Origin of the sequence: Rhodopirellula sp. UBA1907 (genome assembly GCF_002337565.1) — a bacterium.
Taxonomy (GTDB): domain Bacteria; phylum Planctomycetota; class Planctomycetia; order Pirellulales; family Pirellulaceae; genus Rhodopirellula; species Rhodopirellula europaea.
The window spans coordinates 57,672-107,049 of record NZ_DDGH01000073.1; the positions used below are offsets into that span (position 1 = coordinate 57,672).

General features: G+C 56.7%; 32 protein-coding genes and 1 pseudogene (1 of these 33 running past the window's edge). 18 read left to right on the plus strand and 15 right to left on the minus strand.

Annotated features, from left to right (window positions below):
* A protein-coding gene (locus B2R17_RS15960; protein ID WP_286764759.1) for a hypothetical protein crosses the window boundary here: on the plus strand, positions 1–30 show its 3' portion. Its footprint begins 372 nt before the window's first position; 30 of the gene's 402 nt are visible here — the last part of the coding sequence; its start codon lies off the left edge, out of view; the stop codon is at positions 28–30.
* Positions 31–74: 44 nt separating this feature from the next.
* Here the strand turns inward: B2R17_RS15960 and B2R17_RS15965 are convergent, their stop codons facing one another.
* Together B2R17_RS15965 and mnmG are read right to left on the minus strand one after the other, a co-directional pair.
* Positions 75–1,163, minus strand: coding sequence for an SAM-dependent methyltransferase (locus B2R17_RS15965; RefSeq protein WP_008659190.1), 1,089 nt, complete (start codon positions 1,161–1,163; stop codon positions 75–77).
* Positions 1,160–3,163, minus strand: a complete 2,004-nt coding sequence (mnmG, locus tag B2R17_RS15970) for a tRNA uridine-5-carboxymethylaminomethyl(34) synthesis enzyme MnmG (protein ID WP_008664638.1) — start codon at positions 3,161–3,163, stop codon at positions 1,160–1,162. The genes B2R17_RS15965 and mnmG overlap by 4 nt, the downstream gene beginning before the upstream one ends.
* A gap of 9 nt (positions 3,164–3,172) precedes the next feature.
* Here mnmG and B2R17_RS15975 point away from each other — a divergent pair, with 9 nt between their 5' ends.
* The 3 genes from B2R17_RS15975 to B2R17_RS15985 are packed head-to-tail and all read left to right on the plus strand — an operon-like array spanning position 3,173 to position 7,626.
* The gene (locus B2R17_RS15975) at positions 3,173–5,500 is read left to right on the plus strand and encodes a hypothetical protein (RefSeq protein ID WP_286764760.1); all 2,328 of its coding nucleotides are present in this window, start codon (positions 3,173–3,175) and stop codon (positions 5,498–5,500) included.
* Between the two features lie 21 nt (positions 5,501–5,521).
* On the plus strand, positions 5,522–6,592 hold the full coding sequence (locus B2R17_RS15980; protein WP_339888197.1) for a glycosyltransferase family 9 protein: 1,071 nt from the start codon (positions 5,522–5,524) through the stop codon (positions 6,590–6,592).
* A gap of 26 nt (positions 6,593–6,618) precedes the next feature.
* Positions 6,619–7,626 carry a glycosyltransferase family 10 domain-containing protein gene (locus B2R17_RS15985; RefSeq protein ID WP_008664632.1) on the plus strand — a complete coding sequence of 336 codons (1,008 nt, stop codon included), beginning with the start codon at positions 6,619–6,621 and terminating at the stop codon, positions 7,624–7,626.
* Positions 7,627–7,792: 166 nt separating this feature from the next.
* On the opposite strand, the gene B2R17_RS15990 is transcribed toward B2R17_RS15985, so the two are convergent.
* From B2R17_RS15990 to B2R17_RS16005, 4 genes are all read right to left on the minus strand, one after another.
* A complete protein-coding gene (locus tag B2R17_RS15990) occupies positions 7,793–8,506 on the minus strand; it encodes an FkbM family methyltransferase (RefSeq protein ID WP_286764762.1) in 714 nt (237 codons plus the stop codon).
* 128 nt (positions 8,507–8,634) lie between these two features.
* On the minus strand, positions 8,635–9,759 hold the full coding sequence (locus B2R17_RS15995; protein WP_286764763.1) for a glycosyltransferase family 4 protein: 1,125 nt from the start codon (positions 9,757–9,759) through the stop codon (positions 8,635–8,637).
* 123 nt (positions 9,760–9,882) lie between these two features.
* Complete coding sequence (locus B2R17_RS16000) at positions 9,883–11,241, minus strand: Trx7/PDZ domain-containing (seleno)protein (protein ID WP_286764764.1); 1,359 nt, start codon at positions 11,239–11,241, stop codon at positions 9,883–9,885.
* Between the two features lie 166 nt (positions 11,242–11,407).
* On the minus strand, positions 11,408–11,638 hold the full coding sequence (locus tag B2R17_RS16005) for an FmdB family zinc ribbon protein (protein ID WP_007333463.1): 231 nt from the start codon (positions 11,636–11,638) through the stop codon (positions 11,408–11,410).
* Between the two features lie 127 nt (positions 11,639–11,765).
* Between B2R17_RS16005 and B2R17_RS16010 the strand changes: the two are divergent.
* Positions 11,766–12,501: pseudogene (locus B2R17_RS16010) on the plus strand (NAD(P)H-hydrate epimerase).
* Between the two features lie 39 nt (positions 12,502–12,540).
* Positions 12,541–13,224 (plus strand): ankyrin repeat domain-containing protein, encoded by a 684-nt coding sequence (locus tag B2R17_RS16015; protein ID WP_008664622.1) that lies wholly within the window; start codon positions 12,541–12,543, stop codon positions 13,222–13,224.
* An 88-nt stretch (positions 13,225–13,312) separates the two neighbouring features.
* On the opposite strand, the gene odhB is transcribed toward B2R17_RS16015, so the two are convergent.
* Positions 13,313–14,626, minus strand: coding sequence for a 2-oxoglutarate dehydrogenase complex dihydrolipoyllysine-residue succinyltransferase (gene odhB, locus B2R17_RS16020; RefSeq protein WP_008664620.1), 1,314 nt, complete (start codon positions 14,624–14,626; stop codon positions 13,313–13,315).
* Positions 14,627–14,956: 330 nt separating this feature from the next.
* Between odhB and B2R17_RS16025 the strand changes: the two genes are divergently transcribed.
* Positions 14,957–16,198, plus strand: coding sequence for a deoxyribonuclease I (locus tag B2R17_RS16025; protein WP_173401991.1), 1,242 nt, complete (start codon positions 14,957–14,959; stop codon positions 16,196–16,198).
* 26 nt (positions 16,199–16,224) lie between these two features.
* Positions 16,225–17,412, plus strand: a complete 1,188-nt coding sequence (locus tag B2R17_RS16030) for a cysteine desulfurase family protein (protein WP_008664617.1) — start codon at positions 16,225–16,227, stop codon at positions 17,410–17,412.
* A 61-nt stretch (positions 17,413–17,473) separates the two neighbouring features.
* Here the strand turns inward: B2R17_RS16030 and B2R17_RS16035 are convergent, their stop codons facing one another.
* Positions 17,474–18,319 carry a sulfite exporter TauE/SafE family protein gene (locus B2R17_RS16035; RefSeq protein WP_081610902.1) on the minus strand — a complete coding sequence of 282 codons (846 nt, stop codon included), beginning with the start codon at positions 18,317–18,319 and terminating at the stop codon, positions 17,474–17,476.
* Between the two features lie 64 nt (positions 18,320–18,383).
* Here B2R17_RS16035 and B2R17_RS16040 point away from each other — a divergent pair, with 64 nt between their 5' ends.
* A complete protein-coding gene (locus B2R17_RS16040) occupies positions 18,384–24,524 on the plus strand; it encodes an alpha-2-macroglobulin family protein (RefSeq protein WP_286764765.1) in 6,141 nt (2,046 codons plus the stop codon).
* 238 nt (positions 24,525–24,762) lie between these two features.
* On the plus strand, positions 24,763–25,611 hold the full coding sequence (locus tag B2R17_RS16045; protein WP_037227171.1) for an HAD-IIA family hydrolase: 849 nt from the start codon (positions 24,763–24,765) through the stop codon (positions 25,609–25,611).
* 410 nt (positions 25,612–26,021) lie between these two features.
* On the opposite strand, the gene B2R17_RS16050 is transcribed toward B2R17_RS16045, so the two are convergent.
* The gene (locus B2R17_RS16050; RefSeq protein ID WP_286764766.1) at positions 26,022–27,371 is read right to left on the minus strand and encodes a 3-keto-disaccharide hydrolase; all 1,350 of its coding nucleotides are present in this window, start codon (positions 27,369–27,371) and stop codon (positions 26,022–26,024) included.
* Positions 27,372–27,524: 153 nt separating this feature from the next.
* Between B2R17_RS16050 and B2R17_RS16055 the strand changes: the two genes are divergently transcribed.
* Together B2R17_RS16055 and B2R17_RS16060 are read left to right on the plus strand one after the other, a co-directional pair.
* Positions 27,525–27,983, plus strand: coding sequence for a hypothetical protein (locus tag B2R17_RS16055; protein WP_286764767.1), 459 nt, complete (start codon positions 27,525–27,527; stop codon positions 27,981–27,983).
* Between the two features lie 20 nt (positions 27,984–28,003).
* Positions 28,004–29,377: a sulfatase-like hydrolase/transferase gene (locus B2R17_RS16060; protein ID WP_286764768.1), complete on the plus strand. Its 1,374-nt coding sequence runs from the start codon at positions 28,004–28,006 to the stop codon at positions 29,375–29,377.
* A 73-nt stretch (positions 29,378–29,450) separates the two neighbouring features.
* On the opposite strand, the gene B2R17_RS16065 is transcribed toward B2R17_RS16060, so the two are convergent.
* The 4 genes from B2R17_RS16065 to B2R17_RS16080 all read right to left on the minus strand — a co-directional run bounded on the left by B2R17_RS16065 (position 29,451) and on the right by B2R17_RS16080 (position 35,007).
* Entirely contained in the window at positions 29,451–29,813 is a 363-nt protein-coding gene (locus B2R17_RS16065) for a 2Fe-2S iron-sulfur cluster-binding protein (protein WP_286764769.1), read from the minus strand.
* A gap of 71 nt (positions 29,814–29,884) precedes the next feature.
* Complete coding sequence (locus tag B2R17_RS16070) at positions 29,885–31,168, minus strand: diaminopimelate decarboxylase (protein ID WP_286764770.1); 1,284 nt, start codon at positions 31,166–31,168, stop codon at positions 29,885–29,887.
* A gap of 81 nt (positions 31,169–31,249) precedes the next feature.
* Positions 31,250–33,499 (minus strand): polysaccharide biosynthesis/export family protein, encoded by a 2,250-nt coding sequence (locus B2R17_RS16075; RefSeq protein WP_339888206.1) that lies wholly within the window; start codon positions 33,497–33,499, stop codon positions 31,250–31,252.
* A gap of 35 nt (positions 33,500–33,534) precedes the next feature.
* Complete coding sequence (locus tag B2R17_RS16080) at positions 33,535–35,007, minus strand: hypothetical protein (protein WP_286764772.1); 1,473 nt, start codon at positions 35,005–35,007, stop codon at positions 33,535–33,537.
* Positions 35,008–35,454: 447 nt separating this feature from the next.
* On the opposite strand from B2R17_RS16080, the gene B2R17_RS16085 reads away from it, so the two are divergent.
* Positions 35,455–36,405: a DUF1559 domain-containing protein gene (locus tag B2R17_RS16085; RefSeq protein ID WP_339888211.1), complete on the plus strand. Its 951-nt coding sequence runs from the start codon at positions 35,455–35,457 to the stop codon at positions 36,403–36,405.
* 185 nt (positions 36,406–36,590) lie between these two features.
* Positions 36,591–38,018 (plus strand): hypothetical protein, encoded by a 1,428-nt coding sequence (locus B2R17_RS16090; protein WP_286764774.1) that lies wholly within the window; start codon positions 36,591–36,593, stop codon positions 38,016–38,018.
* Here B2R17_RS16090 and wecB read toward each other — a convergent pair.
* Positions 38,009–39,151 carry a non-hydrolyzing UDP-N-acetylglucosamine 2-epimerase gene (gene wecB, locus B2R17_RS16095; protein WP_286764775.1) on the minus strand — a complete coding sequence of 381 codons (1,143 nt, stop codon included), beginning with the start codon at positions 39,149–39,151 and terminating at the stop codon, positions 38,009–38,011. The two genes, B2R17_RS16090 and wecB, sit on opposite strands and share 10 nt — an antisense overlap.
* A gap of 111 nt (positions 39,152–39,262) precedes the next feature.
* Here wecB and B2R17_RS16100 point away from each other — a divergent pair, with 111 nt between their 5' ends.
* From B2R17_RS16100 to B2R17_RS16110, 3 genes are all read left to right on the plus strand, one after another.
* Positions 39,263–40,255, plus strand: a complete 993-nt coding sequence (locus B2R17_RS16100; protein WP_286764776.1) for an SDR family NAD(P)-dependent oxidoreductase — start codon at positions 39,263–39,265, stop codon at positions 40,253–40,255.
* A gap of 217 nt (positions 40,256–40,472) precedes the next feature.
* Positions 40,473–42,227 (plus strand): redoxin domain-containing protein, encoded by a 1,755-nt coding sequence (locus tag B2R17_RS16105; protein ID WP_286764777.1) that lies wholly within the window; start codon positions 40,473–40,475, stop codon positions 42,225–42,227.
* Between the two features lie 37 nt (positions 42,228–42,264).
* Positions 42,265–43,038 carry a metallopeptidase gene (locus B2R17_RS16110; RefSeq protein WP_286764778.1) on the plus strand — a complete coding sequence of 258 codons (774 nt, stop codon included), beginning with the start codon at positions 42,265–42,267 and terminating at the stop codon, positions 43,036–43,038.
* Between the two features lie 240 nt (positions 43,039–43,278).
* Here the strand turns inward: B2R17_RS16110 and B2R17_RS16115 are convergent, their stop codons facing one another.
* Positions 43,279–46,176 carry an FG-GAP-like repeat-containing protein gene (locus B2R17_RS16115; protein ID WP_286764779.1) on the minus strand — a complete coding sequence of 966 codons (2,898 nt, stop codon included), beginning with the start codon at positions 46,174–46,176 and terminating at the stop codon, positions 43,279–43,281.
* An 873-nt stretch (positions 46,177–47,049) separates the two neighbouring features.
* Between B2R17_RS16115 and B2R17_RS16120 the strand changes: the two genes are divergently transcribed.
* Positions 47,050–48,705 (plus strand): DUF4038 domain-containing protein, encoded by a 1,656-nt coding sequence (locus B2R17_RS16120; RefSeq protein ID WP_286764780.1) that lies wholly within the window; start codon positions 47,050–47,052, stop codon positions 48,703–48,705.
* The last annotated feature ends 673 nt before the right edge of the window (positions 48,706–49,378 follow it).

Consider the following 49,378-nt stretch of genomic DNA (forward strand, 5'->3'; position numbering starts at 1 on the left):
GAACAGGTCATTTACGACGAGATTCGTTGATCGCGAAAGTGTCCACTGCGGAACGCCGAGGTGAAACCGTTTGATCAGGCCGGCAGCGTGACGGCCGCACAGACTTCGCACCGGTTGCGGGCCAATTGACGGACTTCCAAACGCTCGACGCCCCAGGTTCGAATGAAGTTGCACCAGCGTTCTAGGTGAGTCGCGTTTTCGTATTCGCCCAATTTCATCGTGATCAGCAAACCGCGAAAACTCGTTTCGCGACTGTCCACCATGTTTCGGACTGTGCTGAGCGTTGCATCGGGCTTCACCGTTGAATCGACCAGCAACCACTTGGCTCCGCGAAAGACTCGGCGGGGCAGGTCGCCGGCGCGGGCGGGGTAGTGAATGAATCGCGGGTGGTCAGCGATTCGAGGATCCATGTCGGCCGGATCCACACCAATGACTTGCATCCCCAGTTCCAGCAGGCGGCCGCAGGCTCCGCCCGGGGCACTGCCGACTTCGACGGCCAAATCGCCTGGCCGCATGTCAAAGCCACTCCATGCGATCGATTCGGCGGCTTTGAAGTACGCCCGAGAAATGGGTTCGTACGCGGGTTCGATCGGTTGGACTCCGCCGGGCCAGCGTGTTGGCAGTGTCGTCGCCTCATGAGTTCCAAAGAACCACTGCGACGGATCAACCAAGACCACGTCCAAAATCCGTTGGCCGTTTTCAGCGATTTGATTGGGTCTCGCACAAGTCAGCCCAGGGCCGTTGGAAGCTGACCCATCGTGAAGAGCTGCCCAAATTTCATCCGCAACCGCGGCGGAAACTTCGTCGATGCCAGGTTCGAAATCGAAACGCCCGATCGCAGTGCGGTCTCGAGGCCATACATGCAGCTGATCAAACGGCACCGTTTCAGATGAGATGGCTTGCTGCAGTTTCTGAATCATCGCTGACGAGTGATCACTCTTGGCCGATCCCAGTGAACGGGCGGCGGTTCGAATGAAGACTCCGGTCGGCGGCCGTTTGTTTTGATCATGTTTGGCGGTGACAAAACCGGGACGCGAAAATGCGAGCCGCCATCCTTCGTTGGCAATTTGTTCTTTGACCAAAGTCTCGGCGCCGTGGGCGCAGCACATCATTGCAAAGGAACTTTGTTGGTTGGAGCTTTGCGTGTTTGGATCGGCGGTCAAAGGGAATCCGAAGCAGAGGAGGTTGGTCGAGAGGGTTCGTTGTCGGACGACGCACGATTATCATCCGGCTCGGACGATTTGGTTTGAGAGAGCGAGTTGTTTTCGATGTGGGCGAGAACCAACGCCAAGTCCGCCGGAGTGATTCCGCTGATTCGTTTGGCTTGGCCCAAGTTCAGCGGGCGAACCTTTGTCAGCTTTTCTTTTGCTTCATTGCGAAGCGGCCCGATCTTGTCGTAGTCAAACGAAACCGGGATCGACTTTTCAGCGTGTCGCGATTGCTTGTGAACTTCGGCTTGTTGCCGGTCGATGTAGCCCGCGTATTTAATGTCGATCGAACACTGTTCGGCTGCTTCACGTCCAATGCTTGCTAGCTCAGGGACTTGTTCAGCGATTACGTCCCAAGTCACCTCCGGCCGTCGCAGGTAGACGTCGCCGCGAACGGTGGGACCCGTTTCCGGTTGGAATTTGGCTTGCTTCAGTAGCTCGGTTCCACGTTCGATCTCGGCTAGCTTCTGGTGGAAACGTTCGCGTCGAGCGGCGTCGATCAGGCCCAGTTCATCGGCTTGAGAGGTCAACCGACGATCGGCGTTGTCCTGCCGCAGCAGCAACCGATACTCGGCTCGGCTGGTGAACATTCGGTAGGGTTCGTCAGTGCCGCTGGTCACCAAGTCGTCGACGAGCACGCCTATGTAGGCGTCTTGCCGAGAGGGTACCCACGGTGCTTGGGACGCAGTCGTTCTCGCTGCGTTCAGGCCAGCGATCAAACCTTGTCCAGCCGCTTCTTCGTATCCGGTGGTGCCGTTGATTTGACCAGCAAAGAACAGCCCTGACACTGATTTGGATTCGAGGTGGGGCCACAACTGAGTTGGCGGGCAGTAGTCGTATTCGACCGCATAGCCGTAACGCATGATCGCGGCTTTTTCCAAACCAGGAATGCAGCGGAACATTGCGTCTTGAACGTCCCGAGGCAGGCTGGTTGAGATGCCGTTGACGTACACCTCGCAAGTTTGCCGGCCTTCTGGTTCCAAGAACAACTGGTGGCTGGACTTGTCGGCGAAGCGGACCACTTTGTCTTCGATCGATGGGCAGTAACGTGGGCCGCGAGAATCAATTTGGCCGCTATACATCGGGGCCCGATCCAAGTTCGCTCGAATCAGATCATGCACACGTTCGTTGGTGTGCGCGATGTGGCACGCCATCTGTGGTGAGCTGATCGCATCGTTGAGATAACTGAATGGTTGCGGATCATCGTCACCGGGTTGCTCTTCCAGGCCCGAGTAATCGATCGTCCGAGCGTTGAGTCGCGGCGGCGTTCCGGTTTTGAATCGATCCAGCGTGAAACCCATTCGGTGCAGCGCGCCGCTGAGTCCCGCCGTCGTTCCTTCGCCCGCGCGTCCTCCGGCGGATTGCGATTTGCCCGTGTGCATGATCGCTTGCAAGAACGTGCCGGTCGTCAGGATTACCGTCGGTGCGTGGTAGACCGCATCCCCGCGAACTCGGACACCGACGACTCTCTGATTGGCCAAGCGGTCTTGTCCATCGGCGATTGGTTCCGTGATCAGGTCCTCAACGGTTTCTTGCCGGAGGTCCAAATTGTCTTGGGTTTCGATCCGATACTTGATGAAGTTCTGGTAGGCCTTTTTGTCCGCTTGAGCACGCGGGCTGTGCATCGCGGGGCCTTTGCGGCGGTTAAGCATCCGAAATTGGATTCCGGTTGCGTCGATCGCTTCGCCCATCAAGCCGCCCAGTGCGTCGACTTCGCGAACGATTTGGCCTTTTGCCACGCCGCCGATCGCTGGGTTGCAGGACATTTGTCCGACCGTATCCAGGTTGGTCGTCAGCAGGGCGGTTTTCGCACCCAGGCGTGCTGCAGCGGCGGCGGCTTCCGTTCCCGCGTGACCGGCTCCGATAACGACAACATCGTAGTCGTAGCGATTTTGAGGATTGTTAGCGGTCAATGGTTGAAGTCCACAGTCGGGAAACGCCGATGTTCGAAACACGGATTGTCAATGCGCGATGACGCTCGAGTTGACGCCAAACGAATTCACGCCAACCCAAATTTTGACCAAACCATGCGATTTGACCAGCACCAAAGTCGTTTGATTCGTCGCTCCACCGCGATTCGGCGGGCATTGGTTGCGGCAATGGTGACGGCAGGATTGGCCGGTGGCACGGTCGCGGATTCGCGTGCCACCTCGGCACAAGAAGTTGCCGATGTGATCATGAATTCGGACTCGTTCCAGATTCCGTTCAACATTGCTACAGCAGGAACAGCGCCCGTCGAGGTGCAATTGTACGTGGCAGTTCCCGCAAACCAACCCAATCCAGCCGATCAGACGGAAACATCTCGCGAGAACGGGGCGGAAACGCAATCGGGGCCATTGCAAAAGCAGAACCCGTACACCCAAGTCGGTGCCCGGACATCGGCGACAGCTGCACCCGGGCAATGGAAGTTGTTGGATCGCCAGCCACCGGACGCTCGGCAGTTTCACATTCGAGAATCCGGTGAAGGAACGTTCTGGTTCGCTACTCGTACGGTGGATGCCAATGGGCGGCCTTTCCCGCCGGGACCGATTGTTCCTGAGTTAAAGGTTGTGGTTGATACGCAAGGTCCACAAATCGATCTGGAAGCGGATTCCGACGCCGATGGCCGTGTCGTTGCAAAGTTCACGATTCGCGATGCGACGGAAACTCGCCAGCTGACCGTTCATTACGTCACCGATACGACTCGTCGATGGCAAGTCGCCACGGTCGAACGAGAAGGAAACACGGGAAGGTTGCAACTGCATCCGAAGGACGATTGGAAGCAATTGTCGCTGCGTCTTCGTGCCCTCGATCAGGCTGGCAACGAGACCATCGTCAGCGAACTGGTTCAGAAACCGCGGGTCGCGTCCAAGCCCACCACGCGATTTGCATCTGGACCCAACGGATACGGTCCCTCGTTTGGGCAAGGCATCTTCCAAGGGTTCGGCGATCTGCCGGGCCAGATGCCTGCTGGAGGCAGCGAGCCAGCTTCGCAAGGGCCTGAGATGTTGCCGTTGCCGTCTGGGATGATGTCCGAGCCAGCTGGACCTGTTGCTGGGAATGCACCCGGTGAACAGCCCCATCAGTCGGCAATGGGAGCCGCGCGAGGCATCGAAAGCATTGCAACGCCGGAAGCAGAATCGTTGCCCGCACCGTCGCGTCCGCAGACTCCCGCCGAAGCGATGCGTCCGCTCGATGCACCCGCACCGCAGACGCAGGGGCCTTCACCAGCGATGGCGACGCCGCAATTGCCCGGCCCTCAAGCTCAATTGCCTGCTATGCAAACGCCAGCCTCGCAAATGCCACCCGCACAGTCGCCGACGCTGGGAACGGCAAATGGATCTTCGTCCGCAGAACCTGAGACGCCGTTTCACGTGGGGCCGTCTCAGCCCGAGTCCATTCCTGCTCCGGCCGGTCTGAACACGAACGCGCCGTCGCAACTGAACGCCCCCGAGCCGACTCCGCCGGTCGACAAGATTCAGGATTCCAAAGAACCCGTGCAGTCGCCCTGGTCGCCTATCACTGGAGATCGCAAAAGTCGCGACCCATTGTCTCTCGGCCGTTCCACGGACACGCCCACCGAAATGCGATACGAGTCGCAACGGGCCAGTTCGGCGACGATGGAGCGTACGACACTGGATCCGCGTGAAACTTTGGACTTGAAACGATTGGCGGAGCGTTCCGTGATCCGCCACAGCGACAGCAATCGATTCAGCTTGGATTTTGAAATCGAGGCGATCGGCGGTCGTGGCGTGGAAGCAATCGAGCTCTACGGAACCACGGACGGCGGTATCACTTGGAATCGTTGGGGAACTGACCCGGACAAGGCCAGTCCTTTTGATATCGAAACCAACGGCGAAGGAATCTTTGGGTTTCAGATCGTGGTCGTCGCAGCGAACGGTTTGACCAGCCCGCGCCCGCTGAGCGGTGATGCACCCGACATCGTGGTGGTGGTCGACCAGACCGAGCCCGAGGTGAGTATCACCGGAGCACGCTATGGCGAGGCCGACCGGGCTGGGTCGTTGGTGATCGCATATCGGTGCCAAGATCAATATTTGATGTCGCGTCCAATCACGCTTTCCTTTAGTGATACTCCTGAAGGTCCTTGGACAACCATCGCCGCGGGTCTGCGAAACCTGGGCGACTACGTTTGGCCCGCGGACCCCCAATTGCCGCGCCAGATCTATTTGCGAATCGATGCAACGGACCAAGCCGGCAATGTCGGCAGTTACGTGCTCGATCAACCGGTGGACACTCGGGGGTTGGCCCCGCGAGCTCGCATTCGTGCGTTCCGATCCATCTCCAGTCGATAGTGGCGTTTCGCGTCGAACGGGTTGATTACGAATCCTGCTTTCCAACTGATTTTGATTATGTCTCTTGAGTCATCTTCTCCCATGCGGATTCTGCTCAGCCAAACGGGTGATCTGTCCGACTGCATTTTGACGCTGCCGGTCGCTTGTTCGCTGAAAGAGTATTTCCCCAATGCGCAAATCGCGATTGCCGTTGGTGTCGAAAAAGCGGACTTCTTGGAGCAGCATTCAGCGATCGATGAAGTCGTTGAATTGCCAATCCGCTGGAATCGATCGCCGCGAGGCATTCGCAGCGTGAAACAAAAACTGACTGCCCAAAATTTCGACGTGGCCATCGATTGCGACGAGTCGTTTGTGTCCGCACTAGTGTGTCAATTGTCGGCCGCCGCACGCCGGATTGGCTGGGACACGATGCCGAGATTCGCACCAAGACGCCGACTGCTCAATGAGTTGGTGACACCTGTGTTTCACCATGTGGTCGATCGTCGGTTGGAGTTGCTCGCTCCGCTCGCGATCGATCGTCCGCAAGCCAACTTTGACTGGCCAGTCGAATCAGCCGATCACCGTTGGGCAATGCGGTACCGCCATCGCTGGGCCGGGCAAGATCTGGCAATCATGGATTCCGGAAGAGTTTCATCTTCGGTCGGATGGATGTTTGATCGCTACGCCGCGACAGCTCGCTATTTGGCGGACCGGTTTCAAATGCACTCCATCGTGACTTGGCGCACATTCGAAGAACGATTGAAAGCAGAGCAGATCGTAGCGTGTGCCGGAAACGCCGCTTCGCTGGCACCCGACATGACGCTATCATTGTCCGCGGCACTCAGTCCATTGGCTCGAGTGGTGATCGCGGAGGACACACCGATGTTGCATGCTGCGGCCGCTGCAGGAGCCAAAGTGGTCGGTTTGTATGGTCCAACTGATGGAGCCGAGTCTCCTTCCGCACGCGGGCCATACCAACAACACGCGTTGGCGATCGAAACCAACTCCCGCGGTGGATCGCCACGAGGCGAAGCCATCAACCGGATCGGCGTCGAACACGTCTGCCAATGGATTGATCAACTTCAAACGCCCGCATTCGCCGAGGCGGCTTAACACTAATCGCTGTAGTTCTCACTGTTATGACCGACCGCGTTGGCATCGTTCCCTTTGGCAGTGCGGCAGAAATTTACCACCGGATGCTTCCTGCATTCCCAGGAACGCTCGGTGAAGCTTGTGAGGATTCTCTTCGCCAAGTTCATTTTAGTCACGACTTAGATGATGCGGACTGGTTGGTGGTCGCTCACCTGACGACGGAAGTTCTTGAGACGACCGTGCCATGGTCACGTCGAATATTAGTCACTGGGGAACCATCTCCCGCGGTCGACATTGGTTCTGTCAATGCCAACCAGTTTGGTATCTTGATTTCGCCCTACAACATTCCGGGTTACATCGGAACTTGGATACCCAACCACGGTGGACTGCCCTGGTTTTTTGGTAGACAAACTGAATCGCTTTGGCAGTTGAAAGACCTGCAGGAACTGCCTGTTCCCAAGAAGACGTCAACCGTGTCGGCGGTCATCTCAACCAAGGTCTTGCACGAAGGCCATCGGCAACGACTGCGATTCGTCTACCGACTGCAGGAAGTGATTGGCGACCGATTGCATCTGTATGGGCGTGGGATTCGTGAGGTGAACGATAAGGCGGACGCGATTCTGCCGCATGCGTATCATCTCTCGCTCGAAAACGTTTGTGAACCGAACTATTGGAGTGAAAAGATCAGCGATGCCTTCTTGGGCTATTCGCTGCCGTTGTATGCGGGGTGTACAAATATCGAAAACTGGTTTGACCCCGACAGCTTCGTGGCACTCAAGCTTGATGACTTGGAAAGGTCGGTCGAGCAAGTTCAGCAGATTCTCGAGAGTGATCTCTACTCTGAACGTTTGCCTGCAATCTTGCAAAGTCGAGATCGAGTTCTGCATCACGAATCGTTGTTTCATTTACTCGCCCGTGCGATCGTCGCGAATCCGAACGAAGAGCCGCGACTGAAATTGGCGCAGACGATCCACACCAAACCTGAACGATCAGTGTGGCAGAAGATCCGCAAAGAGTTCAAGCGAACCTACCACCGAATTACCTTTCGACCTTGACCGACGATATGTGGTGCCAGTTGGCAGGTTCGACGTCACGCCAGTGCCGGAGTCCCTGTGTCGCTCACTATCTCGTCGAAAACAGTGCTCAGCCGGAATTCATTGCATTCGGTCCAGACTGCGCTCGCTCAAGACCGGCGATCAGGACACTATGCAGCGAGCTTGTTCACGCAACGCGTTTGGGCATCTGAATTGCGTTGGCTGATTGAGACCATTGTTCCCAGACGAACGGGTAACACCAATCTTCGCCGTGGGATCGTGCGAGTTCGCGGCGGATGCTTTCTCGCTCTTCGTCGCTGGTGACGCACAAGTCATGGAACTGAACCTGAATGGTTTCAATGCGATTCAGCCAGCCCAATTTTGCGAGGTGTGGCAGGATGTCGTATTCGCCTCCCTCGATATTCACTTTCATCAAGTTTGCGTGGTCGACACTAATGGATTGAAGGTAGGCTCCTGCTTCAACACGGCGACCAGTGATTGATTTTTCACCTGCGCGAATGGCGGAAGATGCGTCCCCGGTATCGGACAGGATCAGGTCGCCGTCGGAACTGCTTAATGCAACCGCGTGCACGTGGATGTGAGGGTGGTCGGTATATTTCGTTTGCAGAGTTGACGCGAATTCGGGATGTGGTTCAAAGACATGAATCGTTGAACCGTAGCGAGCGTGGATGTCATCGGCCCACTCACCACGGAATCCACCAAGATCCAAGACGATCGAATCGGAGTCGAGGTTGTCAAACTCGTAGCGTTTCGTCGGAATGCCGTCGTTACGGAAGTGGTTGTACGCCTGCCGGAATTCACGGTAGCGGCGGTTGGTCAACGTCTTCCACGGCTTCCGAAAAACCTGAGCAACTCGCTGTCCGACGGTTTTTTTGGGCATTTGTTCTGTCCTCGTTCAGCGATGACGCAGCGTCAAGGTGAAGGTATGGCGAATGAGTCCGGTCGACTTCTTCGCCGACACGGCATTGGAAGTACCAGTGGTAGAAGTCCAATGTCAAGCGTCAATCGTCAGGCCGCGTGACGATCACGAAAGGATTCACCGTCCCAAAGCCTTTCGTAGACTTGTTGGTAACCATCGACTTCATTATTTAGGCTGAGCGATTGCTCGGCAAAAGATCGGCCAAGTTGCCCGGCTTTGTGCAGTTTGTTTGGATACTGGATCATGTCTTGAATCGCATGCTGAAGGGCTGCCCGATTGCCAATAGGAACGACCTGCCCGGTTACCCCTTCTTCAATCACCGACGAGTAAACACCGGTGTCGGCCGCGACGACGGGAACTCCACTTGAGAGAGCCTCGAGTACCGTCATGCCGTACCCTTCGTAGCGGGCCGGTGCGACAAGCAGCGATAGGCTGCGCATCCAAGACGGCAATTCATGACTAGGGACTTCGCCAACAAACACGATGCGATTCGTTAGTCCGCGGGCGTCAATCTTTGCTTTCAGTGCTTTCTCAAAAGCCGAGTCCTCAGGTTTGGCACGTCCAATCACCACGGCGGTAAAATCGGGATTGGTCGGCAGAAGCTCGCACATGGACTCAACGAACAAATCGGTGCCTTTTTCCGCTCGGACGCGGCCAACAATTCCAATGCCATGTTTGCCAGGTAAACCGGTGGCTTGCCAGGCTAGGAATCGATCGTCGGCAGGTGTGAATTTTTGTGTGTCGACTCCGTGCGGAACGACCGACGCAAGGTTTGGAACCAAGGATCCCGCTGTTTCGGTAGTTGCAACGACTGCATCCATCCGCGAAATCAGTGCGCGTGGAAAAGCGGAGTGTCGGCGAATTGCAGCGGAGGTGAAGACGATTCGAACGGGCAATCGCAGAATATCGCGAGCAAAGATCGCCGCACTCATTTCTATATTGCGTCGCACGTGCCAAATCGAAAAAGGGCGATTCGATGGCCGTTGATAGCTGGAGCGAAGGGCTCGCTGGTAGCTGAGCGGTTCAGGAGCGTCAGGCAGTGGGTCACCAACCAAACATAACTTCAGCCGAGACTTTTGGCCCGAGACCACAGCGTTGGCGGTTGCCGATACACCAGTGAAGCGACGATGGAAGTTGGTTACGAAAACCTCAGGGGCTCGATCAAAGCCTGCGAGACTTTCGACGCCAGAAATGTGTTCGTTGGAATGATTCATACAGCGTTTCTCCACGGTAGGGATTACCGGGAAACACACGCTGGGATCAAGATGAATCAGAGAAAATGAAAAAGCGGCGTCCGTGCCGCGGGGCAGGTGGTTGGCCCGATGAGGGCGATTGGGTCACTTCTGGATCGGAATTTCAGCGGTTCGTTCGCGGCCATTGCGAAGGAACTTCATTTGGACTCGGTCGCCCGGACGACGCTTTTCGTTGACGTGATCAAAGACGTCCGCTTCGCGAATCAAATCCGATTGGCCGTCGTATTCAATTAGGATGTCATCGACCCGCACGCCGGCTTTGTGAGCGGTCGCGTGGAGCCCGTACTTGCCGACGTTGGCGACTCGAAGTGCCATCGGCGATCGCAAATCTAGTTTCTGACGCTCACTTTCGTCCAGTGGTAGTAAACGCATTCCCCCACCGGCGATCCGCCGCATCATCCAAGACGAAACTCGCCATGACGGATCGTCCCATCGTCGCCAACCATCGGGCAACGACAATGTGACGGCTCGCGTTTGATCGCCACGTTTGGTTTGGATTTCTACCTGAGCGCCTTCGGCAGGGACTTGATTCAGAGCCCACTGCACGTCGGCCATCGATACCAGCGGTTGTGAATGGATGCTCAGCAAATCGTCGCCCGCCTGAAAACCGGCTTTCGCGGCGGCGGAATTCTTGGCAACGCTTTTCACTCGAGCTGGGAACCGGGCGTCGAGCACCAACCCGATCGATTTAGGGTGCGGGTAAGGATGCAAAACTTCTTCGGGGATCGATTGGCCTCTTTGCCAGTAGTAGTCCCGCCGGGCTTCGCCAATTTGATGGCAATGAATGCAACTCTTAGCGACTTGACCGGAATAGTCGAGATGATCAGGGCGGTCTGTCAGCGTGGGGTACTTTTCTGGCGAAGCAAACTCCAACGGGGCGCCGGTCTTGCCCGCCAGTGATTCACGATTGGCAGGATAGGCTTGGTGCAATTTCAGGCTCTCTCGAAGCGCGGCCGCCATTCCTTCCAAGGAAACATCGCCCAGCCATTCTGTGCGGTGCGACCGCGTTCCAAAACGGCCGTAAACAGTTTTGTCAGCGTTGAGCATGAAAACCGCGAAGGACTGGTCTGTGTCGTATTGAAAGACGTTCAGGTCCAGTCCGTTTGTGCCAACCACGCGAACGCGAACGTATTGGTCGAGCAAACGCTTCAGCTCAGGGTCGCTTTCGACCAAGTCATCGTCCAGCTTGACGCACTCTTCGCAGGGCAAGCAACGCAAGACGACCAGGATCGGCTTGCCGGTCTGGCGGGCTTGTTCGTAAGCGGCATCCAGATCGTTGTAGATCCAGTAACCGGTTGCCAGGACACGTTCACGATCATTGCGAACAATCGTTTCGCGATCCTCTTTCGCGTTCGCTTCATCAACTCTCGCGAGCGAGGCGAAGCTGGCGGAAAGGAGGGCGGGGATAAGTGCGACAGCGCGCAATCGTCGAAGGCGGCTCATGAAAACTCTCCTGGCTGGAAGGGACGCCGAAACGGGTGCCTCGGTGAAGGAGGGCCACAGATCAGGCGTCTACAGAAAGCGTCAGATGGGGGCGTGGATTGTAAACCATTCCACGCCCCGTTTGAGAATTCATGGAGCTCGCTAAAACGCAAGCTGCTCAGCCGAGTTACATTTGGCAACCGCCACCGCAGCATCGCGGGGCACCACATGCTTCACCGCCGCCAGCCATCGGCAGGCTCGAGCTGCCGCCGCTCATCGAGGGAGCCGACGGGACGCTTAGGACGCGTGTCAACTCAGCATTGCTGCACTTTGGGCAGGACACTTCTTCACCTGGCGATCGAACCAGGATCTCAACCACATCATCACACGACTTGCATTCGTATTCGTACAGGGGCATCTTCGGTATCCGAGAGGAACACAATCCAAGGGGAAATTTTGGGCACCACGCCCACGACCCCATTGTTTCTCACGGAAGACGTTCCGGCCACTGGGAATGGTCAAAGAAGAAGCATTTTGTATCCCGGATGGGTTCCGAACATCTTTCGGCCCGTCCTGGCTTCGTCCGAATATTCAATGGAAGCGACAATGAAACCGGTATTGCAGTTGTCACCCATGACGTGCCAGCGAATTCGCGAAATTGATCAGGTGGCGATGGAGCAATTCCAAATGCCAAGCATCGTTTTGATGGAAAATGCGGGTCGCGGGGCAGCGGAATGCATTCATCAGATCACGCCGGATGGCAACGTGTTGATCTTGTGCGGGAAAGGCAACAACGGTGGCGACGGATTCACGATCGCTCGGCATCTGCAGTTGGCCGGGCGTGAGGTGACGATCTTGGCGATGGCAACGACGAACGAATTGCAAGGCGACGCGGCGATCCAAGCAAAAATCGCGGAGGCGGCGGGGATTCAGATTCAGGTTATTGGTGAGACTGATGAAACAGAGCTCTTGTCGGCAGCGGATGTGATTGTCGATGGGTTGCTGGGCACCGGAGCCAAGCCACCGCTGCGAGGGCGCTACGCCAAGGTGGTGGAAGCAGCCAATGCGAGCTCCGCGATTCGAATCGCTTTGGACATCCCCACGGGAATGAATGGCGACACGGGAGAAACCGGCGAGGCGACGTTTCGGGCCGATCACACGTTAACGTTTGCCGCGTCCAAAGTTGGATTCGACAAGTCGGACGCCGCCCGTTTCACTGGCGAAGTTCACGTGATTTCAATCGGCGTGCCATTGAAACTGCTGCGTCAATTCAGTTCGTGAGCTTGGCTGGTCTGAGTCGCTGCGACTATGTTAGGGCTCATGCAAAACAACCCTCTTCAAACGCGTCGCGTTCCAGTCCGTTCGTTCTCTGTCTCGAGCGTCCTGATCCTTGGTTCGGCCCTTGGGCTTTTGGGGTGTGAGTCCAAGCGACTCTCACCGGAGGATTTCCCGCGGCGGGAGCGTGAAGAGGTGCTGGCACCACAGGCTCCCGAAGGCATGGCCACCTCGGAAGATGTTCCGCTTCCCGAGAAGTCGCCCGAAGACAATTTTCGCGAAGCCGCGATGATGGGCGATTTGGCTGGTGTGAAACGGCTCGTTGGCCAGGGCGTGGATGTTTCAGCCATGGACGAGAATCAGCGAACGGCATTGCAGATGGCTGCGTTCGACGGTCACACACCGGTCGTCGAATGGTTTCTTTCTCAGAATGTCGAAGTTGACCATCGAGATTCGTTTGGTCGCACGGCACTGATGTATGCCTCGACCGCCGACAATGCAGAAACGGTCAAGTTGTTGCTCGATGCCGGTGCGGCGGTGGACTTGGTCGACAGCGAAGAACACTTTTCACCGCTGATGTTCGCCGCGGCGGAAGGTCAGATGGCGGTGGTCGAGTTGTTGCTTGCGGCTGGGGCCGATCCAACCAAAGCCGACATCGACGGCGAAACCGCAATTGACTTCGCCAGCAACAACGGTCACACCGAAGTCGTCAAACGACTGAAACAGTGAGCCGATGGCCATTGGACCCGTTTCCCATGAAAGGAACCGAGGGCAACCTTGAATCGAACGTGCGAGCTGGATGAAGCCCGCGACCGGATCAGACTTCCAAAAACAATCGGGCTGGGTCTTCGATCGTTTCCTTGATCGCGACCAAGAATCCAACTGCTTCGCGACCGTCGACGATGCGGTGATCGTAAGTTAACGCCACGTACATCATCGGACGAATGACGACTTGGCCGTCTTCCGCGACGGGGCGTTCTTGGATCGAGTGCAGGCCCAGGATGCCGCTTTGTGGTGGGTTGACGATTGGAGTGCTGAGCAGCGATCCGTAAATGCCGCCATTGCTGATCGTGAACGTGCCGCCCATCAAGTCGCTTGGTTGCAATCGGTTTTCGCCGGCCAAACGAGCGTACTCAGCGATGCTGCCTTCGACTTCGGCAAACGACATGCGTTCGACGTTGCGAAGGACCGGAACGACCAAGCCTTTGCCACCGCCGATTGCGATGCCGATGTCTTGGTAGTTGCGATAGACCATCGAGTCGCCACGGATTTCCGCGTTGACGGCGGGGTAACGACGCAGGGCTTCGACGGTCGCTTTGGCAAAGAACGACATGAAGCCAAGTTTGACGCCGTGCTTCTTCGCGAAGGCGTCTTTGTATTTGCTGCGGATCGCCATGACGGGTGCCATGTTGATCTCGTTGAACGTCGTCAACAGAGCGGCGGTTTGCTGAGCCTGGACGAGTCGCGACGCGATCGTGCGACGCAGCATGCTCATCGGTTTGACTTCTTCGGATCGGTAGCCACCGCTGGTCATCAGTGAAGCCGTTTCTGGTGAAGACAATTGCTGTGCCGGAGCAGCCGGTGTGGCGGGCGCAGCCGGTGGTGCGGCGGGTGCGGGAGCAGGCCGCGAGGATCCGTTGCGGATGTAGGCTAGCACGTCTTCCTTCAACAACCGACCGCCGGGGCCGGTCGCGGGAACTTGCGATGCGTCCAGCTTGTGTTCGTCGAGCAATCGCTGTGCAGCGGGCATCACAAATCCGCCGCCGCTCTTGGCTGGGCTGGATGGTGCTGGCGCCGATGGAGCCGGGGCAGGTGCCGACGCGGTGTTTCCGGCTGCGGGAGCCGAACCGCCGTTGGAGGATCCACCGTCGCCACCAGCGGGCTGTTCAGCGACTTGGATCGAGGCGATTTGTTGGCCGACTTCGGCGAATTCGTCGGATTGTTTGGTGATCGACTGCAGGTATCCGCTGGCGGGAGCGGGAATTTGCACCGACGCTTTTTCAGTTTCGATTTCGACGAGGTCTTCGCCGCTTTTGACCCAGTCGCCTTCTTGTTTGAGCCAATTGCCGATTTGCACTTCGCTGATCGACTCGCCAACGGTAGGAACTTCGACGGGAATGATGTCGCTCACGGGAACGTTTCAACCACTTGATAGAAAAAGCTGGGACGGTACGAGCAACCAGAATAACGAGCCGAGCGCACAGTGTCAGCCGCGTAACGCGTGTTTGGCGCCTTCGGGATCGAAGATTGACCAAGGTTTCTGGGCAATGTCTTGACCAGCACCCCAGGAAGTTTGCCGGTTGTGAGGGAGGGGGGGATCAGTGTCCTTTTTTTGGGCTGCAACGATGCGGGCGCCGATTCAAAACGATGGTGGCCAATTGAATTGGTTCGCCACGAACAGAAGCATGCCCTGAAGTACGTTTTTCGCCCCACATCCGCCCCAAAAGTCCCGGAGGCAGTCATGTCCGATGCACCCGAGAAAGGCCATCCCATTCAAATGGCTTTGATCGTCGTGTTGTTGATCGGCGGGGGATGGTACTTCTTCAAGCATTACAACATCGACGGATTGGACGGAGTCGCGATCAAACCCAAGGCGGAATTCGCTTGGGAGAAACTCGATGATCCATTCACGTTCACCTCGTCCACCGACGCTCGCGAATCGTTGGACTGGCCGGTCGATGAATCGGGCAATCCCATCGAAGCCGACCCGGTGATCTACAGCCCCAGTGACATGCTTCGGTCGGGGCCGTCGACGACTGAGCGTACTTGGGGCAATCCGGTCTACGATGGTGCTGGTTCTGCACCGGCCGAGCAGATTTCTGCAAAGCGTCCGGCGAAGTTCAAGAATCTTCGCATCGCTTCCTGGTCCCTGGACGGATTTGGTCCGACGAAGTTGGCCAGCAACATTTGCCGAATGAATTTGATTCGCGTTGTTCGCCAGTTCGATATGGTGGCGTTGCAACAGGTTTCGTCTGTGCACCAAGATCTCGTTCCACGAATGGTCGATGCGATCAACGAGAGTTCGCTTGGCAATGGGGGCCCGGTCTACGACTACGTGCTCGGCGGACCAACCGGGCCCGCCGAACGTGGCGAGCAAATGGTGATCTTGTTTCGTCCCGATCGCATTCGTGTGGATCGAACTCAGACGTACACGGTTGCTGATCCAGACCAGCAAATGCTGTATGACCCGTTGGTGGCCTGGTTTCGTGCGGCACAGCCAACCGCATCGCGGGCGTGGACGTTCACGGTTGCCAACGTGCGAATCGATTTGGGGCGTGCTCCCGGTGAGGTCGCATTGCTGGGCCAGCTGTTTGATTCCATCCGAGATGATGGCCGCGGTGAAGACGACATCCTGATGATGGGATTGTTCCAAGCCGATGATGCGTATCTGTTGCCCACAATCGCTGGACGCTCGGTTCGTGCCGCGGTGTCCAGTACGCCCACGGATATCTTTGGCCGGCATCAGACCGAGAACATTGTCTTCGATTTCAAGTCGACTGCCGAAGCGATCGGTCGCGGCGGGGTCTATGACTTCCTGCGTGTGTACAATCTCAGCCTTTCCGAAGCACAAACCGTGTCCAGCTATTTGCCTGTGTACGCGGAGTTTTCGGCATTGGAAGGATCCCCGATTGCCAATCAGGCAACCTTGGATCAGGCCGTTGTGCAACAAGCGTCATTGCCGAGCGGCGAAACGCTTCGCTAGCTGACGATTCAAAACCGCGAATTCCGATGATCTATCTCGACCATCATGCGACGACGCCCTGCGACCCTCGCGTCGTGGAAGCGATGTTGCCCTATCTGACGCAACACTTTGGCAACCCGCACAGCGATTCCCACGAAGCCGGACGTGAAGTTCGCCGAGCGATCGACCAATCGATCGATTCGATGGCCGCGATCCTGAACGCTCCCCGCGAAAGCGTTGTCATCACGTCTGGAGCCACCGAGAGCATTGACTTGGCCATGCGAGGTGTGCTGATGCATCCGCGTTGCAAACGTCATCAAGTGGTGGTTTGCGACACCGAGCATCCCGCCGTTTTGGAAGTGGCTGACGATTTGTCGAAACAGGTTTCCGCAAGCGGCCAGCCCATCGAGATCATTCGCGTCGGAGTCCATCCACACGATCATCCCTCGGCCGGACAAGTCGACTTGGACCAGTTGCGTGCCGCGGTCAACAATCAGACCGCGTTGGTCTCGATCATGTGGGCCAACAACGAAATCGGCTCCGTCGCACCCATGCGATCCATCGCTGAGATCACCCACGAAGCGGGTGCGGTATTGCACTGCGATGCGACTCAGGCGGTCGGGCGATTGCCGGTCGATGTGCGAGCGACGGACGTTGATTTGCTGACCGCGTCGGCGCACAAATTCTATGGGCCCAAGACCACTGGTTTCCTCGTCGTTGGCAACGGCAACCGACGCGTGCGACTGCGTCCCCAAATCGTCGGCGGAGGCCAGCAACGAGGGCTTCGCGGCGGAACGCTCAATCCAGCCACCATCGTTGCGATGGCAACCGCACTGCAAATCTCAATCGAAGATCTCGCAAACGACACCTCGCGAATTTTGGAATTGCGAGAATTGCTTTGGCGTCGTTTGGACGAATCGATTGACGGTTTGCAACTCAATGGTGCCAGTTGGAGTGACGAGCCGTCGGGGCGTTTACCCGGCAACCTGAATGTGCGACTGCGAGACATCGAAGGCGAAGCCTGGATGGCCGCCACTCCGGACGTGGCGTTCAGCAGCGGCTCGGCATGCAGCAGCACCGAGGCTCTTCCCAGCCACGTGTTGCTGGCGATGGGATTGACTGAATCGGAAGCCCGCCGAAGCGTGCGGTTCGGCATCGGTCGGTTCAACACCGCCGACGAGATCAACTCCGCGGCCGATCAACTGATCGCATCGCATCAAAAACTGGTTGGTTAATGTGGCATAGGCTTCCAGCCTGTGAGCAGGAATCACAGGCCGGAAGCCTATGCAACTTTGCCTACATCCAGCCCAGGCGAATGCCCGCCGCCAGCACAATCACGGCGGTGATTCGGCGAAGAGTGAGGGGCGATAACCAACTCGCCGCGGCCCGGTTTCCGATCTGACCGCCAATCAAAACGCTGGCGAACAACCAAGGCCACCACGGGGCATGCGTCTGAAACTCTGTCACGATTTCGCTGACTGACCAACCATGCTTACTGGTTTGGCCGACCAATCCCGCCACCGAGTTGACCAGGATGAATAACGAACTGGTCGCGGCGATGTCGCGAGCGTGACTCCAACGAGTCAGGTGCAGCACGGGCGACAAGAAAATGCCTCCGCCGATGCCGACCAATCCAGCAAGCAAACCCAAAACGGCACCAAGGCTCGCTTGCCAGAGCACACCGGATCTCCACCAAAAATTCATGCGGCTCGATCCGGTTTGATTTGCTAGCGAAACTTTCTCGGGTTGGTTCTCTCGCGATGACGTTTCGTCGCTGCGTTTTTTCGACCGGCCAATCAAAAGCAAAACGCCAGCGACAATCAGCGTTCCGCTTAGCAACGGCACAAACACTTCCCGGTCCAGGGGGATTGATCCGCCGACCCAGGCCAAAGGAATGGACCCGACCACCAAGGGAATGCTGCGTGACCACGGGATTTGCCTTTGGGTCGCGAAACGCAAGCATGCACCTGACACGACGAGCAAGTTGCAAGCCAGTGAAAGCATTGGCAAAACGCGATGATCAACGTCGTTGAGTACTAGCAACGCGGTGTACGTGGACCCTCCACCGAAGCCTGCGCTGCTGTACACCAGGGCGGCTAAAAAGAACCATGCGACGATCCAAAACTTTCCGCCTAATAACATGCTCGTTCAATCGTTACCCTGAGTGGCAGTGTCTTTTCTTTGCAGCTTCTTGAGGTGATCCGCTATGCGGCAATTTCGTACCGTGACTTACGTCGTTGTTGTTCTGAGTCTGTTGCTCGGGTTGCTCTATTTACCCCTGAGACTCTCCATGGCCGCCGAACCCAAACAAGATGCCTCGTGGCGGAAACAGCAATTCGACGCCGCCAAAGAAGCGTTGCAAAAGGGGCTGCCGAAGACCGCGATCAAACACTACGACGCCATCGTACCCGCCGCCATCGCCGAAGAAGACCACGATGATGCGGTCTTGGCCATGGGGATGCGAGCTTCCCTGCGAGGCCAACTCGATGGTGGAGGTGCCGAAGACCGGATTCTGCAACTTCAGAAAGATCTGGATGCTGCACCGGAGGCATCTAAACCGTTGCTGCAGGCGGTGCTGGCCAGTTGGTTCTATTCGTATCAACAACAAAACCAATGGCGATTCCGAAATCGCACCGAGATCGAAACTCGTGAAGACGATTCGACGCCCATCAAATCCAGCGAAGACCTGAAAACCTGGAGTGCTCAGCGAATCATTCGCCGCGCTAGCACATTGTTTGGCAAAGCCTTGGAAGACGCCGAGACCCTGCAAGCGACCGACCTGGAATCGATCCAGCGACTGATCACCGAAGGCAACGCTCCCGAGTCATATCGCCCCACGGTCTATGATTTCTTGGTCAACCAAGCCATCGACCATTTCGTCGACGCCCATTCGATCTACAGCGGACCGATCGAGCGTTTCGAACTGGAAGCGTCCTCGCCGATTCTGGATCCGGTTGCTGATTTCCTGGCCTGGGAGATCCCCGAAACGGACCTCGAGTCGCCGCTTCGCCGAGCCACCGAGTTAATGCAGGATTGGGTGCGTTTCCGACAATCCAACGCGGACGAACAAAATGACGCGTTCCTCGATGCCAACTGGAATCGTTTGCGTTTCGCGGAACAGAACGCGGTGGGCTCCGAAAAGGACGAACGGTCGCAAGCCGCGATGCAGCGTTTTCTGAGTGAAAACCAAAGTCATCCCATCAGCGCCCGAGCCAGTTTTCATTTGGCTCAAAAGGAAATGGGGAAAGAAGAGTTCGTGCGAGCTCATCAAATCGCGAAAGCGGCTGTAGCAGCCCATTCGGAAAGCTTTGGCGGACGGCAGTGTGCGGCGTTGATCGAACAGATCGAGGCACCACAACTCAACATCGCGACCGAACGCGTTTGGAACCCGGCCCTCTCCGAGTCCGCTCAGGCGGAAATTGAAATTAGCTACAAGAACATCACCAAGGTGCACTTCAAATTGGTCTCGCTGAGCTTTGACGAATTGCTGAACTCAGGCCAAATGGTTCAGAACAACGAGCACGAATGGCTGAAGAAATTTGCCGAGGAACCCGCCGTACAACAGTGGTCGGTCGACTTGAAAGAAATCGCCGATTTCAAAACCAACGTTCATCGAATCGACGTCCCCAAGAACTTGGCAAAAGGAAGCTACCTGCTGATCGCCAGCGTCGACGAAGACTTCGTTTGGAAAGAGAACTATCTGGCGGGCAAACAGGTTTGGGTTAGCGAATTGGCACTTGTCACCGATGGTCGCTGGAACCAAGGCACACTCGAAGGGCACGTGTTGGAATCGAAGACGGGCGAACCGATCCCTCAAGCGACCGTGGCCGTTTGGACTTGGGCTCATGATGGCCAGCGGCGGAACAACCGCAACAATGGTTACCGATACCGATCGCTGCCGTCGTTGACGACTGACCAGAACGGTCACTTCGAGATGAAAGCGGAGCAGGGAACCAACTTGAACAACTTGTTGTTGCTGGCTCAAAACGGCAAGGATCGTCTTCCATCCCAGCAGCATCATTCCATTCGTCATTCACGAACGTCGAATCAACTCAGCGGCCGCACCGTTTTCTTCACCGACCGAGCGATTTATCGACCGGGGCAAACGCTTCGCTTCAAAGCCATCGCGACGAATTACGACCAGTCAAAGAATCTGTACCAAACCCACAACCAAAAATCGCTGCAGGTACAGTTGCTCGACCCCAACAACCAAGTGGTCGAAACGTTGGATCTGGTCACCAACGATCGCGGCAGTTGCCATGGCAGCTTCCATCTGCCGACGTCGGGACTGACCGGCCAAATGCGACTGCGCGTCCGCGAGTTCCCGCGCGGTTCCGCCACCGTTCGTGTGGAAGAGTACAAACGTCCGAAGTTCGAAGTGACCTTGGACGCTCCCAAAGATCCGGTTCGACTGGAAGAATCCGTGACGGTATCCGGCCGCGCAACCGCTTACACTGGCGCGGCAATCAACGACGCGACTGTTCGCTACACCGTCGTTCGCCAAGTCCAATATCCAATTTGGTGGGGATGGCGATGCTGGTGGATCCCGACGCCTCCCGCTGAACCGCAAACGATCGTCCAAGGCGAAACAACCACGGATGAACTGGGGCGCTTTGACGTGTCCTTTGATGCCGTGCCAGACGCCTCGGTCGATCGAGACAGCGAACCCACCTTCCGCTACGTGATCACCGCTGACGTGGTCGACACCACCGGCGAAACTCGATCGGACAAACGCACGGTCACGGCGGGCTACACGACCATGTCGGCTCGAATGAGCGTCGCTCGACCCGATTGGCTGACGGAGCAAGAGCCGGTCGACATTCAGGTTCACACCACGTCACTCGACGGGGAAGCCCAAACTGCCGAAGTCAGAATCGAAGTCTGGTCGCTGAAGGCTCCCGAAGTTGTTCCGCAACCGCGATGGGGCACATATCAACCGTTGCCTGCGGATGCGGACGGTGAATCCAAACGAGTTCGTCCAGAGGATCCCAACTCATGGCCACTGGACGAATTGAAGTCCTCGAAGACTTTGCAAACCGATGCCAATGGCCAAGGTTCCTGGGAAGTCTCGCTTCCCAAGGGACACTACCGAACGGTCTTGTCCGCAGTCGATTCAGCCGGCAACTCGGTCTCGGCCTTGTTGCCTTTGCGAGTGATCAATCCCAAAGCGGATCAACTCGGTCTGCCGATCGCCAGCCTGTTTGTGACGCCTCAATCCCAATGGGAACCGGGCGAAACGTTCACCGCGGTTTGGGGCAGCGGTTACAAGAATGCCAAGGCCTTAGTGGAAGTCGAGCATCGTGGCGAAATCTTGCAGCGATATTGGACGTCCGGCGACAAGACACAAATTGAGATCACCCAAGCGGTCGATGAATCGATGCGAGGCGGGTTTGTCGTTCGCGTGATGATGGTCCACGAGAACCGTCTGCATCTGCATCAACAAGTTGTCAATGTTCCGTGGACGAACAAAGATTGGTCCATCCGCTGGGAACGTTTTGTTTCCAAACTCAAACCCGGTGCGGAAGAGACTTGGACCGCGATCATCGAACCCAAGGTGGTGGATAAGTCGACCAAGGCCCAGCAGGATTCCATCATGGAAATGGTGGCAACGCTTTACGATGCCTCGCTCGACGTGTTTGCCAAACATCGTTTCGCAACCGGCTTCAACGCTTTCTATCGTGATCGAAGCACACGCAGCCCGCACCTAAACAACGGCTGGCAACACTTGTCGACCGTTGTGATGTGGTCGCACCGCGGGCACCCCAGCGGCGAGCTGAGCTATCCCGATTGGGTTTCCGAACTGCAGTTGAACAACCATTTCGGACGTCCCATGCCAATGGCACGCGGAATGGCCTTTGCAGAATCTGACATGATGATGGCTGATGGGGCGATGCCAGCGTCGGCTCCGATGCAGAAGAGTGCCGGGCGTGCCATGCTCAGCGTTAGCGCTGCAGAGAACGAGGTCGCATCACGTGAGGAATCAGACGGCACACCTCCGGAAACGAATGATCCCGAGATCGATTTGTCGGGCATTCCTCCGCGAAAGAACTTGAACGAAACCGCGTTCTTCTTCCCCGAATTGATCGCGGACGAGAACGGGGTGGTGAAGATGAAGTTCACCATGCCGGAAGCATTGACTCGTTGGCAGCTATTGGGATTCGCTCACGGTGCCAACCTTGCCTCAGGAACCATCTCGGGCACTGCTGTGACCAGCAAAGACTTGATGGTCCAGCCCAACCCGCCACGCACGTTGCGGGAAGGCGACGAGATTGAACTGACGGTCAAAGTCAGCAATCAATCCGCTTCGATGCAAACTGGAGTGGTGGCATTGAACCTGTCGTCTGCCTCCAGCGGCGAGTCCGTCGATGAGCAAGTCGGCAACTCGCAGCCGAAGCAATCGTTTGAAATCCCCGCCGGCCAGTCCAAGACATTCTCATGGCGAATCCAGGTCCCCGATGGCATTGGTTATTTGGTCTACAAGGCCGTTGGTTCGACCGGTCGTTTGTCTGATGGCGAAGAAGGCTACCTACCGGTTTTGACCCGCCGCATCTTGGTGCACGAATCCATTTCACTGCCAATCGACGGTGCCGAAACGAAAACCTTCAAACTGCCGAAGTTGTTGGAAGGAAATAGCGACACGTTGTCGAGCGAATCGCTGACCATTCAAATGACTTCCAATCCGGCTTGGTACGCCGTGATGGCGCTGCCGTACTTGATGGAGTATCCCCACGAATGCAGCGAGCAAACTTTCCATCGCTTGTACGCGAACTTGCTAGCGCGGCACATCGCCACATCCGACCCGCGAATCGAACGCGTGTTTGAACAATGGCGCAACCAACCCAAGGTCGCTGGACGAGTGACGCTGGACAGCCCTCTGGCACAGAACGAAGAACTGAAGTCGATCGCACTCACCGAAACACCTTGGGTGCTGCAATCCAAGTCCGAATCGGAAGCACGTCGCAACGTCGGAATATTGTTCGACACCAATCGTGTCAACGATCAAGCCGATCGACTGACGCGGCGATTGATCGAACTGCAAAAAGAAGACGGCAGCTTCGCTTGGTTCGATGGTGGTCCATCCAACGACACCATCACCATGCTCATTGTCACCGGATTCGGTCGATTGCAACATTTGGGTGTCGATGTTGACATGCAGGTGGCGATGAAAGCGCTCACGCACTTGGACGCTTATGCGACCAAACTTTATGAACGCATCGAGCCAGAGGACCGCAACAAGGCACATGTTTCACCGACGGTGGCGATGCTGTTGTACGGTCGCAGTTTCTACAAGAACCAACCGACCGCTCCGGAGCACAAGGAAGCGGTTGAATACTGGACCGACCAACTCGCAGAACACTGGTTGTCCTTGTCAAGTCGCATGAGCCAAGGGCACGCCGCGATCGCTTTGCATCGACTGGGCCGACTCAAAGAAGCCAAAGAAATCGTCGCTTCATTGATCGAGCGTTCGGTGGTCGATGAGCAGGGCATGCACTGGAACGACGCCAACTCAGGCTGGTGGTGGCACCAAGCACCGATTGAAACGCAGGCGATGATGATCGAGGTGCTCGACGAAGTCGCGGGCGATCTCCAGCGGGTCGAACTCTGCCAAGCTTGGTTGCTGCGTCAGAAAGAAACTCAGTCGTGGGAAACCACCAAATCCACCGCCGACGCGGTGTACGCGTTGCTGCTGCGAGGCACGGACAAACTGGCTTCCGATGAAGTCGTCGACATTGCGGTGGGGCAACAAGAAGTCCCCAAGGGTAACGTGGAAGCCGGCACTGGTTTCTACCAGCACCGTTTCTCGGCGGATGAGATCACACCCGAAATGGGTTCGATTCAGGTCAAGAAGACAACCTCAGGCATCGCTTGGGGCGGAGTCCATTGGCAGTACTTCGAGAACATCGAAAACATCACGCCGCACGATGGAACGCCTTTGCAAATCGAGAAGCAATTGTTTGTCGTCCGTGCGACGGATTCTGGCCCCGTGCTGCGTCCTATTGGCGACGAACCCGTTCGAGTAGGCGATGAGCTGGTCTCCAGGTTGATCATCCGCAGTGATCGCGACATGGAATTCTTGCATCTGCGAGACCATCGCGGTAGCGGCACCGAGCCCGTTAATGTGTTGTCTCAATTCCGGCAACAAGATGCACTGGGTTATTACCAAAGCACCCGAGATGCGGCCGAGCATTTCTTCATTGGTTACCTCAGGAAAGGCACCTATGTATTGGAATCTCGCTGTCGTGTGCAGCTTCGCGGCAACTATCAGACTGGGATGGCGAGCATCGAATCGATGTACGCACCGCAGTACAACAGCCACAGCGAAAGTCACGCACTCGAGGTGAAGTGAGCTGAATCGTTCGATGATTCACCCTGCCTTTTTGTTGCAGTGCAATGTGCTGTTGAAATGAGCAGGGGGGTGTTCAAGGTTCACGCACGTGTTCGGTCGTCCAACCGTGCTGATATGCAGCGGGCACGAATCTACCGTTAAATCATTGGTATGAAAGCTGCGTTCGAGGTCGAGTTCTCAAGATTGGCAAACCATTGTCAATCAAGTTTTCAACTCCCGAACCTCTTGCAGTGATTTGATGAAAACGGGCTTTTTGATCGACATGGATGGTGTCATCTACCGCGGCAGCGAACTGATCCCAGGAGCCGATCAGTTCATCGACGTATTGATTCGACAGGACATTCCTTTTTTGTTCTTGACCAACAACAGCCAAAGGACTCGGCGCGACGTTCAAACTAAACTCCATCGGATGGGGATCTTTGTGGAAGAGTCTCATATCTTCACCTGTGCGATGGCAACGGCGAGGTTCCTCGCCAAACTGAAACCCAACGGCACCGCGTACATCATTGGGGAAGGTGGGCTGTTGCAAGCAATGCATCAAAACGGATTCTCCATCGTGGATCACTCGCCCGACTTTGTTGTTGTCGGCGAAGGACGCACAATCACGCTCAATGCGTTGGAATCAGCGGTCGACATGATCCTTGGTGGTGCCAAGCTGATTGCCACCAACTTGGACCCCAGTTGCCCGACCAAGAACGGCACACGCCCAGGTTGCGGGGCCACGGTCGCGTACCTCGAAGCGGTTACAGGACGCAAAGCCTTCAGCGTGGGGAAACCCAGTCCCATCATGATGCGTGCGGCCCGTAAAGAACTGAAGCTGGCCACATCGCAAACCGTGATGGTCGGCGACACGATGGAAACCGACATCCTGGGCGGCGTCCAAATGGGCTACCGAACCGTGCTGACATTGTCCGGTGGTACAAACAAAGAAGACCTGGGCCAATTCGCTTACGGGCCCGACGTGATTGTCGACTCGATCGCTGAGCTTTGCGATGTCAGCGAGTTTGTGCAAAGCAGCTTGCCAGTCGGCAACCGCGAGGACGACACCGTCACCAACTTCGCTGCCTGGGCCGCCGCCAACGCGTGATGGTTCACCCCTGGACCGCAACGTGCGTCACATCAAGGCTCGTAGGCCAGGTCTCACCTGGCACCCATGCCGATGCTTCGGTAGAAGCGAGGCGTGATCGGAACTCGGGCTTCGTTTGACGGGGCAAATCCAACGGCCAGTCACCAACGCCAGGTGGAACCTGGCCTACGTGGTCTTCGCCACAACGAGAGGTTTCGGTTCGGCATCGGTGGCTGGAAGGAGCGACAGGGGATCCCATCGCTCATCCGGTTCGGCAACGTAGGCCAGGTCTCACCTGGCACCCGCGTCGATGCTTCGGTAGAAGCGAGGTGTGATCGCCATTCAGACTTCTTTTGACGGGGCAGATCCAACGGCCAGTCACCAACGCCAGGTGGAACCTGGCCTACGTCACCTGTCGTCGTGGACGGATTCTACTCTTCGCTGGTTGGGACCAGCATTTCAACTTTGCGGAAGTCGACTTCGAGGTCTTGGTTGCCGTGCAGTTGCAATGCGATCACTCCGGAGTCAGCCAAGTCTTCCACGACATGGTCGACGGCCAAACAATCGTTCAAGTGAACGACGATGCGCTTACCATGAACGCTGACGGTCATCATGTTCCAAGGCGTTTCATCGTCGTCCGAGACCACTGGTTTCTTGTCGAGTTGCAAACCTTCACGGGCTTGTTTCCAGTGTCGATTGACGACGGCATGCCGGTCTTTGGGGAATCCGGTTTCGAGGTAATGCAGAGGACGCACCAACCAACCCGCTCCGCCAGTTTGGTACAGGCCGCCAACTTCATCGGAGTTATCAATCTCGCACTGAACACCTTTGACGAACGGTTTGTTCTCAGTGATCTCGCTGCGAACAAAGAAGCCGCTGTCGCCCTTTTTGAATCGATACTCGATGCGATAGGTTCCATCGGTCATCGGGTGCTTGCTGTACAGCATGCCATTGGGTTCGTTGGCTTCGCTGCTGGCACGGCCTTGCAGAATGCCGTCGACCACGGTCCACGTGCCGCCGCCGACGGTTTCCCAACCGTCCAATGACTTGCCGTCGAACAAAGGTTTCCACTCATGGCTGCCCAGGTTGCGGACCTTCAAGTTTCGGAACCGATAGGTCTGGCCTTTTTCACCGTGGTGTTGCAGTCCGACTCGGCCGCTCAGATCAACGGGATCAAAGTAGTCGGTGGTCGGCACATCGTTGATGAAGAACTGCAAGTGATTGCCGACGCAGCGAATTCGATAGCGGTTCCAGCGATCTCGATCGAATGCGGCTTGGGCTTCCGGTTGATCCCACAACGGGTTGAGCCACTGGCGACGACGTTCATCGTAGAGGCCACCTGACCAGCGACGATCGGTGGGGTCGGCTTCGGCTTGGTAGCCAAAGACTTCGTTCGGTTTGACTTGTCCACGAGCCATGAAGCCGCTGTTGGATTTGCCTTCGGGAAGTTTGACTTCGCCTTCGAATTCGTAGTCGTGGAAGACTTTCTCGGTGACCAGGAAGAACTTCTTGTCGGCGGTCAGGTGGATTTCGCCGTCGACCACTTCGGTCTTGCCCCATTCGTACGGATTGGTCCAACCGCTGAGTGATTTGCCATCGAACAACGATTGCATCTCGGTTGCGGGAGTTTGCGATTCAGTCTTCGCAGGTGCCGATTGTTTGGGTGCGTCGTCGGCATTGGCGAGCGAACCGCAGCAGGTGCTGACGCAGACGAGTGAGGCAAATGCCCATGATTGGGTGCGAACACGACGGAAGGACGTGAGCCAGGATGATTTCATCATTCGATGGGTTGAGTTTTGTGGGGGGAGGGGAGCAAAGTCGGGCGGAACATAGCCGATGCCCGGACGCCAGTGGCGGTTTGCCGGGGCACCTTCGGCGGATTGTCAGTATACTCCAGGAATTGCTTTCCTCCGAGAATCCTGACCAGGGTGGCCATGCCAAACTATTCACGCATTGCACTGAAGATGCTCGCAGCCGCGGTAGAAACTTCGCGTGAAGAGAGCGGGAAAAAGCGTGAACCGGTGGACACTTCCGCTTCGGCACCCGAGCGATCGTGGCGGCGAAATGTCATCGGAATCCTCTCGGTCGCCATGCTTGGTCTGGGCGGAGTCTTCTATTTCGCGGGCATCGGCGAAGAAACACTGGGATCGGCGTCGACCCATGCCTTCGTGACCGCGGCGCTGCTGCGTGTCGGATTGGTGCTCGGAGCGTTGTGGTTGGCCTGGGATTCTCTCAAGCGTCCCGCGCGGTGGCTGCCTCCTGGATTGGCGGTCGCCGGCGTGATCGGCATCGTCGTGGTCGCCGCTCAACCTCGGCTAATTCTGGCCATTGCACCGGCACTCGGTGGACTGGCTCTTTTGACGGGCGTGATGCGAATCTTTCGAAGCAAGTGATCTCCAACCGAGCGGAACCGATGAGCCCCAACACTGATCCACGCGACACGCAACTCAAGCAAACCTTGCGAGCCATGCTTGCTATCTGGGCTTGCTCCCTGATCTTCGCCGCGACCACCACATCGGCCCAAGAACCCGGCGAGCAACGATCAAGTGACCGGCCCAACATCGTGCTGATCATGGCCGATGACATGGGGTTTGAATGCATCGGTGCCAACGGCTCGCTCGACTATCAAACGCCGAACATCGACCGGATCGCCAGCGAGGGTTTGCGGTTCGAGCATTGTTACTCCCAGCCCATTTGCACGCCGTCGCGAGTCAAGCTGATGACCGGCATGACCAACAAGCGGAATTATGTGAAGTTTGGGATGCTCGACCGCAAGCAAACCACGTTCGCTCATCTGCTGAAGTCCGCTGGGTACCGAACCTGCATCGCGGGCAAATGGCAACTCGGAAACGAACTGGATTCGCCACAGCACTTTGGGTTCGAAGAGTCATTGTTGTGGCAACACACTCGCGGACGAGTGGACAACAAGAAACGAGACACCCGCTATCCCAACCCGCGACTCGAACGAAATGGAACGGAAGAGAATTACGACGAAGGCGAGTTCTCTTCCGACCTATTCGCGGACTTCCTCTGCGACTTCATGGAAACGAATCGAGACCAGCCGTTCCTCGCCTACTACCCGATGACGTTGGTTCATTGCCCGTTTTGTCCCACGCCGGATTCGGAAGATTGGGATCCCAATTCACACGGCTCAAAGACTTACAAAGGCCGACCGGAGTACTTCGGCGACATGGTGGCCTATGTGGACACAATCGTTGGTCGAATCGATCAGAAACTGGGTGAACTCGGCATTCGTGAGAACACATTGCTGATCTTCACGGGGGACAACGGCACCGACAAACCGATCGTCACCCAGACTCGGTTTGGTGAGGTCGTGGGTGCAAAAGGCGAGATGGTCGACGCCGGTAACCATGTGACCTGCATCGCCAAGTGGCCCGGTGCGATTCCGCCGGGACGCGTGACATCCCAAATCATCGACTTCAGCGATTTCCTACCGACGATGTGTGATGTCGCGGACGCTGAGGTTCCCGCCAAACTGACAATCGATGGTCAGAGTTTTTTGCCAGTGCTGCGCGGCAACGAGGGCCAAGGTCGCGAATCGATCTTCATGTGGTACGAACGAAACGGGCGTCCCAACAAGGCTCGCGAATTTGCTCGCAACCAACGCTACAAACTGTATGGCGACGGATCGTTCTTCGACGTTGAGATGGACCGCAACGAACAGTCTCCGCTGCAATCCTTGACCGACGATCAAAAAGAAATTCGAAGCAAGCTTCAGGCCAAGATCGACTCCTTCGCCAACATCATTCCACCTCAAGCTCGCTAGCACCTGTGGCATAAGCTTCTAGCTTGTGATCTTGTACCCCACAGGCCAGAGGCCTATGCCACTTTGGAGTGAACTACTTGGTGGTCCACTCGGGAGCCGGCTGAATCTCGTCGGCGACCGCGCCGCCTTGGTCTTTGCGACCACTGCCTTCGAGTCGGCTGATCACACGAACGGTCATGTCGTGGTCGCAGTTGATCTGGCAACTGAGCCGAACGCCGGGCTCGGTCACTTCGCGAACGCGGAGGGTTTCTTTCTCGGCGGCGGTGATCTGCTCCGGTTCGCCTTCCACAAACTCCACTCGGCAAGTCGTGCACTTGGAAACTCCACCGCAGGCGTGCAATTGATCCGTGCCAGCTTCTTCGACCAACGCTTTGACCAAACGTTTGCCAGCGGGAACTTCAAAGGTACCAACGTTTTCGACGGTTAGCTTAGGCATGGAGACTCGATTGGAAGTGGTGGTGAAGACAACAATCGCCGGGCTCGGGAGCCCGGCGGACGAACGGTTGGTTAGCCAACCGTGGCTGATTGCTTGCGATCGACTTTGACGGAATCGAAGTCGACGGTGCAGAAGTAATCGTCGAACGTTTCGGCGCGGCGAATCGCTCGGAACTCACCCGCGTCATTGAACACGATCTCGGCGGAACGAAGACGACCGTTGTACTGGAAGCCCATGCTGTGGCCGTGAGCTCCGGCATCATGGATGACAGCGATGTCACCGACTTCTGTCGCGGGCATCTTGCGATCGATCGCGAATTTGTCGTTGTTCTCGCAAAGCGATCCGACGATGTCGACGGTGCGATCCGCGGGCTGGTCCTCTTTCCCCATCACGGTGATGTGGTGGTACGCTCCGTACATGCCCGGACGCATCAAATTGCTCATGCAAGCGTCCACGCCAACGTAGTCTTTGTAGGACGATTTCTGATTGATGACTTTGGTGATCAAGTAGCCAAACGGTCCGGTCATCGCACGACCGTTTTCCATCAGGATTCGCACTGGAGCGATTCCGGCGTGCACCAAGATTGACTCGTACAGCTTGCGAACACCATCGCCAAAGGCGGGCAAGTCGACGGGTTCTTGGCCGGGCTGGTAAGGCACGCCAATTCCGCCACCGAGGTTGATGCACTCGACCGAGATCCCCGTTTCGCGATGAATCTCAGCGGCGAGTTCAAACAGCATTTCTGCCGTTTGCAACAACGCTTCGATGTTCAGTTCGTTGCTGACCACCATCGCGTGCAGACCGAATCGCGAAATGCCGAGTTCGGCACAGCGGCGGTAGCCATCGATGAGTTGCTCGCGAGTGCTGCCAAACTTGGCTTCCTTGGGGTCGCCGATGATCACATTGCCTTGGCGTTCTGGGCCCGGGTTGAACCGGAACGAAACCATTTCTGGCAACGGGCTCAATTGAGCGATTTGGTCGACATGATGCGGAGTATCGAGGTTAATGATCGCGCCGAGCTTGTTGGCGATCTCGAACTCTTCCATCGTGGTGTTGTTGGACGTGAACATCACGTCTTGGCCGGTGATGCCCAATCGTTCGCAGGTGATCAGTTCAGCCACGCTGCTGCAATCGGCTCCGCCGCCTTCCTCGGCCATCATTGCGACGATGTGCGGGTTCGGGGTGGCTTTGACAGCGAAGTACTGCTGAAAACCTTCGTTCCAAGCAAACGCATCCGTCAATTCACGAGCCCGCGCACGGATCCCGTCTTCGTGATACAGGACAAACGGCGTGGGGTGATCTTCGATGATTCGGTCGATCAGGTTGCGATCGAACGGCAATGGTTGATAGTGCATCAGTGGGCTCAGGAATCGGTTGAAAGTGTTCCGAGTGGAGTACCCGAAAGAATAGTCGCCGGAGCAACTTTCGAAAACCGATCAGTTGTCGTCACCAAACGAGAACCCAAAGCCGGTGAATGGCACGATTCCGTAGACACCTTCGGTGAAGACCTGGCTGACAAACCTGTCAAACAACCGAATGGGGCTGGGGGGGACGATGACCACGTCGCCGTCCTGCAGCCAGATTTCGTCGATCGGGCGAGAGTCCTTGCCCATGATCGCACCGCGCAGATCCAACATCGTAGACAGCAATTCCCAGTTCGGACCGCGACGGAAAATCACAACCTGACGCAGGTTCGCACCGGGCACATAACCGCCGCCCAGTGCGATTCCGCCCAGCACGGTTGTCGGTGCGTCGATTTCAAATCGGCCCGGAGTGGTGACTTCGCCCAGAACATACACGTAGTGAGGAGCCTGTTGCTCGAGGACGACCTCCACATCCAAGCCAGCCGACATCGAATCGTAACGCAGAATGATTTCGCGTTTGAGTTCGCTTAGCGTCAAACCTTGTGCCGGAACGGCTCCCAAACGAGGCAAGCGAAGCGTGCCTTCGGGCGTGATCGTTTGCACGGTTTGTTGAGGGTTGAACCCTTCGGAACCGCTGATGGCTTCGCGAATTTGTCGGGCGATGTTTCCGGTTGCGACGGGAGTCACATCGATCGACGGATCGGGGTAGTACTCTTTGTAGCGTTCGTTGAGCAAATCCCGAAGTTGATCGATGGTTTGTCCTGCTGCATGAATCTGCCCGATGAATCGCAGCGTGATCGTTCCGTCGGGTTGGATTTCCAAGCCGCGTTCAAGTGTTCCGCGAGTCAGCTTTTCATCCGCTTCGGATTCGATCAGCAGTTCGTCACCGACGACCAAACGATAAGCACCGACCGAGCGAACAGTCTTGATCAGGAACGTCAACTGAACTTGGTCGCCGCCACGCAATCGGTATTCGTGCATGGGTGCGCTACGTGCCGGTCCAACATAGTTGCCCGGTCCATAGATGTTGAACGGCATGCTTTGAGGACAGCGCCAGCATTGGCAGGCCGGGCGAGTGCCGGTGCAAACGCCGAGCGTCTTGCTCAATCGTTCCACCCCGACGCCACTGCGATCCACGCATCCGCCACAAGTCGAGCACGTGACCGAGCTTGGGTGACCTGACAGCGGGCCTCCGCCATGAGACGCGAACGAGGCGGGCAACGGCCAACGCGTGACTTCGTCCTGCATCAAGTCCGGCCACGCAGGCGTGCCCATGTTTTGACTGGAAGCGGATCCACTGCGGTTGGAGTTCGTCGACTGTTGTCGCGAATCCATCGTTTCGGTGTCGATCACCGAACGCGAACGAGATGCCGATGAATCGTCTTCTGCCTTCCTGGGCTCTGGTTCACGATTTGGTTGATCGTTTTGGTCGGAACGTTTCGTGGGAGGAGTTGGCGGTGCGGTTGGCCGAGTCGAACGGGCTTTCGGTGCAGGCGATGTGCGCGGTGTTTCCAGATCGCTGGCCGACTCGACCGCGGAGTCTTCATCCCTCAAGGCATCAAGACGTTTGGATTGTTCGCTCGGTTTGGATGGTTGTGCTCGTTCGCGATTTGGAACCGGTCGGAACTCTGGTAACTCTTGGCTGTTCGTGGCCGGTGCGTTGCCGCCCAAGCGTTGTGGACGTGCGGGTGTTGTTCGATCCGTTCGCGGTTGACGAGGGCGGAGCGGTGGTGGCAGTTCCAACAGCTTCTCTTCATCCGCAGCCTTTTGATTGACAGAAGGCTGGGCCGCGCGAGGCGGGGAAGCAGGCGGCGTCAATTTGGGTGGAACCGGCGGCGGAGTGGATGGTTTGGCTGGTGCCGGAGTCGGGATCGATTCAGGCAACGCGTTGTTGCGAGGCGCAGCTGGCTCGGCCGGTGCGGCGTTGGATGGCAGGCCAGGGATCAAGTCGCGAGAACGTGATTCGAAGCGTGCGCGAGCTTCCAGTTTGGCTTGTTCGGCACGCAAGTTGTGCTCTTCCAACCGCTGGCGATAGTTCCGCAGTGAGTTGACCTCAAGCAGTTCGTCTTCGTTGACCGGTGGGTTGTCCGGCAGGTCATCCATGGCGAACGATGGCGCGGGCAACTTGGCCGTGTTGCCACCCAAAACCGTGGGCCGCGCGGTGGTTTCAGGCGTCGCTTGTCCCGGCGCGACCAATTCCTGTGCCTGCACTGACGCCACGGGCAAAACGCCCACGCTGATCATTGGCAGCAACAAACCGGTTGCCAAACAAACGTGACGAAACGCCGATCGAAGACGAGTTGGTTTCATGGGACGATCCATCGAAGACAGTTGGTCGGTGGGGGCGTTGATTTGGATTACCAAAACAGACCGCCGCGGGGCGTTGTCGCACGGGCAGGAGCGGAGGGCATCGACGGATCAACGATTCGTGATTGAGTCGGACGCCCGTTTTGTGCCGGCACGATTAGCTGGCCTTGGTCGATCGAGTTCCGCGGGATTGGACGAGTCGCTGTCTGCGGATATGCGTGCGATGGCGTTTGTCTGGTAGCAACGTTTGGCTGGGTGAAGTTTGGTTGAGCAGCCTGTTGGCTCGGCGCGGCAAGCTGCTGATGCGTTTTCGCGAATTGCGCTGGCGACATCACTTGAACCGGCAGTTCGCTGGGTAAGTTCGTCGACGCAAGTTGTTGTTGACATTCAGCCGCCAATTGATCGTCGCCTGATTGGCTGGCCGCTCGCATCAAATCTTCAACACTTTGTCGCGTTGGTTTCTGCTTCACGCTCAGCAGCAACAACTCCTTCGCAATCGCGGGCATCGATCGGCTGAGCAAGTTGCGTCCCAGTTCGGCCGTGGCTTGTGGGTTGTCCGGTCCGATTTCGACCGCCGCGCGCCGATACATCAAAGCCAATTCCGATGCGTGCAATCGAGAACGCGATTCGGTCAAATTCGAATTGGATTGTGGCGTCAGGGTGGCTGATTCCAGGTCCGCCAAAATCATGGTGGCTTCGGCTGCGAGCGGTCCACCAATGGTGGCTTCAACCCAACGTTGGCGTGCATAGTTGAGGTAAGCCTCGATCGCACGTTCAGCGGTCAACGAGGATGTGTCCACACCATGAAGCGCCGGTGTTTGGTGCACTTCCACCAACCGGTTCAATGCGGCTTGATCAACCGGGCCATAGCGACCAGTGAAGTCCGTTGATTCCTGAATCGCGGTGATGGCTTCGTTGAGCTGCGAAGTGTGCAGGTTGCCTCCGGTTTGCGAGTCTCGGAGGGAGGCGATGATACGAAGCGTTTGCGTCGCGGATTCTTTTGCCGAATGAAATGCGCCGCGGCGTGCAGCGAAGTGGGCGCTGCGAAGTTGGTCTACCGCTGACTGAGCCAAGTCGGCTGTGCGAGCGTGGTGATTGATCGGATCGGATGCTGGCATCGGACGTGAGAACGTTTGCTGCGACCGTCCGAGCGATGCGGTGGCGCTATCGCTCGAATCCAGCTTGCGCCGCCGCGTGATCGTTGGTGGTTCTTCCGCCGGCACCGGCGTGTTCATGATGATGGTGACCGGAGGAAGCGCCGGGGCAACCAAAGCGGGTTGGGCTGCGGGCGGTTTCCAGGCCGGTGCTGTTTCAGACGTGGGCGGAAGGGCCAGTGGTCGCGGTTGCCAAACTCGGCTGGGTTTCGAACGTGCACTGGTCGGCGAATCACCGGCATGGGCCGATGCGGAGATCGATGCAATCAAGACCGCCAACGAGACACGTCGGACCAGCAAGCCGCGACGAGACCGTTCCTTGGCGGTTCGATCTGTGCGGTCTCGACCAGTCAGATGTCGTGGCTTCATATTGCGATCCATCGCATTCCCAGCGTGTTTCGGAGGGGAGTTCATCCTTGAAGTCCCAGGTCCATGAGGACCATGCTGAAGATTCGCGGGGATATCCGTTCGGCGTCCGATCCGAGCGAAATTCAGGCGACATCGTCCAGCTATCCGGCGTATCGACGAACCCGCAGGAATTTCTGTACAAGGAGCCGCCACCGGCGGGTGGAATCAAAGCTTCGAACGCGCGTGACCGTTATCCAGGCGCAAATTCGCACAACCGGCATATTCGGACCGCGGGTGCAATGGACACGGATCAATTCGATGCAGATGCCCACCAATTCGTGGCTCATTCGCACCCAGGATGATTTTTGAAGCCTTTGAACTTGCGCTCGGGTCCTCAAAGCTGTCATTCACGTAGTTGACGAACGACTCGCAAACCATCCATTTGATTGAGGTTTGACCGTGAGGACTGTGCAAAACCGAGCGAACCGTCGCGGATTCACATTGGTGGAATTGTTGGTGGTGATCACCATCATTGGCATTCTGATCGCGTTGCTTTTGCCGGCGGTCCAGAGCGTTCGTGAGGCGGCTCGTCAGACCAAGTGTCGCAATCGAATTCGACAAATCGCGTTGGCCTGTCAGAACTACGAATCGATGTTTCGCGATCTGCCGGGATACTCCGGCGAAGTCCCACCGTTTCTGGTCGATTTTGACAGCCGCCGCTCGTACGACGCTCGGTTCAACGGCGGCAACTGGATTGTCCAGGCGATGGCATTGATGGAACAAGCTGACTTGGCACCGCCGCTGGCGAAAATCGGGGCTGCTCCCACCATCGCGCCGACGGACCGCGTGCAACAACACGTTCAGTCGGCTGTCTCCACGTTTCATTGCCCAACCCGGCGTGACGCGGATGCCTATCCATTGATGGAACCCTATCTCAGTCGGTACGGAGCGACCGGCGGACGAACGGATTACGCGATGTGCGGTGGTCCTGCGTCGGTCAATGAAGCGGACCACCGAGTTATCGAAAGCGAGTACGACGGGGTTTGGAGACTCGGTGGCCGGACGACCTTGTCGCGTGTGTTTGACGGTTTGAGCCACACGTATCTGGTCGGCGAAAAGGCGATGGATTCCCTGAAATACACCACCGGAGACTGCTTTGGCGACCGTGCTCCACTGGCCGGTTACACGGGAATCGGGACCACCACGCACTCGTATGTCCGGTTCGCGGCTCGGCAACCGGCGCTTGACACCCCCGACAATTGTTTGTCGTGTCACGACTTTGGAAGTGCCCACCCGCATGGTTGGAATGCGGCGATGGTGGATGGATCGGTGAAAATGTCGACGTACACTCAAGACATCAACATTCACCGCGCGGCCGCTTCCATCGATGGTCGCGAAATTCCAACTTACGAACACTGATCTCAGTTTGACTCAATCGAAACTCCCCAAAAAGTCGATTTGCAAATGGGACAAATCCACTCTTGCAGATGCGTTGCCGTTGCTAGCCGAACAAGTTCAATCGGCAGAATTCATTTGTCGAAAGTGCGGCCGAGTGGCGGCGGAGAAACGGTTGCTGTGCAAAGCAGCTCGAATGGATTCACTGAGTGAAAAGAAAGCGTGACGGTTTGATTCAACAGTTCGCGAAATGGATCTTTGCGTGCGGCATCGTCGCGGGAGTCTCTGCATGGACCACCGGATGCTCGCCTTCGTCGTCCACCACGGAACAAGCCGCGACGACACCGCAGCAGTTTGTGATCGCGCGTGGCGAGCCTCGCGACCGACTGCGACAAATTTTCGCTCGTTATCGCGGCAGCTCGTACTACCAGGACACCAGCGAAGTCGTGCTGCGTGTGGTCCCGATGGCGGACGCATCCTCGGAGTTGTTCTCAGGCGGCAAGCAAGAACAGCGAGCCCCGTTACGAGTGCGTTGGACTGGCCGACAACTCGACGTCCAAGCCTACGCGGTGCGACTGCGAGCCAGTTCCTCGCCACAATCCAACCGAGTCGAACTGAATGCCTGGTTCGATGAACCTGAAACTCGACACTTCGATTCGCAAATGCTAGTCGACTCCTGGCAAAAACCGGAGAACCAACGCTTGGACCTCGATCGCGTGCTCGCGGATGAAGTCCTGCGGTCCAAGTTGTCCGCCGGGCTGGCTGGTCCGCCACCGCAATTGGAATGGTTGTTCGCCGGCGACCCCATGTCGGGCATCTTCGAACCCACTGCAAAACTGAAGTGGTTGCCCGACGCGAATTTCGCCGGGCAAAAGATGCGACGCATCGCGGCGGAAACCGAAGGCAAGTCCTATGTGTTTTGGATCGATCCCACGGTCAGTGTGATTCGTCGGGTGGAGTTGCCGCTTCCACTGATCGAAGGTTTGGATACCAAGCAAAGTTCGCTGACGCTTGAATTTCGACGAGCTGAGTTTGCACCCCAGTCCGGTGGTGAGGACTCGACTCGATTTGATTTCCAACCGCCTTTCACACCGCAACGTGTTTCGCGTTTTGTCCCCGTTCCACCGCCACCACCATCCAGCATTCTGGGGCGACGATTGCCCAACGATGCGATGCGGACGATTCGTGCAGATAGCAATCCGACCGAAGTGGTTTTGTTTCGTCTGTCAGAAGAAGAGGACGTCTCGGCGACGGAGCCTCGTTGGATCGCGGCAGCAATCACTCAATCACGACAATCCAATCTGTCTCACGTTCATTGGGTCGTCGCCACTGAAGAGGATGGATTCCGTCGCGAGTTGTTGGCGGCCTGGTCGGGCGCGGTCACGGTACTCGATTCATCATCGCTCGATGATGTGTTTGGTTTGCTGCGTTTGAAACCTGGTAGCGCAGCGGTGATCGATGCGGATCAAACTGTACTTTTGACGGAGCAACAAATCAATGCAAGCTCAGTCGGCAACGTAATCGCGGCGCTGGCCGATGATGCCGCAGGGGTGGATGTGCCCGCGAAGATTCAAGCGGACTACAAACAACTCAATCGGGCTTATGAGTCCGAACTTTCGAAGGCACTTCAGCAATAGTGCTGTGCGATCGCGTCCAAGATTTTTTCCGATGCGGTGCCGTCGCCATAAGGATTGGAAGCTCTCGCCATCTTGTCATAGGCTTCGCGGTCGCTGAGCAATTCACTGACGCCGTCCACGATGTTCTTGCGAACTGGGCCGACCAAGCGAACGGTGCCCGCGTCCACGCCTTCGGGACGTTCGGTCGTGTCACGCATGACCAGCACAGGCTTGCCCAATCCGGGAGCTTCTTCTTGCACGCCGCCTGAATCGGTCAGCACCAATTCGCAAGCCTGCATGAGCGCCACAAACGGACGATACGACTGCGGCGGTAACAGCAACACGTTGTCGAATTGGCCCAATGCCTTTTGAACAGGTCCGGACACATTCGGATTCAAGTGCACCGGGTACACAAATCGAACGTCCGGGAATCGCTCTGCCAGCTCCGAGATGGCACCGCAGATCTCATCAAAGCCACCGCCAAAGTTTTCACGGCGGTGCCCCGTGATCAAAACAAAACGTCGCTCTCGCCAATCGCTTGGAAGAACCGCCCCGAGTTCTTCGTCGATCTTCGCTGCCACCGCGGGATCGGATTGTTGCTGGACCTCCAAGTGCAACGCATCGATCACGGTGTTGCCCGTGACGAAGACCTTGGCCGGATCAATGCGTTCGTTCAACAGGTTCGCTTCGCTGACCGAGGTCGGTGCAAAGTGCAGTGTGCTGATGGGACTGGCCAACACCCGATTGGCCTCTTCGGGAAAGGGGCTGGCCAGATTCCCCGTCCGCAGGCCCGCCTCAATGTGACCGGTCGGAATGCGGCGATAGAAACATGCCAGCGAGGCCATCAGAACCGTCGTCGTGTCGCCTTGAACGAGAGCGAAATCAGGTTGTTCGGCTTCGAGAATTTGATCGATCGACGCGATCAGTTTGGAAGAAAGGCCTGCTAGGGTTTGCCCCGGCGTCATCACGCCCAAATCGTGATGCACCGGCAGATCGAAGATGTCGATCACTTGATCCAGCATTTCGCGGTGCTGTCCCGTCGAAACCGACAGCAATTCGAATCGGTCGTCCGTGTCAAGTCGCTTGATCACGGGTGCGACCTTGATGGCCTCGGGACGGGTTCCGAAGAAGACGGCTATTTTGGGACGTTTCATTGACTAGACTGCGTGGCAAAATCGGAGGGTGCAACTGGCGGCCCACTATAGTTTGAAGCTCGTGAAACCCCAGTGCATCTTCTTAAACCCCGAATCAAGAGTCCCGAACCGATGCCCGATTCGCCGTCCAAAACGTACCTGGTCACAGGCTGCGCTGGTTTCATCGCCAATGAAGTCGCCTCGCAATTGCTGGCGGCGGGGCATCGCGTGGTCGGAATCGACAACGTCAACGACTACTACGATGTGCGGCTGAAAGAACATCGTTTGGAGAAACTGACCTCCCAAGGTGAGGCGTTCACGTTCGTTCGAGGCGACATCGAAGACTCATCGACGCTGCAAAAAATCTTCGATGAAAATTCATTCGATGCGGTGCTGAACTTGGCCGCTCGTGCCGGGGTGCGATACAGCATGGAAAACCCGCACGTCTACATGACGACCAACGCGATGGGCAGCCTCAACCTGCTCGACCAAATGCGACGTGTCGGCGTGAAAAAGTACGTGCTCGCGTCGACCTCGTCTTTGTACGCCGGCCAACCGATGCCGTTTGTGGAAACGCTGTCCGTCAACACGCCGATCTCGCCATACGCGGCCAGCAAGAAAGCCGCTGAGGCAATGGCGTACTCGTATCATCATCTGTACGACATCGACGTCTCGGTTTGCCGTTACTTCACCGTGTACGGTCCCGCGGGACGTCCCGACATGTGCATCTTCCGATTCATCAAATGGATCGATGAAGGCACGCCGATCGAATTGTTCGGCGACGGCGAACAAGCTCGCGATTTCACATATGTGTCTGACATCGCTGCAGGAACCATCGCAGCGCTGCAGCCCGTTGGATACGAAGTCATCAACTTGGGCGGCGGCGGAACCCCGGTCTCCTTGAACGATATCATTGGTCGACTCGAAAATTTGCTGGGCAAGAAAGCCAAGGTCGAACACAAGACGTTCCACAAAGCCGACGTCAAAGTCACCTCCGCCGACATCAGCAAAGCCAAAGAACTGATTGGTTGGACACCCAAGGTGGAACTGGATGAGGGCTTGGCCGCGTCAGTGGATTGGTTCCGAGACAACCAACCTTGGTCCGGCGAACTCGAACTGCCGTAGGATTCCGCCGCGTCTTGAGCATCGGGGCGTGCCATTCCCGTGGCCGGATTCGCCAGAATTCGGACCCTGGGAGTTCCGCCCGAAGGCATCCAAACCGGCCTTTCGGGCAGGACGACAAATCGCCGCGTACAATTCGACACGGAACTGCGGGTGACACGGCCCTCGCATTTCAGCGAAACTGATGTTTCCCGTTGATTCTCTTCGCCCGAGGCCTCTGATGCATCGTCGTTTGGTTTGCTTGGCAGTCGCATGCTTGATTCTTGGAAACACGTGGGTCCCGGCCAACGCCGCGACGGGCATCCAGTCCGAAGGTGCAGAAACTTCTCCGGTCGGAGAACAGATTGCGACGTTCACGTTGCCCAACGCCTACGGCAAACCCGTATCGCTGAGTGATTTCAAGGGCAAGAAGTGCGCGGCGATTGTCTTCCTGGGGACTGAGTGCCCACTGGCAAAGTTGTATGGCCCACGGCTGAATGATCTGCAGGAGAAATTTGGAGATCGCGGTCTCCAGGTCATCGGGATCAACTCCAACAAACAAGACAGCCTGACCGAAGTGGCCGCCTACGTGCATCGTCACGACATCGCCTTTCCGATGCTGAAGGACAAAGGCAATGTTGTCGCCGATGCGATGAAAGCCGAACGAACGCCCGAGGTGTTCCTGATCGATGCCGATCGCGTCATCCGCTACCACGGCCGCATCGATGACCAATACGGAGTTGGCTACGCTCGCGACAAGAAAACTCGTTCCGATCTGGCCATCGCGGTCGAAGAACTGCTGGCCGGAAAATCGATCTCCCAACCGAAAACGGAGGCCGTTGGTTGCCACATCGGACGCACCAAAGAAGTCGCTGAACTCGGCGAGATCACCTACACCAAACACATCGCTCCGATTTTCAATTCACGATGCGTGACTTGCCATCGCGAAGGCGAGATCGCACCGTTCACGCTGACCAGCTACGAAGACACGCAGGGATGGGAGGACACGATCCTCGAAGTGATCGGCAACAACCGTATGCCGCCTTGGTCAGCCAACCCGGCACACGGCGAGTTCGCCAATGACGCCAGGCTGTCTGAGGAAGAAAAGGAATTGATTGAACAGTGGGTCGATGGTGGGATGCCCGAGGGCGATCCGTCGGAACTGCCCGAACCGCCCGTGTTCACGACCGGATGGCAGATCGACGAACCTGATCAAGTCATCCAGATGCGAGACAAACCGTTTGATGTGCCCGCCGAAGGTGTGGTCGATTACCAACGTTTCGTGATCGATCCGGGTTGGGACGAAGACAAGTACGTCGTCGCCTGCGAAGCACGTCCTCAGAACCGAGCCGTCGTTCACCACATCTTGGTCTATGTGATCCCACCGGGCGGCAGAAATGTCGATCTCCGGAAGGTGTTGGTCGGCTACGCTCCCGGCAGCACCCCGGTCGATCTGGATGACGGCGTCGCGATTCATGCGGAAGCCGGTAGCAAACTGTTGTTCGAGATGCACTACACACCCAACGGCACCGCCCAAAGCGATCTGTCGTACATCGGGGTCAAATTCACCGACAAAGCCAACGTTGAGAAAGAGCTGGAAGGTGCGATCGCGGTCAACACGAAGTTCAGAATCCCGGCCGGCGAAGCCAATCATGTGGTGACGGCGAAGCACACCGTCCGAAAGGATATCGAGCTGCTCGGCATGACCCCGCACATGCACCTGCGTGGCAAAGCGTTCCGCTACACGGCTGAGTTCCCCAGTGGCGAAGAAGAAATCTTGCTGGATGTTCCCGCCTACGATTTCAATTGGCAGATGAAATACATCCTGAAGGAACCTCGGAAATTGCCTCGGGGGACCGTCGTCCACTGCCGTGCGGTCTTTGATAACTCGGAATACAATCTGAGCAACCCTGATCCTTCCAAGACCGTTGGATGGGGCGACCAAAGTTGGAACGAAATGATGATCGGCTTCATGGACGTGGTGAAGGCCGACTGACTTTCGCAGTCAAACCTCTCCATGCGACCCAGAGCCGATGATGAACCAAGCCCAGCGGATGATTTCCCCCGGAAGACTACTCGGTCTCTCGTTCCTTTGGCTGGCGTTCCTGACTCCCTCATTGGCAAACGACAAACCAGCCAAATCGGTCCCGCGATTCGATCCGGTGGTCCGTGAGATCGAAGGCTGGAAGGTACACATCGAACCTGTTCTGCTGGGTGAAGCAGTGTCGGGCGACGGCGTTTCCGAGAGCGATCACCGCTCGCTAACGATGCTTGCCAATCATCTGCAACGCATCCAGATTTTGATCCCGTCCGAAACACTTGCGAAGCTGCAACAAGTCGAGATTTGGATCGAAGAAGAACATCCGAGCCTGGGAGCGATGCAGTACCATCCCAGCCGCGGTTGGTTGCTGGCCAACGGTCATGATGAGCGACTGACGAAGAAGGTTCACCTTCCTCGCGCGAACCAGTTGCTATCGAAGGAGCAGATGCTCAAGCATCCCGCCATGATTCTGCATGAACTGGCGCATGCCTACCACGATCAATTCTTGAGCTTTGATCAACCGGAAATCATCGCCGCGTTTGAAGAAGCGAAGGCGGGCAAACGGTACGTAAATGTGTTGCTGTACACCGGCCAAACCGTTCGCCACTACGGGCTGAGCAACCACAAGGAATACTTCGCTGAAGGCACCGAAGCCTACTTCTATCGCAACGACTTCTTCCCTTTCGTGCGAGCCGAACTCAAGCAACATGACCCAACGCTGCACAACCTCCTCGGCCGCCTATGGGGCGAACGTCCACGCAAGTAGTTCGGACTAAGCAAAACGCAGGCCCTGTAAACCGCTGCCTCCGTTTGCTGATGCGTCGTGGCGATCTGCCTCCGAGGACAAAGAGTTCACCAAGAACAGGGTGGAGTTTGGCTGCGATTGCAAGAGTGAACCAAAGACTTCTCCGTACTCTCGGTGGCGAGCAAAATCGATTGGAACGAGGGATGTGACAACGCTGATGTTGAGGGAGTCATGATCTTTGTCATGGCGCGATGATGGCAATCATTGTTGCCTTTGCATCTCGAAGGCCGCGGGTTCTGATTCGAGGAACATCCATGACGTATCGATGCCCACGTCGTTCCAACGCTGGAGATCTCCGTTTGGCCACCGGACTTCGACATCGACGTTGTCTTGTTGGTTACCTAAACCGATCGTTATTTCCGGTTGGTCACGGCAAAGGAAGCCGTCTCCTGCGGTCACGCGATGTGTGTAGGTACGATCCTCTCCGATCACCTTGATAGCCGCACCGACGGCATTCCGAGTTGATGTCTTGCCGACCAGGCAAACGCGAATCCAATGGTGAGCGGTCGCTGTGCGGTTGAGCAGGATCGCGGAATTCTCGTTCAAGTTGGTGATGGCAACGTCGTCGCGACCGTCTCCATCGAAGTCCAACCGAGCCATCGCCCGACCCACATGTGGTCGCGCCCAATAACCGCTGGGATCTGCCACCGATTGAAGCTGGTATTTCTTGTCGTGTCGTACAAGCAACTGCATCGGTTGCTCGTACGACGGAGTCTGCTCGGCTGGATCATCGATGTAACCGTTGGTCACCATCAAATCAGGCAGACCATTGAGGTCAAAGTCCAACGCCGCGGTGCCAAAGCCGAGCACATTGAAACTATGTCGATGAAGTCCGCTCCCAATGGAGTGATCCCGAAATCCAGAACGACAGCCATAGAAAAGAGAAGCCGGTTCGTCTTGGAAATTGGTGATGTGCAAATCCTCCTGCCCATCCTGATTGAAATCAGCGGCCGCGATTCCCATTGATGCCGAGGGATTTCCAAAGCTGCCGAACGCACAACCATGAACCATCGCCGTTTCGTCCCATCCGTGTTTGGCGTCACCGGAGTGCGTCCACAGACGATCGTTTTGCTGGTCGTTGCCAATGAAGATCGAGTTGGTTTGAGCGTTCATGGCATTCTTCTCAGCAGCCATTTTTCCGACTTCCAATCCGACAATGATGCCCAAAGAAGTGTCCGTTACAGTTTCTTCGGACGCACGGATTTCATCAAAACCATCTTCCCAACCAGTTGCTGTCCCCAGTAGTGCGAGGTTGGCCGCTCCAGCAAAACTAGCCGGTCCGATCAAATAAGTTGGCCGTCCGTCCTCGTTGACCGGTGGCTTCTTCCAGATCTCTTCGCTATCGGCGTACGCCAAGGCGATCAGATCCTGCATGCCGTCCGCGTTGACATCCGAGATGACGATTGATGAAGGTAGCCAAGTGGTTGGCTTTTGAAGCAGGACATCCCTTTGAAATGTGCCATCGCCACAGTTGGTCAATAGGACAACGGATCCGAATTGGTTCACAGCTAGGTCGTCGAACCCATCCTGGTTCCAGTCGCCCGCCGTGACACCTAGCGTGTACATGGTTTCGCCAGTTCCCGCCCACTGACTGACGTCTTTGACTTTCTTGTCAATGTTTCGGTACAGCGGATTGGGCTCATCCGATTCGAAGGCAGGCGGGTCAGCGGCTCCTTGCGCGCAATAGAGATCACAGCGACCATCCAGGTCAAAATCGATCGCCGCAATACCACCGCCGAGCGATTGGTAGATCGCAAACGCTTTGGACTGTGGTTCCTTTGCAACACGAAATTGGTGATTCAGACCGACATCCGCGGCGATGTTCTGCCACACCGCAGTTTCAGGCGGTGGGGGCCAGTCGTGTGATCGAGAGCCTGATGCGATCCGTGGCCGATCGGATCGATTGGGTGGCGTAACGGAGTCCGGCAACACGACGTTCCGCTTTGCCTCTGGAAGTGTTGATGGCGGGAAGGCGTTGTCTGATTTGGCGATGCTGGAGAACTGATCCACCAACGAACGTACTTGGTCAGCCGAATCGTTTTGGCGACTCGCCGCGATGGTCCTCCACAAAACGGCTTCCAACGGTCGGTCCAGTGAGTCCAACGCATCCGCTAGTTCCTGCATTGTGTCCTCGGACGGACTCTCCGCGATTTGGTTGCTCAGCCGAATGGTCTTGAGTACCCGACGGAACTGTTGATGATGTTGGTCAGCTAATTGAATGTCGCCCGACGTTCGGTAGGCCTGGCTGAGTCTCTGGATGGAACTGGCGTCGGTAGGGTCGATCGTGATGGCATTGGAGAATGCTGAGATGGCAGCATCGATGTCCTTTCGCCGAAGCGAATGAATGCCCAACGCGGCCCAGTAGTCCGAATAGGTTTGTTGGTCGACGCGACCCTGAGCCAGTCGCTCCGCCACCGTTTTGTCTTGTTGAAGCTCGGCCATCATGCGAGTGTGAAAGGCCTCCACATCCGGTGTCTGATATTCCGTTTGCGGACGGGATGCCAGTTGATCTGCTGCTCCTTGATAGTCATGTTCCTTGGCCAGTTGACGTGCTTTGGCAACCGGACCGATCGGCCGACTGCTGTCGACCTGAGAGATCGAGATCAAGGCGGCGAGTTCCGGTCGCCGAACATCACCGCTTCGGCACAGCTGCCTCAAGAAGGCCTGGGCAAGTTGTGGACGGCCCATTCGAATCATCAGACCTGCTAGGCGACGGTGAATCATCACTGCATCGGGGGCAACGCGAAGCATTTGCCGGTAGCAGTCCGCGGCTTCTTCTGGACGTCCAAGTTGGACGAGCCAATCGGCCGTTGTCCCCAAGGCTGGCAATGCCGCGTCAGATTCTTGGATGGCCGGATGTCTGAGTGTTTTGATGGCTGTTTCGAGGTCGTCTGACGCCGCATGGAGCTGAGCCAGTGTGAACAGGGCAACCGGATCGTTCGGGCTGGCAACCAAATACGGATGCAAAATCTGTTCGGCACCGCGGAGGTCACCCGCCTGGATCAACGACTGAACCTGTTCGGCCGGAAACGGCATTGCCGCTGAGTTTGAGCTCGTGTCGTGGGGCTGATTCTCGGTCGAGTTGGACGCGGCCGTCATCGGTGTCGAATCAAGCGGATTCGATGCCAGATGCGAATCCACATTTGCATGTTCGGAAGGCGAGTTCGAAGAATCCGGTGTGCTCGCCTGTTCATCATCGCTTCGTGAAGACGATGATCGATCTGGATTGCAGCCGAACAACAACGGCAAAATCATCAACGTCGTAAGAACCTTCCGTCCAGTCCATCTTGAATCAATCAATCGTCTATTCCACGGGCAAGGCTGGCGGTCGTCTTGATGCAGCGTTAAACGCTCTCGACTCATTTACGGACCTTTGAAGGAGACTGATTCATGTAGATTTCAGCGTCGCGATGAAAGCAGTCGAGTTGTCGCTGCTGCTGCGATGGAACGAAATCACGAAAGTGTGTCATTCAAAGTGTCAGTCGTATGGAGCTTCCCGGTAAATGCGAACTCTGAGCGTTTTGTGTTTCATTGGACTACGCAGTTCGTCTTGAACGGACTTTTGGGATGGACTCGGGGGTTTGAAGCACAGATGTTTTTCGTGTTTTCTGAAACCGTGACGGTCGTCCGGTCGTTGCTCAGCTGTTTGTCGCTTTCTCAGTCCACGTTGGACGGACTTGGTTTGGTTGAAACGAGCACAAGGGTGACATGTCAACCAACTTGGTTTTCATGATCAACTTAATTCTCTCAATCGCGTGTATCGCTACCATCATCGGCCCCGAGTGCTCGATCGACGCGTGGATCTTTTGAGCTTTGTGATCCAGCTAAACGTCAGCGACCGTTCAGGGCGAAGAGGGCCCAAGATTCAGTTGGCAAGGATCTTTGTCTTGCATGGTGAATCTCGTTGTCGGAGAATTCTGGCTGACCAATGAAGAACCCGATTCGACCATCGAAGAGCTCTGAGCCAAGTACATGACCTGCCAATTTCGTTCTGCTGTTGTCTTGCTAATTTTTGGTGTGTGTCTTGGTCTTGCTGATCGTGGTGTGACGGATGCAAATGCGACGGAAGTGGCGACGGAGTGTCAGCAGTGGCAGGAAGTCGAGCTCGAATTCACGGCTGAACAGGAAACCAGCAACCCATACACGGACGTGGAGGCTTGGGTTGATTTCACTCACGACGATGGGACCATCGTCCGTCGACAGATGTTCTGGGATGGCGGGCAAACCTTTCGCGTTCGGTTCGCATCACCGCTCTCATCCGGTCGCTGGAATTGGAAGTCAACGGGTGGTGGCGAGGGTTCTGGGCTCGATGGCAAAACCGGTTCCTTCGCGGCAACCCAGGCGAAGGTCGATTCACCGACTGACTTCACGCAGCATGGTTTTTGGAGCATTCCCAAAGGTGGCCGAAACCTGATTCATGCCGACGGCACCGCGAGACTGCTGTGTGCTGACACGGCGTGGGCACTGCCATGGCGGGCGACCGTTGACCAAGTGGAAACGTATGCCAAGGATCGGCGGGACAAAGGGTACAACGCGGCGTTGTTGATGACGGTCCAACCGGACCTGAAGACCACGGGCCCGCGTTCTCGCACCGAAGCGGAAGGTTTCGAGGTTGGATTTGAGGATCTGCCCCAGGGGACGCTGACGAAACTGAATCCAGGTTACTTTCAGACGTTTGACAAGTTGGTGGATGTGTTGACATCCCATGGGATCGCACCGGTTTATCAACCTGTTTTCCATGGGTACGGATGGAAAGGCGGAGGCACGGCAGGCAACGTGGTCAGTGCGGAAGACTACGCTCGGTATTGCCGTTACCTCGTCGCTCGCTACGGTGCCCGCCCCGCGATTTGGTTGGTGGGAGGAGACGGTCCAGCCGAGAAAGCCTCCATCGTCGAGCAACTTAATGCCGCGGGAACGGAAATCGAGAAGTGGGATGCGTACCAACAGCCAACCGGAATTCACTATTCGCCCCATGCAAAGAATCGCACGCATCAAGACAAAGCATGGCTCGATTTCCAGTGGTGCCAAACGGGCCACAGCGGCGAACATATTGCCGAACGTGTCGCTGACATGTGGCGGAATCGTCCTGTCAAAGCGGTCGCCAATGGCGAACCCACTTATGAAAACATTGGTCGTACCGGCAATGGAGCCGGTTGGTGGCAGGGGCACGAAGCGTGGTGCAATTTGACCGCCGGCGGCACGATGGGGGTGGTCTACGGAGCCGGCAGTCTGTGGCAATGGCGACTCGATGCCAACGAGCCCGGTCATGCCGATTGGTGCACCGCTCCGGGGGCAGGTTGGCGTGAAGCACTCGACTTTGAAGGTTCCAAGTATCCCGGCATCGCAGCGAAAATCTTGGAGGGTTTGCCGCTTGCGAACATGGAGCCGAACTGGGACTGCACTTATGGACGACGTGGTCTGTTGGTGCCAGGGAAACTGTTCGTGTTGTATTTGCCTGAGGGCGGGAACTCAGCGATCCTTTGCAGGGACGTTCCACGATCGTATCGGGTATACGATCCGAAAACCGGAAAGGTCATGGCAGAGGGCACGCTTGAGGACAAAGAGACCGCCCAAGCCAAGAGTGACTCATCCGGTGAGCCACGTGTGTTGGTATTCACAGCAGACTGAGGTGGTGAGTTTGGGAGCTTGGCTGGCCAACGAAAACATGGCTGGCCGCAGCAAACAATGTCCCCTGCCATAGCTCGCTTCGTTCGGTACGGCCTACGTCGCTGCAAGGGACGTTCGAAGAATAAACGGTGGCTCGCGTCTGGGATTCGCCCCGGATGGGGCCGTCATGCCTAGCTCGGGGCGGAAGCCCCGAGAGACCGATGCCGGTAAGCAAACGGTCGCCCCGGATGGGGCCGTCGTGGGAGTTGGGAGCGTCCCTTGCTCACGCGTTTTGAAGTTGCGCTTTTCGCATTTGGCGTTTGTTGGCCAACGGCCAACATCAACCCATACGTTTCGAATTGAATTTGGCCGTTGGCCAAAATGGGGCCGTGTTTTTCTGCTCCAGGGGCGACGCCCCTGGCTATGTTGAACGAGGCCGTTGGCCATGAGAGGAAAAACGCAACTTCAAAACTCACGCGTCGGGTTGTGATGGGTGGTCTTGGCCGACTCAGACCGGCAAGAGTGCCTTTTTATACCCCACATCTCGAAACACCAAAGATTAGTGTCCAATCAGAGTGGATTAGTGTTCCGCCAGAGCGGTCAAGGGAACACTAATCTCCGCGGATCGAACACTAATGGTTCTTGGGCGGGTGCAGTCGGGCTGGTAGCAGCGATCCGGATGGAATAAGTGCCG

Excerpts from the sequence above, each read along its gene's own strand:
- B2R17_RS15975 (WP_286764760.1), top strand. The coding sequence starts at position 3,173 with ATGCGCGATGACGCTCGAGTTGACGCCAAACGAATTCACGCCAACCCA.
- B2R17_RS15985 (WP_008664632.1), top strand. The coding sequence starts at position 6,619 with ATGACCGACCGCGTTGGCATCGTTCCCTTTGGCAGTGCGGCAGAAATT.
- B2R17_RS15990 (WP_286764762.1), bottom strand. The coding sequence starts at position 8,506 with ATGCCCAAAAAAACCGTCGGACAGCGAGTTGCTCAGGTTTTTCGGAAG.
- B2R17_RS15995 (WP_286764763.1), bottom strand. The coding sequence starts at position 9,759 with ATGAATCATTCCAACGAACACATTTCTGGCGTCGAAAGTCTCGCAGGC.
- B2R17_RS16000 (WP_286764764.1), bottom strand. The coding sequence starts at position 11,241 with ATGAGCCGCCTTCGACGATTGCGCGCTGTCGCACTTATCCCCGCCCTC.
- B2R17_RS16005 (WP_007333463.1), bottom strand. The coding sequence starts at position 11,638 with ATGCCCCTGTACGAATACGAATGCAAGTCGTGTGATGATGTGGTTGAG.
- B2R17_RS16015 (WP_008664622.1), top strand. The coding sequence starts at position 12,541 with ATGCAAAACAACCCTCTTCAAACGCGTCGCGTTCCAGTCCGTTCGTTC.
- B2R17_RS16025 (WP_173401991.1), top strand. The coding sequence starts at position 14,957 with ATGTCCGATGCACCCGAGAAAGGCCATCCCATTCAAATGGCTTTGATC.
- B2R17_RS16030 (WP_008664617.1), top strand. The coding sequence starts at position 16,225 with ATGATCTATCTCGACCATCATGCGACGACGCCCTGCGACCCTCGCGTC.
- B2R17_RS16035 (WP_081610902.1), bottom strand. The coding sequence starts at position 18,319 with ATGTTATTAGGCGGAAAGTTTTGGATCGTCGCATGGTTCTTTTTAGCC.
- B2R17_RS16040 (WP_286764765.1), top strand. The coding sequence starts at position 18,384 with ATGCGGCAATTTCGTACCGTGACTTACGTCGTTGTTGTTCTGAGTCTG.
- B2R17_RS16045 (WP_037227171.1), top strand. The coding sequence starts at position 24,763 with ATGAAAACGGGCTTTTTGATCGACATGGATGGTGTCATCTACCGCGGC.
- B2R17_RS16050 (WP_286764766.1), bottom strand. The coding sequence starts at position 27,371 with ATGATGAAATCATCCTGGCTCACGTCCTTCCGTCGTGTTCGCACCCAA.
- B2R17_RS16055 (WP_286764767.1), top strand. The coding sequence starts at position 27,525 with ATGCCAAACTATTCACGCATTGCACTGAAGATGCTCGCAGCCGCGGTA.
- B2R17_RS16060 (WP_286764768.1), top strand. The coding sequence starts at position 28,004 with ATGAGCCCCAACACTGATCCACGCGACACGCAACTCAAGCAAACCTTG.
- B2R17_RS16065 (WP_286764769.1), bottom strand. The coding sequence starts at position 29,813 with ATGCCTAAGCTAACCGTCGAAAACGTTGGTACCTTTGAAGTTCCCGCT.
- B2R17_RS16070 (WP_286764770.1), bottom strand. The coding sequence starts at position 31,168 with ATGCACTATCAACCATTGCCGTTCGATCGCAACCTGATCGACCGAATC.
- B2R17_RS16075 (WP_339888206.1), bottom strand. The coding sequence starts at position 33,499 with ATGGATCGTCCCATGAAACCAACTCGTCTTCGATCGGCGTTTCGTCAC.
- B2R17_RS16080 (WP_286764772.1), bottom strand. The coding sequence starts at position 35,007 with ATGAAGCCACGACATCTGACTGGTCGAGACCGCACAGATCGAACCGCC.
- wecB (WP_286764775.1), bottom strand. The coding sequence starts at position 39,151 with ATGAAACGTCCCAAAATAGCCGTCTTCTTCGGAACCCGTCCCGAGGCC.
- B2R17_RS16100 (WP_286764776.1), top strand. The coding sequence starts at position 39,263 with ATGCCCGATTCGCCGTCCAAAACGTACCTGGTCACAGGCTGCGCTGGT.
- B2R17_RS16105 (WP_286764777.1), top strand. The coding sequence starts at position 40,473 with ATGCATCGTCGTTTGGTTTGCTTGGCAGTCGCATGCTTGATTCTTGGA.
- B2R17_RS16110 (WP_286764778.1), top strand. The coding sequence starts at position 42,265 with ATGATGAACCAAGCCCAGCGGATGATTTCCCCCGGAAGACTACTCGGT.
- B2R17_RS16115 (WP_286764779.1), bottom strand. The coding sequence starts at position 46,176 with ATGACGGCCGCGTCCAACTCGACCGAGAATCAGCCCCACGACACGAGC.
- B2R17_RS16120 (WP_286764780.1), top strand. The coding sequence starts at position 47,050 with ATGACCTGCCAATTTCGTTCTGCTGTTGTCTTGCTAATTTTTGGTGTG.